The following is a 54,761-nucleotide window of genomic DNA, read 5'->3' on the forward strand; positions in this document are numbered from 1 at the left end:
GCCCTTGCCATGGCAGGGGCCGCGCCCTGTCGGAAAGGAAGACAATGCGGCATAGACGCGCTCGCTGGCTCTCGGGCCTTGCAGTCCTCGCGGTGCTGATGGCCTCCGGCCAGTCAAGCCGGGCCGAGGACAAGCCGGCCCCGCCGATCCAGATCACGTCCTTTTCGGGCGCATTCCTGGCCGCCCGCGTCGCCGAAGCCGACAACGACCTCGACAGCGCCGTCGATTATTACAAGCAGGCGCTGGCCTTTGCGCCCGACGATACGGCGCTGCAGCAGAGCCTGATGCTGACGCTGGTCGCGCAGGGCCGTTTCGAAGAGGCGCTGCCCTATGCCGACAAGCTCAAGGAGGTGCCGGACGTCGAACGCTTCTCGCGGCTGGTGCTGGCCGTCGATTCGTTCAAGAAGAAGGATTACGACAAGGCGCAGTACTGGCTGAAGCTGTCGGTGGCCGCCGATATCGACAAGCTCATTACCGGCATCATGACCGGCTGGGCCAAGGAAGGGGCCGGCCAAGGCGCCGACGCCATGGCCTTCGTCGAAAAGCTCGACGGGCCGGAATGGTTCGACCTGTTCAAATCCTACCATCGCGCGCTGATCGCCGACGCTGCCGGCCTGACGGACAAGGCGGGCGAAATCTACGCCGAGACGATCAAGGACACGGCGGCCGGCAGCGCTGCGCCCGAAACCTGGATGCGTTGCGCCGAGGCTTACGCCTCGTTCCTGGCGCGTCAGGGCGACAAGGACAAGGCGCTCGCCGTGCTGGATCAGGCCGAAGGGTTTGCTACCGGCAAACCCGAGATCGTGGCCCTGCGCGAGGAGATCACCAAGGGCGGCAAGCCTGAGCCGCTGGTGGCCTCGCCCGCCGACGGCGCGTCCGAAATCCTGCTCGACCTCGCCACCGCGCTCAACCGCGGCGGCGGCGAGCCGTTCGTGCGGCTTTACCTGGAATATGCGCTCGCCCTGAAGCCGGACAGCGACGCGGCCCTCATGCAGCTTGCCGCCGTTGCCGAGCAACTGAAGGACGGCAAGCGCGCCATCGAATTGTACCGTCGCATTCCCGCGACCTCGCCGCTCAAGGAGGTCGCCGACCTCCAACTCGGCCTCAACCTCGCCGATATCGGCCAGAAGGACGAGGCCGTCGCGCATCTCAAGGCGCTCGTCGACGCCCATCCCGACGATATGCGCGGCTACCTGGCGCTCGGCGGTGTCTATTCGGTGAAGGAGGATTACCGCTCCGCCGCCAACCTCTATGACAAGGCGGTCGAGCGCCTGAAGACGCCGACCAAGGCGAACTGGAACATCTTCTATCAGCGCGGCATCGCTTACGAGCGGCTGAAGGAATGGCCGAAGGCCGAGCCGAACTTCCGCAAGGCGCTGGAGCTCTATCCCGACCAGCCGCAGGTGCTGAACTATCTCGGCTATTCCTGGGTCGATCAGGGCACCAACCTCAAGGAAGCCCTGGAGATGATCCAGAAGGCGGTCGATCTGAGGCCGAGCGACGGCTACATCGTCGATTCGCTGGGCTGGGCCTACTATCAGCTTGGCCGCTACGACGACGCCGTGCGCGAGATGGAGCGTGCCGTTTCGCTGAAGCCGGAGGATCCGGTGCTCAACGACCATCTGGGTGACGTCTACTGGCGCGTCGGCCGCAAGCTGGAGGCCACCTATCAGTGGCGGACCGCGCGCGACCTGAAGCCGGACCCGGACGTGCTCGCCACGATCGAACGGAAGCTGCGCGAGGGCCTGCCGCCGGTGGAAAAGAACACTGCGCAGGAAATGCAGAAGCCGAAGCCGGCCCCGACGCCTGCGCCGAAGGGGTGAGTGGCCGGTTCGCGAAGCGAATTCATCGTGCCGGTGGCACGATGAAAGGCCACGAACGCCCGGGAGCTGCCGGAGGCAGCGGGACCCGGGCCGGGCGCCGCTCCGCGTAGGGCGGCAACCTGCAAGCGCCGGCGCTTACATCGCACCGGCTCCGCGGGCACTTGTCCCCGGCACGGCCAGCCGTCCTCGCCTCAGAACATCTTCCGATAGACAACGAAGCCGGAATGATCGGCGACCTTGTTGTAGAGCGCCTGCGCCGTGTCGTTGGTTTCGTGCGTGAGCCAGTAGACGCGCGGCGCACCGGCAGCCGAGGCCCGTTCGTAGACGGCTTCGATCAGGGCACGGCCTACGCCTTGGCCGCGCGTCGTCTCGTCGGTGAACAGGTCCTGCAGATAGCAGTTCGGCGCGATCGATATGGTGCTGCGATGGAAGAGGTAGTGCACGAGGCCGACCAACCTGCCGTCCTTTTCCGCCACCAGCGCATGGACGGGCTCGTAGGCGTCGAAGAAGCGTGTCCAGGTCGTCCGCGTGATCTCGTCCGGCAGCCGGGTGTCGCCGGCGCGGCCGTAGAAGGCGTTATAGCCGTCCCATAGCGGCAGCCAGTCCTCGAAGTCGGTCTGCGAGACCGGGCGGATGACGGGACGGTCGGACATCAGGCGTTTTCCAGTGGAGAGCCGCCCTGGCCCTAACCGGCGATTCGAGAGGCGGCAATGTGCCAGCCGGTGTCAAAAGGTGTGCGTGGATGCTTTGCTTGACGCCTCAAGGTGTCCCCTCTAGGGAAGGCCGCATCCTGTCATTGCCGCCGAGGCCGTTTCCGTGACCGCCGAATTGCCAGCCCACATGCACCCCAGCCGCTCGTTCCAGGGGCTGATCCTGACGCTGCACGACTACTGGGCGAATTACGGTTGCGTCGTACTCCAGCCCTACGACATGGAAGTCGGCGCCGGCACCTTCCATCCGGCCACGACGCTGAGGGCGCTTGGGCCGAAGGCGTGGAACGCCGCCTACGTACAGCCGTCGCGCCGGCCCAAGGACGGACGCTACGGCGAGAACCCCAACCGCCTGCAGCACTATTATCAGTATCAGGTGATCCTGAAGCCGAACCCGCCGAACCTGCAGGAACTCTATCTCGGTTCGCTGGAGGCGATCGGCGTCGACCCGCTTCTGCACGATATCCGCTTCGTCGAGGACGACTGGGAAAGCCCGACTCTCGGCGCCTGGGGGCTCGGCTGGGAATGCTGGTGCGACGGCATGGAAGTGTCGCAGTTCACCTATTTTCAGCAGGTCTGCGGCATCGAATGCGCCCCGGTTGCGGGCGAACTGACCTACGGGCTGGAGCGGCTGGCCATGTATGTGCAGGGTGTCGACAACGTCTACGACCTGAACTTCAACGGTCGCGAGGGCGCCGACAAGGTCACCTATGGCGACGTCTTCCTGCAGGCCGAGCAGGAATATTCGCGTCACAACTTCGAATATGCCGACACGGCGCGGCTGTTCCGCCATTTCGAGGACGCCGAAAAGGAATGCCTGGCGCTGCTGGCGGCCGGCGCGCCGAAGGACGGCGGTGCGCACCGCATGGTGCTGCCGGCCTACGACCAGTGCATCAAGGCCTCGCACTGCTTCAACCTGCTCGATGCGCGCGGCGTCATCTCCGTGACGGAACGGCAGAGCTACATCCTGCGCGTGCGCAACCTCGCCAAGGCCTGCGGCGAGGCGTTCCTGCTGACCGAGGCGGGCGGTTTCGCAGCGTAATTTCAAAGGGTTCACGGGCAGGGTTCGAGTGCTGCCCAGTCCATGCCGGAATGGCGAACCGCAGCCGCCTGATTGCCTGAATTGCAGAAGACGGGCGACGTCTGGGTGCCGATGATGCGCAGTGCCTGGCGCACGCCCGGCATGGTGATGGCGCCATGCACCTGGGCTGCAAGCAGGGCGCCGAGAGCGATGGTCTGGAGAAGTGAGGAGGCGGTCTTCATGGTCGTCTTGCCCACTAGCTTCCTGCCTGAGCGTCGCCGCTTCAGTGCGTCGTTCCTGTCGATGTGCGTTGTGCCCCTAGGACGCGCGGGCCGGACCGGAGCCGACAGGCCTGCGAAATTTTTGTCATTCCGACCCGCAAGGGTGACAGCGGCAAGCTGAGTTGCTATGCCGCGCCGCGACAGTCCTTCGCCAAGAGCCCACCATGCCCGACCTTCTTCTTGAACTCCGCTCCGAGGAAATCCCCGCGCGCATGCAGAGGAAGGCTGCCGGCGATCTGAAGAAGATGATCACCGACGGTCTGGTCGACGCCGGCCTGACCTATGAGGCCGCCCGCGAATACTGGACGCCGCGCCGGCTGGTGCTGGACGTTCGCGGCCTGACCGCGCGCTCGAAGGATGTGCGCGACGAGATCAAGGGTCCATCGACGAAGGCGCCCGAGCAGGCTATCCAGGGTTTTCTGCGCAAGGCCGGGCTGGCTTCGATTACCGATGCCCAGATCCAGTCGGACCCGAAGAAGGGCGATTTCTACGTCGCCCACATCGTCAAGGCGGGCCGTGCGGCCGACGAGATCATCGCCGAACTGGTGCCCGCGGTCATCCGCGCCTTCCCCTGGCCGAAATCGATGCGCTGGGGTGCTGCCTCCGGGCCGAAGGGCCGTTCCTACGGCGGTGTCGAGGGGCGCGGCGGCGAGGCGCTGCGCTGGGTCAGGCCACTGCAATCCATCGTCTGCACCTTCGGGCCGGAGACGGAGGAACCGGTCGTGGTCGATTTCGAGATCGACGGCATCCGCTCCGGCAACGTCACCTACGGCCATCGCTTCCATGCGCCGGGGGCCATCACGGTCAAGCGCTTCGATGACTACGCGGCGAAGCTCGAGGCGGCGAAGGTGGTCGTCGACGCCGAGCGGCGGAAGGAAAGCATCCTGGCCGATGCCAGGAACCTTGCTTTCGCCAACGGCCTCGACCTCGTCGAGGACGAGGGGCTGCTGGAGGAGGTTTCCGGACTGGTCGAATGGCCGGTCGTGCTGATGGGCGAATTTGAGAAGGATTTCCTCGGCATTCCGGCAGAGGTCATCCGGCTGACCATCCGCGCCAACCAGAAATGCTTCGTCTGCTCCCCAACCTCCCCCTTGAGGGGAGGTCGCGCCGAAGGTGCGGGTGGGGGCACTTTGTCGAGTGCCGGCGCTGGTGAACCCCCACCCCTAACCCCTCCCCTCAAGGGGGAGGGGGATGGTATGGCCCTCTCCAATCGTTTCCTCGTCACGGCGAACATCGAGGCCAGCGACGGCGGTGCCGAGATCGCGCGCGGCAACGGCAAGGTGGTGCGCGCGCGCCTGTCGGACGCGCTCTATTTCTGGAAGACCGACCAGTCGGACCTGCCGGACCTCGGCGCGCTGAAGGCATCGGCCGAAAAGTTCGATCTGGACTTGGGCAAGCCGCTCGACCAGCGCATGGCCCGTCTCGATCATTTGAACGTCACCTTCCATGCCAAGCTGGGCACGCAGGGTGAACGGGTGGAGCGTATCCGCCGGTTGGCGCGCGAGTTGGCGCCCGTCGTCGGTGCGGATGCGGCTCTCGCCGCCCGCGCGGCGACGTTGGCCAAGGCCGACCTGCAGACCGAAGTGGTGGGCGAATTTCCCGAGTTGCAAGGCGCTATGGGGCGCAAATACGCTTTGCTGCAAGGCGAAAATCCGTCCGTGGCGGCGGCTCTCGAAGAGCATTACAAGCCGCAAGGTCCGTCCGACCGCGTGCCGAGCGATCCGGTGTCGATCGCCGTGGCGTTGGCCGACAAGCTGGACACGCTCGTCGGCTTCTGGGCGATCGACGAGAAACCGACGGGCAGCAAGGACCCCTATGCGTTGCGCAGGGCGGCGTTGGGCGTCATTCGCCTTGCGCTTGCCGGCAGCAACAAGCTCGAATTGACGAAACTTTTCGCCTCGGCTCTGGCCTGGCACGACGAGCCGCGCATCGAAAAGCAGCTCGACGCTTTCCAGGGGAAGCTCGACGCGCAGAAGTCCGGCGACGTCGACGGCGAGGAGGACCTGGACAATGCCGTGGGCGGATATGAACAGCGTATCCGCGCTGAAGCGGCCGAGAAGGCCGGGCCGCTGACCGGCGACCTCCTCTCCTTCTTCCATGATCGCCTGAAGGTCTATCTTCGCGACCAGGGCGCGCGGCACGACCTGATCGATGCCGTCATCACGCCGCAGTCCGACGACCTGCTCACCATCGTGCGCCGCGTCGAGGCGCTCGGAAAATTCCTCGACACCGAGGACGGCAGCAACCTGCTCGCCGGCACCAAGCGCGCCGCCAACATCCTCGCCGCCGAGGAGAAGAAGGGCACGGCCGTTGCGGTGGCCGTCGCCCCGTCGCTTCTGCGCGAGGATGCCGAGAAGAAGCTTTTTGCGGCGGTGAATCAGGCTGAGAGCCACGCCGGCGAAGCGATTCAAAAGGAAGACTTTTCCGCCGCCATGCTGGCTCTCAGCGTGTTGCGCGAACCCGTTGATTCATTCTTCGAGAAAGTTCTCGTGAACGACGAGGATCAGGCCGTGCGCGCCAACCGCCTGGCGCTGCTCGAACGCATCCGGGCGGCGACCGGTCAGGTCGCCGATTTCTCCAAGATCGCCGGATAACAACGGACGAGAAGCCAGGCGCCCGGCTTTCTGCGTGGCGAACGCCTCGATGAGGCGGGACCTCAGCGCTCCAGCACGGTCACCCGCACGGAGCGCGTATAGACGTCCACCTGGATCAGCGGCTCGCCCCTGACGATGGCGTTCCTTGTGCTGCCGCTCATGGCGCCGGGCCTTTGCAGCATCCGTTCCAGCCGTGCCCTGTCGTCGTTGCCGCGGAACCAGGCGTCGCGCTCGTCATCGCGGTCGCGGCGGTGGAACTTGTGATAGTTGGCGCGGTCCTGCCGCACCATTTGCGCGGCGCCATCCAGCCTGTAGCCGTCGCTGGCGAAGTGGTCCTCGTCGGAGATGCGGGCGACGTAGCTGCCCAGAAACTCATCGGCCTTGGCCGTGGCCGTGAAACCGGCGACGAGAAACCCGACGGCGGTCGCCGCTGCAAGTCTTTTCATGATTACCCCCTGAATGCCCTTTGGGCGTGAATGCCGGGGCATTCTTGCTGAGGCTCGATGACGAAATTGCGGCGGATCTATGTGCCGCTGCTGCCGTCAGATCGGTTTGCGCCGCGGCCCGTTGCTGACCGGTTCCGGGATTTCGGCCTGCGAGCTTTGGCCGACCGAAGGAGCGGAGCGGTTGTCCGTCTGGACGCCCGGCTTCGCGCCGGTTTCTGCCGGTTCCGAACGGACCGGAAGCGGATCGGCCGACGCGCCGCCGGTGATACCACCACGCATCACCATGGGTGCAAGCACGGGCTCGGAAGATTCAGGCACCTGCGGTGCCGGAATGGCAGCGACTTTGTCGTCGCTGACCGCCACAGCGGGCTCGCCGAGCGAAACGATGGACGGCGTGGCTTCCGGCGTGCCGCCGAGCGTGACGATGGGGGAAGCCTGCGCGCCGAAGCACGTCGCCGCGAAGGAAAGCACCAAGAGTGTACCGCGCATGATGGACCCCGTTGCCCGAAGCATGGCGGCCACCATAGCAGGCACGGATTGATGCCGACTTGTACGAGAACTTCGCATTTTAAAGATCGCCGATTTGCCGCGCCGGTCTTGCTGGCCGGCAAGCGCGGGTATAGGCACCTCGCGCAAAGAGGTTCACATGGCTGAGGTGATTTTAGCGGGCGCCGCACTCGACCGGGCAACGACGCTGCTCGCTGCCGGCGAGGTGGTCGCCATTCCGACCGAAACGGTCTACGGGCTGGCCGGCGACGCCACCAACGGCGCGGCGGTGGCGCGCATTTTCGAGGCCAAGGGCCGGCCGCGCTTCAACCCGCTGATCGCCCATGTCGCGGATCTGGCCATGGCCGAACGCATCGGCGTGTTCGACCCGCTGTCTCGCCAGTTGGCCGGGCGTTTCTGGCCGGGACCGCTGACGCTGGTCCTGCCCTTGCGGGCAGGCGCCGGCATCCATCCATTGGTCACGGCCGGGCTGGACACCATCGCGCTGCGCATGCCGCGCGGCTTCGCGCATGGCCTGATCGCCGGGCTCGGCCGGCCACTGGCCGCCCCCAGCGCCAATTCTTCCGGCAGGATCAGCGCCACCTACGCCGCCGCGGTCGAAGCGGATCTCGGCAGCCGGATTCCGCTGGTTGTCGACGGAGGGAAAACCCCGGTCGGGTTGGAATCGACCATCGTCAAGGTCGATGGCGGTCGCCTGCTGCTGTTGAGGCCGGGTGGCATCGCCGCAGATGAGATCGAAGCCGTCGCCGGCACCAGGCTGGAACGCGGCGCAAAGGGGGTTCAATCGCCCGGAATGCTGGCGTCGCACTACGCGCCGAATGCCGCCATGCGCCTGGATGCCGATGCGGTGCGGCCGGGCGAGGCGCTGCTGGCTTTCGGGCCGAGGCGGGTTCGGGACGCCGGGGCCGCAGTAGCGGTGAAGAACCTGTCACCGGCCGGCGAGCTGCGCGAGGCGGCGGCCAACCTGTTCGGCTTCATGGCCGAACTGGACCGAAGCGGCGCACCTGTCATCGCCGTCGAGCCGGTGCCCAGGGAAGGACTGGGGGAGGCGATCAACGATCGGCTCGCCCGTGCCGCCGCGCCGCGTGACAAGCCGCTGCCGCCGACATAGTTTCCGCGCCATGGAAACTGTTGCCCGCGCCATCGATCCCGCCCTTATCGCCCGCTTCGCGGCCATCATCGGCGATCGCTATGCATTGACCGATCAGGCCGAGATCGGGCCGTACCTCACCGAGCGGCGCGGCCTGTGGCACGGCGCGACGCCCTTGGTGCTCAGGCCCGGCAGCGTGGAGGAGGTGAGCCGCATCATGCGGCTGGCCAGCGAGACGGGCACGCCCATCGTTCCGCAAAGCGGCAACACCGGCCTTGTCGGCGCGCAGGTGCCGGACGCCTCGGGCCGGCAGGTCGTGCTTTCCCTGTCGCGGCTGAACCGCATCCGCGAGCTCGACGTGCAGTCGAACACGGCAACCGTCGAAGCCGGCGTCATCCTGCAAACCTTGCAGGACGCGGCCGACGCCGCCGACCGGCTGTTTCCACTGTCGCTGGCAGCCCAGGGCTCGTGCCAGATCGGCGGCAATCTTTCCTCCAATGCCGGCGGCACCGGCGTGCTGGCCTATGGCAATGCGCGCGAACTCTGTCTCGGCGTCGAGGTGGTGCTGCCGACCGGCGAGGTTTTCGACGACCTGCGCAAGTTGAAGAAGGACAACACCGGTTACGACCTGAAGAACCTGTTCGTCGGCGCCGAGGGCACGCTGGGCGTCATCACCGCCGCCGTCATGAAGCTGTTCCCGAAGCCGAAGGGGCGGGAAGTGGCGTTCGTCGGCCTGGGTTCGCCTGAGGCGGCGCTGGCGCTGTTCCTGGCCGCGACCGGCCGTGCCGGCTCCGCGCTCACCGCCTTCGAACTGATCGCCCGCCGGCCCTACGATTTCACCTTGCGCCACGCGCCGGGCATGGTGCGGCCGCTGGCTGAAGACTGGCCCTGGTACGTGCTGATGGAGATCTCGTCCGGCCGCTCGGCAGAGGACGCGCGGGGCCTGATGGAGGATATCCTTACCGCCATGCTGGAAGATGGCACGGCAGGAGATGCGGTGATCGCCGCCAGCCTGAGCCAACGCGACGCCTTCTGGAATTTCCGCGAAGTCCTGCCGGAGACGCAGAAGAAGGAAGGCGCCTCCATCAAGCACGATATATCCGTGCCGGTGGCGGCGATCCCGACTTTCATCGAAAGGGGCGAGGCTGCGGTTCGCTCGGTCAGTTCCGGCGCGCGCGTCGTCTGCTTCGGCCACATGGGCGACGGCAACCTGCACTACAACATCTCGCGGCCCGAGGACGGCGACGACGAAGCCTTCCTGGCTCTCTACCGGCCGATGAACAGGGCCGTCCACGATGTCGTGCGCTCGCTCGGCGGTTCGATTTCGGCCGAGCACGGCATCGGCCAGTTGAAGCGCGACGAACTGATCGCCACCGCCCCGCCGATGGCGATCGACCTGATGCGGCGCGTCAAGGCCGCTTTTGATCCGGCCGGCATCATGAACCCCGGCAAGGTCATCTGACGGTGCCGCGCTTCGCCGGTTGCATTTGGATAACCATGCGGCGGATCAGCAAAATTTAACCGACTTTCTTAAGCGGGGCGATAGCAGCCCCGCGCTACCTTCCTTCGCACAGAGGCCGGAATAACCGGCCCGCAGGGGGAACCGGGAAACCGGCTCTCAGGAGAGACAGGAAGGCTTTTCGATGAACACCGGACTGAAGCCAGTCTGGGCCGGCCGCAACATGCGGCTGGACCCCTTTCGCCTGCCGCAGGCGGTCAGCTACGCCACGCGCGACGATGTGGGCGACGTCACCGTCACCATCGACCATCGCGGCGCCGTCATCCGCCGCACGTTGGAAAGAAGCGGGCTGCCGGCCATCATCGCCCTGCCTGCACACGTTTTCCGCGGCGTTGCCGCGCGCGCCATCGAGGATGACATGGGTGCCGTCACGGTGACGCTGGAACTGCTGCACGACGACGCGGCGTTGTCGGTGCCGCTGCTGGTCGCAGACGATCTCGACGATATCGCCGCCGACTGGCGCGCCTGGGCCGATGCCTATCGGTTGCCGATGCTGCTGATCGAGGCCGATGGTGTCGCCCGCACGCTGGAAGAGTCGCTCGGCACCGTCGTCAAGACCGCGCCGCCCAAGGCGCGCCGCAAGGGCCGCATCTCCACGCAGCGCCGGCCGCGCTTCCTCGCCCGCCGCCGCACCGGCGACCTCGGGCTCAGGCTGGTCATCGGCGGCGAGGAGATCATCGCCCGGGCATGACCCGTTCCCTCCCTTCGAGGGAGGGATCATTCTCAGATCATCGGCTTCAGCGTCACCCACAGGGCGGCGCCGATCAGGCCGGCGAAGATCAGCCAGCCGACGACATTGTTCGACTTGAAAAGCCGCAGGCACTGGTCGGGATTGTCGATGTCGAGCGTGGTGATCTGGCGCGTCATGTGGGCGCCGGCCGCGATAAGCCCCGCCAGTGCCACGACGGGCGCCTGCGCGGAAGCGAAAGCCAGCGCGAAGCACAGCAGCGCCCCGCCATAGAGCCCGACAAGCCAGGGTTTGGTGTTGGCGCCGAACAGGCGCGCGGTGGAGCGCACGCCGACGATGGCGTCGTCCTCCTTGTCCTGGTGGGCGTAGATCGTGTCGTAGCCGATCGTCCACAGGATCGACCCTGCGTAGAGCAGGACGGCAGGACCGTCGAGATCGCCGAACTCGGCCGCCCAGCCCATCAGCGCGCCCCAGGAAAACGCAAGCCCCAGAACGAATTGCGGCCAGTCGGTGATTCGCTTCATGAACGGGTAGATCGCCACCACCACGAGCGAGCAAAGGCCGAGCAGGATGGCGAAGCTGTTGAACTGCACCAGCACGACGAGGCCGGCGAGCGCTTGCAGGACAAGGAACGCCCAGGCCTGCCGGCGGCTGACCTGGCCGGAAGGCAGCGGACGCGAGCGCGTACGCTCGACCTGGTTGTCGATGCCCTCGTCGACCAGATCGTTATAGGTGCATCCGGCGCCGCGCATGGCGACGGCGCCGATCAGGAACAGCAGCAGCGTCGAGAGTTGGGGCAGCAGCGAAACGAGGCTGTCATCCGGCCTTGCATAGGCAGACGCCGCCAGCGCCGCCGACCACCAGCACGGCCACAACAGCAGTTGCCAGCCGATCGGCCGGTCCCAGCGAGCGAGTTGCGCATAGGGCCACAGGCCGCGCGGCAGGATGCGGTACACCCAATGCCCACTCGGCGCGTCTGCGACCCGCCCCTGGGCTGCTTTCGACTGGATTGTTTCCATGGTCGATGGAGTGGCAGGGGAAGGGGAAGGCGTCAAGCCGGCGATTTGTCCTTGATAAGGTGATCCTGCGCTTGACCCTCGATGCGGGGCGACCTACCGCAATGCCAATCCCGATATCGGCCGGAGGTGACTGGGCATGAACGTTCTTCTTCTCGGCTCCGGCGGGCGCGAACATGCGCTGGCCTGGAAGATCGCCGCATCGCCGCTGCTGACGACGCTCTACGCCGCGCCCGGCAACCCCGGTATCGCGCGAGTGGCGGAACTGGCAGCCCTGGATGTCGCTGATCATGGGGCCATCGCCGGCTTCTGCCGCGAAAAGGGCATCGACCTCGTCGTCGTCGGGCCGGAAGCGCCGCTGGTTGCAGGCCTGGCAGACGACCTGCGCGCGCAGGGCATCCGCGTTTTCGGCCCATCGAAGGCAGCGGCCCAGCTCGAAGGCTCGAAGGGCTTCACCAAGGATTTCTGCGCCGAGTTCGGCATACCGACCGCCGCCTATGGCCGCTTCGACACACTGGCGGCGGCCAAAGCCTATGTCGAAAAGGTCGGCGCGCCGATCGTCGTCAAGGCCGACGGACTGGCCGCCGGCAAGGGCGTTACGGTGGCGACGACGCTGGACGAGGCGTTTTCCGCGCTGGAGGCCTGTTTCGAGGGCACGTTCGGCGGTGCCGGCGCCGAAGTGGTGGTCGAGGAGATGCTGGTCGGCGAGGAGGCGAGCTTCTTCTGCCTGTGCGACGGCGTCACCGCGCTGCCCTTCGGCACCGCGCAGGACCATAAGCGCGTCGGCGAGGGCGATACAGGGCCCAACACCGGCGGCATGGGCGCCTATTCACCGGCGCCGGTGATGACGCCGGACATGGTCGAGCGCACCATGCGCGAGATTGTCGAGCCGACCATGCGCGGCATGGCGGCGCGAGGAACGCCGTTTTCCGGCGTGCTGTTCGCCGGCCTGATGATCACCGCCGACGGGCCGAAGCTTATCGAATACAACGTCCGCTTCGGCGATCCTGAATGCCAGGTTCTGATGATGCGGCTGAAGGACGACCTGCTGGTGTTGCTGAACGCCGCCGCCGACGGCCAGCTTGCCCACACCTCGGTGCGCTGGCGGGACGAGGCTGCGCTGACGGTGGTGATGGCCGCGAACGGCTATCCGGGCACGCCGGAAAAGGGCTCCGTCATTCGCGGCCTGGACGAGGCCACGCCCGACGGCGTCGAGGTTTTTCATGCCGGCACGGCCATTAATGCCGGCGCGCTGGTGGCGAACGGTGGGCGCGTGCTCAATGTGACGGCTATCGGCGCTTCCGTTTCCGATGCGCAGAAGAAGGCTTATGACGCGGTCGATCGCATCGACTGGCCGCAGGGCTTTTGCCGCCGCGACATAGGCTGGCGCGCCGTGGAGCGGGAGCGGCACTGACCGGCTTCCGTACCGGGCGGGCGGGCACGATCGTTCCCGTCACGACCGGGTCTATGCCTGCCTGGGAGGCTTCCGCGATGGGGACGATCCGCCGTTCGTCCTGTTTCGCAGCCGCATATTCAGCCATGCCGTTGGCGTAGGGCGATGGCCGGTTCGCCGGCATGTGGAAGCCGGCGACAAACCCACTCCATCCCTTGATGAGTGCGGCGGAGAGTTCGCCCGGCGTCGGCAGCGGTGCGACGTCGGCATAGGCGATTGTCACGTTGCCCTTCAGACCATCCTCGCGCGAGACCGGGATCGGCACGCTGAGCAGAGTGTCGGGCGGCACGTCGAGCAGGCCGCCAAACGGCCATGCCGACCTGAGCTCCACCGCGCTCATGGCGGCCACGTTGACGTCGATGTCGTCCGGCGTGCCTGCGACACGATAGGGGCAGCGGATGCGGCCGCAATTGCTGTGCGAGGAGAACTGCCACAGCGCGTAGCTCTCCCAATGGCCCTTGGGGAAATGCAGGCCGATTTCCGGCTTGTAGCGCGCGTACCACAAGGGCAGGCGCGACAGCAGCCGGTAGCGACCGCGGTTGTCGGCGATGTGGCGGGCGGTGGAATCGCTGGTGTAGAGCAGCGGGAAGCGGCCGACGCGGCGATGCACCTGCCGCACGAACTCTTCCGCGTCCTCCAGCGACATCCATTGCGCGGGATCGTTGTCCTCGATGTCGAGCGCCAAAAGGTCGTCGGGGGCGGGATCAGCGAAGTCGATGAAATTGTCCGCCTGCTCGACCGGATTGCCAGGGCGGGCGAGATGATAGGCGCCCCATTTCAGCCCGAGCGCCTTGGCGACGGTACGCCGCGTCTGGAACAGTTCGCGCGTGACGGCATGGCGTTTCCACAGCGCCTTGCAGAGCCGGACCTGGGTGTCGTCGCCCGAGCATGAATAGGGCGGCGGCAGGCCGTCGGACGCCTTGTTGATGAAGGCGACGATGCGCTTGTCGTCGGCAAGTACTGCCCAGTCGATGGAATTGTACTCATAGGCGTCAACGACCAGCGCGCGGTCGGGGTTCTTCCATGGCTCGGAGAAGTCGGAGGCTACGGCAGGTCGCCCAAGGACGACGGCGCCGCAGAACGCCGCCGTCGCAATGCGCAAAAACTGTCGGGCGAGCCCGTTCAATCCGCACCCCCGCTGAATATCGGTGGATGCTGCGCGCGATATGGTTAACGAACGCTTGCGATGCGGCTAGCGGCGAAAGGCCGGGTCGAACTCGAAAGGATCGGGTGCGGGCGTGGTCGGCAGCGTGCCCTCCGCCTTGCGGCGCCGGTAGTGGGCGAGCGAACAGGCCGGCGAGCACAGGATTCCGCGATCGGACCAGTAGGCCGGCCCGTTCTCGATGCGCCCTTCGTGGTAACCGAAAGCATCGGTTCCATAGGCGAGGCCGCATTCGACGCAGCGGCGGGTTTCCGGTCTGGCAAGCATGGCGCGCTCCTTTCGATCCTTATCTACCGCGCTCGGGCGGATTGCAAAATCCGCGTGACAAAGTTTGACGTTTACGTAAAAAGAAAGTGGTTTTGGCGCCGGGCGCGATCTATGGTGAGCCGCGCCGGCAGCCGCCGCTTGAGGAGGAAGGCATGTACAAGGCACCGCTCGATGACATCGCCTTCACGCTCAAGCAGGTGGCAGGGCTGAAGCCGGCCATCGATGCCGGCCTGCTCGGCGATCTCGGCGAGGATCTGGTTGATGCGATCCTGTCGGAGGCTGGCCGTTTCGCCGGCGAGGAAGTGGCGCCGCTCTATAAGGTGGGCGACGAGGTCGGCGCCGTGTTGAAGGATGCGGAAGTCACCATGCCGCCCGGCTGGCGCGATCTCTATCGGCGCTGGGTCGAGGGTGGCTGGAACGGCCTGTCCGGACCGGAGGAATTCGGCGGCCAGGCGTTGCCGACCAGCGTCGCCATGGCGGTGCTGGAAATGTGGAACTCGGCCTCGATGGCCTTCGGCATCGGCCCGACGCTGACGATGGGCGCCATTGAGGCGCTGGACAAGCACGCCTCGCAGCCGCTCAAGGACAAATATCTGGCCAAACTCGTGTCGGGCGAGTGGATGGCCACCATGAACCTGACGGAGCCGCAGGCCGGCTCCGATCTCGCGGCGTTGCGCGCCCGTGCCGAGCGGGCTGAGGGCGGCACCTACCGCATCTTCGGCCAGAAGATCTTCATCACCTACGGCGAGCACGATTTCACCGACAACATTGTGCATCTGGTTCTGGCTCGGTTGCCGGATGCGCCGGCAGGCACGCGCGGCATCTCGCTGTTTCTGGTGCCGAAGTTCATGGTTGGCGACGACGGCGCACCGGGCGCCCGCAATGACGTGTTCTGCTCCGGCATTGAGCATAAGCTCGGCATCCATGCCTCGCCCACCTGCACCATGATCTACGGCGACGGTTTTGGGGGCCAGACGCCCGGCGCCGTCGGCTGGCTGATCGGCGAGGAAAACAAGGGGCTGGCCTGCATGTTCACCATGATGAACAATGCCCGCCTTGCCGTCGGCATGCAGGGCGTCGCCGTAGCCGAGGCCGCCACCCAGAAGGCCATCGCCTATGCCAATGAGCGCCGGCAGGGCAAGGCCGCCGGCTACGACGGGCCGGGCATGGCGCCGATCGTCCATCATCCGGACGTGCAGCGCAATCTCCTGACCATGAAGGCGCTGACGCAGGCGGCTCGCTCCATCGCCTACAACTGCGCCCACGCCATCGACATGGGCCGGCTTGCCGCCACCGAAGCCGAGCGCGGCCATTGGCAAGCCCGTGCCAATCTTCTCACGCCGCTCGCCAAGGCGTTTTCCACCGATGTCGGCGTCGATGTCGCCTCGCTCGGCGTACAGGTGCACGGCGGCATGGGCTTCATCGAGGAGACGGGCGCGGCCGCCTATCTGCGCGACGCCCGCATCGCGCCGATCTACGAAGGCACCAACGGCATCCAGGCGATCGATCTTGTCGCCCGCAAACTGCCACTGGAAGGCGGCGAGCACGTCCATGGCTACATTGCCGAGTTGAAAGCCGTTGCCGATGCAGTGCGCAACTCCAATCGCGACGGCTTCGGCCGTACCGCCGAGCGGCTGGACGATGCGCTGGATGCCGTTTCCGAGGCGACGCGCTTCCTGCAGTCCGCAACCGCCGAAGGCCGGCAGGATGAGGCGCTGGCAGGGGCGACGCCATATCTGAGGCTGATTTCGCTGGCCGCCGGCGGTGCCTATGTCGCACAAGGCGCGCTGGCCGACGAGACCGGCGTGCGCACCGCGCTCTGCCGCTTCTTCGCCGAAAACCTGCTGGGGGAAACGCGGTCGCTGGCCGATAGCGTGCTGGGCGGCGCGGCGAGCCTTGCAGCCGCAGGCCAATCGCTCATCTCGGCCTGATCGCGACGGGAAACAGCATGACCGACCATATCCTCATCGAGCGCCACGGCGCGGTTCAAGTTATTCGCATGAACCGTCCGGACAAGAAGAACGCGCTGACGCGCGCCATGTACGCCGCGATGGCGGCCGCGCTCACCGAAGGCGACGCCGATCCGGCCGTGCGCGTGCATGTCTTCCTCGGCCTGCCCGGCATGTTCAGCGCCGGCAACGACCTCGCCGATTTCCTCGCGGTGGCGACCGGCGGAGAGGGCGGCAACGAGGTCTGGGATTTTCTGATGACGCTTGCCAAATCGCAAAAACCGATGGTGTCGGGCGTCGACGGCATCGCGGTCGGCATCGGCACCACGCTCAACCTGCATTGCGACCTGACTTTCGCCACGCCGCGCACCGTCTTCCGCACGCCCTTCGTCGATCTCGGGCTGGTGCCGGAGGCGGGGTCCAGCCTGCTGGTGCCGCAGATCCTTGGCCGTCAGGCGGCCTTTGCCATGCTGGGGCTGGGCGAAGGCCTGCCGGCAGCGGATGCGAAAGCGGCCGGTTTGATCCACGCCGTCGTGCCGGAGGACGAACTGGAAGCGGCCACGCTCACCGCCGCCGAAACCGTCGCCACCAAGCCGCCTCAGGCGCTGAAGATCGCCCGCGACCTGTTGCGCGGCTCGCGCGAGGACCTGGTGGCCCGCATCGGAGAGGAAGCGGAGCGGTTCCGCGAGCGCCTGCAATCGGACGAGGCGCGCGCCGCTTTCGTCGCTTTCATGAACAGGAAGAAGTGAGCCGAATGGCGAAACCGGTTGTGACGGCTGGTGCCTTGATGATGGACGACGAAGGCCGCTTTCTTCTCGGCCTGCGCGCTTCCTGGAAACCCGCATGGCCAGATCATTGGGATGTTGTCGGCGGTCGTGTGGAGGCGGGAGAAACGCCCGAAGAGGCGATGGTCCGGGAAGTTCAGGAAGAAACAGGCGTGACCCCAACCTCGTTTCGGTGGCTCGCCCGTTTCCCGGAGCGGCGCCCTGACCTCAACGGCGAAGGCTTGCACCACATCTATCTGGTGACGTCATGGGAAGGCGGCGAACCGCGCAATATATGCGACGAGCACTCGGACCTGAGATGGTTTCTTCCAGAGGAAATCGCCGCCATTCCCAATCTTGTCGATGATTCCTATCGCGAACTCACCTCGAGCTTGAGGTCACACCACAGCCTTCACGGATAAAGCCGCGTCTTCCCCCAGCCTCCATCGCGATTGCGTGAGAACACGATCCGGTCATGCAACCGGAATGCCCCGTTGTGCCAGAATTCGATCGTCTGCGGCAGGATGCGGAAGCCGGACCAGTGCTTGGGCCGCGGGATGTCGCCGATGGCGTAGCGGGCGGTGTATTCGGCGACCGCCTTTTCCAGCGCGAAGCGGCTTTCCAGCGGACGCGATTGCTTCGAGGCCCAGGCGCCGATGCGGCTGCCGCGCGGGCGGGTGGCATAGTAGGCGTCGGCCTCGGCGTCGCTGACCACTTCCACCGGCCCGCGCACGCGTACCTGCCGGCGCAGCGATTTCCAGTGGAAACACATGGCCGCCTTCATCGAACCGAGAATCTCGCGGCCCTTGGCGCTCTCGAAATTGGTGTAGAAGACGAAACCGCGCTCGTCGAACCCTTTCAGCAGCACCATGCGCACGTCCGGCAGGCCGTCCGCGTCGACGCTCGCAAGCGCGACCGCGTTCGGATCGTTCGGCTCGGAGCCGGTGGCGTCCTGCAGCCATTCGGTGAACAGCTTGTAAGGCTCGCTTCGCTCGGTGAAGTCACTGCTTGTTAACTCGGTTTCGTTCATAGTTTCATAAAGTTCCGGTTCGGCATTGGGGGGTGCCGATCGCCGCGCATCGCGCAAGCCCGATCATGACCCGACAGCATTGAAACCGCTTCCCGACGATCCACACAACGGACCAGCCGCATTTTTCGTTTCGGCCTGTTGCCGCGGGATTGCCGTGGCGGCGGGTGTCCTTGCCTTGGCCGGCTGCGGCGTCGGTGGCTTCAGCCTCGAGAAGGCCGACGTGGACCGCTCCCTGATAACCAATAGTGTGAGTGCCGATCAGGCCTCCGGATCGGGCGGCATCGAGGCGGACCAGGTCACCATCCGCAACGCTGTTTCCTCAGCCGATGTCGAGGAAGTCGCCGGCAAGGAGATCGCCTGGGCCAATGCCGACACCGGTGCGCGCGGCACGATCACCCGGTTGACCGAAGCGAGGCGGGACGGCCGCCTGTGCCGCAGCTTCACCGGTTCGCGCGAAAGCTTCGATGGTGTGGCCATGTTCGAGGGGGAAGCCTGTCTCGCCGGCCAGGGCGCCTGGCGCCTCGAAACGTTCAAGGCGCTTTGATTTCGTCCGTCCCGCCGGCTGGCGGCACTGGAATTTCTTCCTATGCGGGCGCATATAGGGAAGGACTTTTGAACCCACGGTGCAGACACAGGCATGCGCGACCCTTACGAGGTGCTGGGCGTTGCGAAGAACGCTTCGGCCAAGGATATAAAATCGGCTTATCGCAAGCTGGCCAAGAAGTATCATCCGGACCAGAACCCGGACGATCCCAAGGCCAAGGATCGCTTTGCCGCGGCCAACACGGCCTATGAGATCCTCGGCGACGAGAAGGCGCGCGCGGCTTTCGACCGTGGCGAGATCGATGCCGACGGTAAGCCGCGTTTCCATGGTTTCGAGGGCGCGCCCGGCGGCGGCGATCCGTTCGCCGGTTTCCGCCGCCAGCAAGGCGGACCGGGCGGCGCCCATTTCGAATTCCGCAGCGGCGGCCCGGGTGGCGGCAATCCCTTCGGTGGCGATGGGGGCGACGATATTTTCAGCCAGATTTTCGGAAACGCCTTCAAGCAGCAGCATTCCGGGGCAGGCGGACGCCGGCAGCAGGCAGCACCTGGCGGTGCCGACCTCAATGTGACGCTGGACATCACCGTCGAGGAAGCCGCCACCGCGCCCAAGGTGACGGCGGTGTTCCCCGGCGGCCGCAAGATCGCAGTTAAACTGCCGGCCTATGTCGAGGACGGCCAGGTGATCCGCCTGAAAGGGCAGGGCGAGGCGTCGCCCTTCGGCGGCCAGCCGGGCGACGCGCTGGTGACGCTGCGCTTGGCGCGGCACGGCCGGTACCGGGTGGACGGCCGCGACCTGCACGCCGATCTTCCCGTGCCGCTCAAGGATGCGGCGCTGGGCGCCAAGGTGGCGGTCGAGACGCCGGCCGGCCGCGTGGCGGTCAACGTGCCGGCCTGGTCGAGCTCCGACAAGGTGCTGCGCATCAAGGGCAGGGGCCTGCCGCTCAAGGCCGGCGGCCACGGCGATCTCTACGCCCATGTCCGCATCATGCTGCCGGAGCATGGCGACGAAGCGCTGGAGAAGCTGCTGCGCGGCGAAGGCTGAGGGCCCTTTTTAAAAATTCCGTGAGGCGGGGCTGCAAACGGCGGCCAACTGCGCTCCGGTGCTCACGTACCTGATGTACGCTCCGCTCCGGTGCTCGCCGGCCACCGTTTTCGTCGCCGCCTGACGGTTTTTCAAAAGGGCTCTGGTCGCCCTTCGACCGTTTGAAGCTTGAAGGCCCTTCAACCGTTTGAAGCTTGAAGGCACGGTGTGCCTGTGCGATAGGCTGTCGCAAAGCAGACAACCTTGCGGAGAACGCTTAAATGGCGGGTGGACAGGGCCTGATGGCCGGCAAGCGCGGCCTCATTCTCGGCGTCGCCAACAATCGCTCGATTGCCTGGGGCATCGCCAAGGCTTGCGTCGACCAGGGCGCGGAGATCGCGCTGACCTATCAGGGCGAGGCGTTCAAGAAGCGCGTCGAGCCGCTGGCGGCGGAACTCGGCGCGCACGTCTCCGGCCATTGCGACGTCACCGATCCCGCCAGCCTTGATGCCGTTTTCGCCGACGTGTCGGCGCATTTCGGCAAGCTGGACTTCCTCGTCCACGCCATCGCCTTTTCCGACAAGGAGGAACTGGACGGCCGCTACGTCGAGACGACGCGCGCCAATTTCCAGCGCACGATGGAGATTTCCGTCTTCTCCTTCACCGACATCGCCAAGCGCGCCGAGCCGCTGATGACGGACGGCGGCTCGCTGCTGACCCTGACCTATTATGGCGCCGAAAAGGTGATGCCGCACTACAACGTCATGGGCGTCGCCAAGGCGGCGCTGGAGGCGAGCGTGCGCTACCTCGCCGTCGACCTCGGCGCCAGGGGCATCCGCGTCAACGCCATTTCGGCCGGGCCGATCAAGACGCTGGCCGCCTCCGGCATCGGCGACTTCCGTTATATCCTGAAGTGGAACGAGTACAACGCGCCGCTCAAGCGCACCGTCACGCCCGAGGAAGTCGGCGATTCGGGGCTCTATCTTCTCTCCGACCTGTCGCGCGGCGTCACCGGCGAGGTTCATCACGTCGATTCCGGCTACCATGTCGTCGGCATGAAGGCGGTGGACGCGCCCGATATCTCCACCATCAAGGACTGATCGGGCAAGTCACCCGACCGATCATCGGCCAGCTTTGGGAAGACGCCCTGCGCCATGCCTCCGCTTGTCTATGTCGTGCGCCACGGCCAGACCGACTGGAACGCCGAATATCGGCTGCAGGGCCAGGCCGACACCGACCTGAACGCCACCGGACGGCGACAGGCGAGCGCAAACGGCCGCCGGCTGGCCGGCCTGATCGACGATCCGTCGGCGTTCGACTTCGTCGCCAGCCCGATGCTGCGCACGCGCCGCACGATGGAATTGATCCGCTCGGCGATGGGACTCGACCCGGCGGCCTATCGGACCGACCCGCGTCTTGTGGAAATCAACTTCGGTGACTGGCAAGGCTTTACCTTTGCCGAGCTGGAGGCCGACTATCCCGGAGCGTACCGCAAGCGGCAGGCCGACAAATGGGATTTCGTGCCGCCGGGCACGGACGCCGAAAGCTATGAGGAACTGTCGGTGCGGGTCCGCCCGTTTTTCGAGGGACTGGCCGGCGACACGGTCTGCGTCACCCATGGCGGCGTCATCCGCGCCCTGTTCAGGCTTGCCGGCGGCTTGTCGAAGGATGAAGCGGCCGCCCTCGAGATACCGCAGGATCAGGTCCTGCGCGTGAGCGGCGGCAGGCTGGACTGGCTTTGAAGGGCGCTACCCGGGCAATTCCCCTATTCGGGTAATTCCATGTCGGTGATGACGTTCTGGCCGTCGGTGACGTCGTAGGCGATGACCACGTCCATTCCGGGCTTCAGCGAATCGACGTCCATCTCGGCATTCAGCTTGTAGGACTTGCCGTCGTCGAGGGTCAGCGTCATGGCGTCCTTGTCGACCTTCTTGATGAGGCCTTCGGTCTGGCCCGCGAAGGCGGAGCCCGCGGCCAGCAGGGTTGCTGCGGCAATGACGCTAAACAGGATACGCATGGATTGACCTCGCTTTTTCAGCGCCGCCCGCTCCAGCGGCGCACGGCCTGTTTTCCGGCACGGTGAGGAGAGCAGAAGCCATTCCTTTGTGTCAAAACTAAAACGGCTTTCTGACGCATGTTTGATTCCAATACCTTATCAACAGGCGTGGCGCGTCCGCAGCCACGCCAGCCCGATGAAACCGGTCGGAAGGGGCGGCGCTAGGAAGCCACCGCCCGGCCGCAGAGTTTGTTGCCGTCAGGGTCGCGCAGATAGGCGAGATAGAGCTTTCCTGCGGCGGATTCGCGGATGCCGGGCGGGCTCTCGATGGATTTCCCGCCATTGGCCACGCCGGCGTCGTGCCATGCCTTGACCATCTCGGGGCTTTCCATCTTCAGGCCGATCGTGCCGCCGTTTGCGTGCGAGGCGGCCATGCCGTCGATCGGCTTGGTGATCAGGAAACGCGCGCCGTCCTTCGAGTAGACGAGGCGACCCTTGGCGTCGATCGTGCCGGGCGCGGCGCCCGCGGCGCCGAACGTTGCGTCATAAAACCTGCGCGACCGCTCGAGATCGTTGCTGCCGACGACGATGTGACTGAACATGGTTTCCTCCGATGGTTCGCGCACAAGAAACCAAATGCGGCCGTCGGCTTCAAGTGGGACGTGAGGTCCCGCGTCGGGCAATTTGACCGGGGGCGAAAACGCCAATAGAAGCGCGATGGGCCGGCGGCAGCCGGCGAAGCTCGGCGAGAAAATGTCCCACAACACCTTCGGCCATCTGTTCCGAGTCACCACCTGGGGCGAAAGCCATGGCGCAGCGCTCGGTTGCGTCGTGGACGGCTGCCCGCCCGGCATCCGCTTCCGGCTTTCCGACATCCAGTCGGAGCTGGACAGGCGCCGGCCCGGCCAGTCGCGCTTCGTCACCCAGCGGCGCGAGCCGGACGCGGTGAAGGTTCTGTCCGGATTCATTCTCGACGACGACGGCGAGACGATGGTCACCACCGGCACGCCTGTGTCGATGCTGATCGAGAACGTCGACCAGCGCTCGAAGGATTACGGCGAGATCGCCCGCCAGTACCGCCCTGGCCATGCCGATTATACCTATGAGGTGAAATACGGCCTGCGCGACCATCGCGGCGGCGGCCGTTCCTCGGCGCGCGAGACGGCCGCGCGCGTCGCCGCCGGCGCGCTGGCGCGGAAAGTGGTGCCGGGACTGGTGGTGCGCGGCGCGCTGGTATCCATGGGCGAGAAGACCATCGACCGCGCCAACTGGAACTGGAATTTTGTCGGCGACGCCGAAAATCCCTTCTTCACGCCGGACCCCGCTTCCGTTCCGGTTTTCGCCGCCTATCTCGACGGCATCCGCAAGGCCGGCTCCTCGGTCGGCGCGGTGATCGAGATCGTCGCCGAAGGCGTGCCGGCAGGGCTCGGCGCGCCGATCTACGCCAAGCTCGACCAGGACATCGCGTCCGGCCTGATGTCCATCAACGCTGTCAAGGGCGTCGAGATCGGCAACGGTTTCGAGGCGGCCCGCATCACCGGCGAACAGAACGCCGACGAGATGCGCATGGGCAACGACGGCCAGCCGGTGTTCCTCTCCAACCATGCCGGCGGCATCCTCGGCGGCATCTCTACCGGCCAGCCGGTCGTCGCGCGCTTCGCCGTCAAGCCGACCTCGTCGATCCTGACGCCGCGCAAGTCCATCGACCGGGACGGCCACGATGTCGAGGTCATGACCAAGGGCCGCCACGACCCCTGCGTCGGCATCCGCGCCGTGCCGATCGGCGAGGCGATGGTGGCCTGCGCGATCGCGGATCATTATCTGCGGCATCGAGGACAGACGGGAAGGCAGTAGGGGATTAGGGCAGTAAGGCAATAGGGCAGTAAGGCAGTCTGTTGCCTAGACTTTTTAACATACTGCCCTATTGCCCTAACTGCCCTACTGTCTTCCCGTCTGCCCTGCGAACGAAGCGAGCCCCATGCCTTACGACCAGAAAAAGACCGTCGAAGCCATCCGCGCCTTCGAGCGCGGCGAGATCGTCGTCGTCATGGACGACGACGGGCGCGAGAACGAGGGCGACCTGATCGTCTCGGCCGTCCATTGCACGCCGGAGAAGATGGCCTTCATCGTGCGCCACACGTCCGGCATCGTCTGCACGCCGATGACCAAGGAGGACGCCCGGCGCCTGAACCTTGCGCCGATGGTGGCCGACAACGATTCGGCCCATACGACGGCGTTCACCGTTTCGGTGGACTTCAAGCACGGCACCACCACCGGCATTTCGGCCGACGATCGAACGCTGACCGTGCGCAATCTCGCCAACGGCAATGTCGGCGCTTCCGATTTCGTCCGGCCCGGCCACATCTTCCCGCTGATCGCCCGCGAGGGCGGCGTGTTGATGCGCTCCGGCCACACCGAGGCGGCGGTGGACCTGTGCAAGCTGGCCGGCCTGCCGCCGGTCGGCGTCATTTCGGAACTGGTCAACGACGACGGCACCGTCAAGCGAGGACCCGAAGTGTCGGCCTTCGCCGAAAAGCACGGCCTGAAGCAGGTTTCTGTCGCTGACCTCATCGCCTACCGCCAGCGTCAGGAGACGCTGGTGCAGCGCGTCGCCTGTACCGACATCGAAACCCCCGGCGGCAAGGCCAAGGCCTACACCTACACCTTGCCGTGGGATGTCATGCACCATCTGGCCGTCGTCTTCGGCGACATTCGCGATGGCGAGGATGTCCCCGTGCGCCTGCATCCGGAGGACGTCGTCACCGATGTCTTCGGCACCGACCACAGACTGGATGGCGTGATGCGCGCCATGGGCGAGAAGAAGCGCGGCGTCGTCGTCTACCTGCGCGAAGGCTCGGTCGGCGTCGCGCACCAGGATCGTAACCGCCCGACCGGCGAGCGCGAGGACCACGAGGAAGCCCGCCGTCGCGAGAGCGAGTGGCGCGAAATCGGCCTCGGCGCCCAGATCCTCAAGGATCTCGGCATCTCGTCTATCAGCCTGATCGCCTCGCGCGAGAGGCACTATGTTGGGCTCGAAGGTTTCGGCATCCATATCGTGAGGACGGATATCCTGTAGGCGACAAAGGCCGATCTTCTGTTGAACACTGCCGGTGCGTCGCCTCCGGCCATGGTCAAGCCGGTCGCCCGCGCCTATATCGGGCGCATGGCGACGCGTCTCTATACGCATCCGATCTATCTTGAGCACTTGACACCGCCCGGCCATCCGGAGCGGCCGGACAGGCTGCGCGCCATCCAGCGCGTGCTGGACGACGAGGCGTTCGTGCCGCTCGACCGCGTCGAGGCACCCGAGGGCGATCCGCAAACGATCCTTGCCGTGCATCCGCGCGATTTCGTCGAGCGTATAAAGGCGGCTGTTCCGCAGGATGGCCTTGCAGGCATCGATGGGGATACCGTGCTCAGCCCGAAAAGCTGGCAGGCGGCGCTGACGGCGATCGGCGCTGCCAACGCGGCGGTGGACGACGTGTTCGGGGGCAGGGCGGACAATGTTTTCGTCGCCGCGCGCCCGCCCGGTCATCATGCCGAAAAGACGACGGCCATGGGCTTTTGCCTGTTCAACTATGCGGCGATCGCCGCCCGCCATGCGCAGGGCCGGCACGGCGCCGAACGTGTCGCCATCGTCGACTGGGACGTGCATCACGGCAACGGCACGCAGGATATCTTCTGGGATGATCCGTCGGTTCTCTATTGCTCCACCCACCAGATGCCGCTCTATCCCGGCACCGGCGCGAAGAATGAAACGGGCGCCGGCAACATCGTCAATGCGCCGCTGGCGCCGCGCACCGGCAGCGAGACGTTCCGCGACGCCTTTTCCTCGCGCGTGCTGCCGGCGCTGGATGCGTTTCGCCCCGATTTGATTATCGTCTCGGCCGGTTTCGACGCGCACCACCGCGACCCGCTTGCCGAGATCAATCTCGTCGAGGACGATTTCGACTGGGCGACGGGGCAGCTGATGGAGCAGGCCGGACGCCATAGCGCCGGCCGGCTGGTCAGCCTGCTGGAAGGCGGCTACGACCTGCAGGGGCTGGCGTTTTCGGTCTCCGCCCATGTCGGGCGTCTCATGAAAGGATGATCCATGGCCGATGAAGCGAATGCGGACGTCAAGGCGATGAGCTTCGAGCAGGCGCTCGACGCTCTGGAGAAGATCGTCGACGATCTGGAGCGCGGCGACGTGCCGCTCGACCAGTCGATCCGCATCTACGAGCGCGGCGAGGCGCTGAAGGCGCATTGCGACCGCTTGTTGAAGGCGGCCGAGGACAAGGTTGAAAAGATTCGCCTTTCCCGCGACGGCAAACCCGCTGGCACGGAGCCGCTCGACGGGGAGTGACGCTGGCGTCTGGTTGAACCCGCTTGGTCTTCGACATATACTTAGCCAGGCTTAGCTAAGGAGATGGCCATGGGAATGGTCAATATGCATGAAGCCAAGACTTCGCTCTCCAAGCTGGTGGAAGCGGTGGAGAGCGGGGCCGAGGAAGAAATCATCATCGCCCGCAACGGCAAGCCGGCTGCGCGGTTGGTGCCGATTGATGCTGCGCCGAAGAAGAGGCGTCGGCTGGGGTTGCTCGCCGGCAAATATCCGTCAATGGATTTTGAGGCGTTTCAGGCGATGGACGCCGAAATCGAAGCGATGTTCCTTGGCGAAGAGAAGTGAGGCTTCTCCTCGATACGCATATTGCCGTCTGGACGCTGACGGAGCCGAAACGCATTCCGGCGCGATTCATGGATATGATCGGTGATACTGAAAATGCGGTCGCCGTTTCGGCGGCTGCGGTGTGGGAGATCGCCATAAAGCACCGGTTGCACCGACCGGACAGCCCGCCGTTCTCCGGTCACGAGGCGATCGGGCATTTCGAGAATGCCGGCTTTTCCTTGATGAATGTCACGCCCGCTCACGCCGCTTTCGTCGAGCGCCTGCCGCCGCTCCATGGCGATCCGTTCGACCGGCTGATGCTGGCGCAGGCCACTATAGAGAATATGCAGTTGGTGACATACGACCGCCACCTCTCGCGCTATGATGTGGGCATCCTGACGTGGCCCTGACGAGGATGATGCGCCCATGAGCTTCTTTCCCGGAAACGACCCGAACATCGGCGATGCCTTCGGCTGCGACGCCATCGAACTGATGGTGGTGCCGAACGCGCGCGACATCGACGGCTTCCAGGTCCGCCGCGCGCTGCCGACGGCAAGGCGCCGGCTGGTCGGCCCGTTCATCTTCTTCGACCGAATGGGGCCGGCCATCCTGCGGGCCGGTCAGGCGCTCGACGTTCGGCCGCACCCGCACATCGGCCTTTCCACCGTCACCTACCTGTTCGACGGCAAGATCCGCCACCGCGATTCGCTCGGCACCGAGATGGTGATCGAGCCGGGCGACGTGAACCTGATGACGGCCGGGCGCGGCATCGTCCATTCCGAGCGCACGCCGGAGGAACTGCGCGGCGCGCCGATGTCGATTTCCGGCTTGCAGACGTGGCTTGCCTTGCCGGATGGCAAGGAGGAGATCGCGCCGGTCTTCGACCACACGACCTCCGCAAACCTGCCCGAGTTCGATGCCGAGGGCGTTTGCGGCCGCGTCGTCATCGGCGCCTTCGAGGGATTGAAATCCCCTGTCGGTGTCTATTCGGATACGCTCTATGCCGATATCCGGCTCGACCCCGGAGCCAGTGTCAGGATTCCATCCGATGCCGAGGAGCGGGCGATCTATACGCTCGCCGGCGAAGTGACGATTTCCGGCGACACGTTCCCGCACGAGCGGCTTCTGGTCTTCAAGCCGGGCGACGAGATCGTCGTTTCTTCCAGTTCCGGCGCGCATTTCATGCTGTTCGGCGGTGCGTCGCTGCCGTCCAAGCGCTATATCTGGTGGAATTTCGTATCCTCCTCGAAGGAGCGCATCGAACAGGCCAAGCAGGAGTGGAAGACCGGCCGTTTCGACATCGTTCCGGGCGACGAGGAAGAATTCGTTCCGCTGCCGGAGTAGGGTTCGACGGCGATGAAGCCGCGGCCGGCGGCTTCATCGCGCATTTACTTTCCACCTTTTGCGGCCTATCCCGCTTCGGACAAATGCCAGAGGCGCATTCCTTGAACCAAAAACCGCAAACGCCGCTGCTCGACAAGGTTCGTATCCCGGCAGACCTGCGCGCGCTTCCCGAGCGCGACCTGCCGCAACTCGCCGCCGAACTGCGTACCGAACTGGTCGATGTCGTTTCGCAGACGGGCGGCCATCTCGGCGCCGGTCTCGGCGTGGTCGAACTGACGGTGGCGCTCCACTATGTCTTCGACACGCCCGCCGATCGGGTGATCTGGGATGTCGGCCACCAGGCCTATCCGCACAAGATCCTGACCGGCCGCCGCGACCGCATCCGCACGCTTAGGCAAGAGGGCGGGCTTTCCGGCTTCACACGGCGCGCCGAGAGCGAATACGACCCCTTCGGCGCCGCGCATTCCTCGACGTCGATCTCGGCCGGCCTCGGCATGGCGGTGGCGCGCGACCTTTCGGGCGGCAAAAACAACGTCATCGCCGTCATCGGCGACGGGGCACTGTCGGCGGGCATGGCCTACGAGGCGATGAACAATGCCGGCGCGCTCGACGCGCGGCTGATCGTCATCCTCAACGACAACGACATGTCGATCGCCCCGCCGACGGGCGCGATGAGCCACTATCTCGCGCGGCTCGCGTCCGGGCGCACCTATCAGGGCATTCGCGACATCGGCAAGAAGCTGACCTCCTATCTCGGCAAGCGCGTCGACCGCGCCATCACCCGCGCCGTCGAGCACGCGCGCGGCTACGTCACCGGCGGCACCTTGTTCGAGGAGATGGGCTTCTATCATATCGGCCCCATCGACGGGCACAGCCTGGAGCATCTGGTGCCGGTGCTGAAGAACGTGCGCGACCATGCGCGCGGCCCGGTGCTGATCCATGTCGTCACCCAGAAGGGCAAGGGTTACGCGCCGGCGGAGGCAGCCGCCGACAAGTATCACGGCGTCAACAAGTTCGACGTCATCACCGGCGCGCAGGCGAAAGCCCCGGCGAACGCGCCGAGCTACACTAGGGTCTTCGCCGAGAGCCTGATCCGCGAGGCGGAGGAGGACGAGCGCGTCGTCGCCGTCACCGCCGCCATGCCGAGCGGCACCGGCCTCGACCTGTTCGGCGAGGCCTTTCCCAAGCGCACCTTCGATGTCGGCATCGCCGAGCAGCACGCCGTCACCTTCGCGGCGGGCCTTGCGACGGAAGGCTACAAGCCCTTCGCGGCGATCTATTCCACCTTCCTGCAGCGCGCCTATGACCAGGTCGTGCACGACGTGGCGTTGCAGGGCCTTCCGGTGCGTTTCGCCATCGACCGTGCCGGCTTCGTCGGGGCGGATGGGGCGACCCATTGCGGCGCTTTCGACACGGCCTATCTCGCCTCGCTGCCGGGCTTCGTCGTCATGGCCGCGAGCGACGAGGCGGAACTGAAACACATGGTCCGCACGGCCGCCGACTATGACGAGGGGCCGATTTCCTTCCGCTACCCGCGCGGCAACGGCGTCGGCGTGGACATGCCGGAGCGCGGCTCGCGGCTCGAGATCGGCAAGGGACGCATACTCAGGGAAGGCACCAAGGTGGCGCTTCTGTCTTTCGGCACGCGCCTCGCCGATTGCCTGCTGGCGGCGGAGGAACTGGGGGCGGCCGGCTTGTCCACCACGGTGGCCGACGCCCGCTTCGCCAAGCCGCTCGACGAGGATCTTGTCCGCCGCCTGGCGCGCTCGCATGAGATTCTGCTGACGGTCGAGGAAGGGTCGGTCGGCGGTTTCGCCAGTCAGGTCCTGCATTTCCTCGCCCATGACGGGTTGCTGGAAAGCGGCCTGAAGGTTCGGCCGCTGGTGCTGCCGGACGTCTTCACCGATCATGCGAAGCCGGAAAAGATGTACGCGACGGCCGGTCTGGATGCGGCCGGCATCGTGCATGCCGTCTTTGCCGCGCTGGGCCACGGCGCGGCTACGCAACGCGCCTGAAGAATCGCATCAACGACCTGAATCAGTTCGCGAACAGGCCGAATCGGTTTCTCGGAAGTCACCCGTAATTAATTGTTTACGCTGCGCTTTGGCGTTCTGCTTACCCTTTGTCTTGGGCGTTTCTCAACGTCACCTTGCTAATGCGAGGGCCGGCAGGGAGCAGAAAAACAATGAGAAAGGTGCTGATGGCTTTTGCCGCCATGACGATATTCGTCTCAACGGCGGACGCGGCCGAGCAGCGTTACGATCACACGCTGGAGGCGTCGGCGGCGCGGATCGCGGCCTCCAGGATGGGCGATATCAGGGGCGGCTTTTCGTTCGGACAGAAGCCACAGTTCGTCGTGGTGCAAAGCGCCCCGGCGATGACAGCGGCTGATATGCCGCCGCCTGCCGCCGCGCCCGACGACGGCCTTGTGCCTGCTGTGGAAGGCCCGTCGGGTTCCTTGCTGAACTGAGCGCGCTTGCCTTCGCCGCCGGCTTTCGCCAATGAAGGCCGATGAAGCCAAACCCGCCAGCTTCGGGCCGCCGGCGCCTGGACGATCTTCTGGTCAGCCGCGGCCTGTTCGCGAGCCGCTCGCGTGCCCGCGATGCGGTCGAGCGCGGCACCGTGCGGGTCAACGGCACCGTCGCGGCAAAGCCGGGACAGATGATGGCGCCCGATGCCGTCCTCGACGTCGACGATCCTGCTCGTGCCTATGTGTCGCGGGCGGTCTTGAAGCTGATCGCAGGGCTCGACCATTTCGGCTTCGATGTCGCTGGCTGCGGGACCCTCGATATCGGCGCCTCGACCGGCGGCTTCACGCAGGTCCTGCTGGAGCGCGGCGCCGCCCATGTCACCGCCATCGACGTCGGCCATGGCCAGATGCATCCCTCGATTACCGCCGACCGCCGAGTGCGGTCCATCGAGGGCCTGAACGCGCGCGACCTCACGGCCGCCGATCTGGAAGGCCGGGCGCCCGACTTCGTCGTCTCCGACGTCAGCTTCATTTCCCTGAAACTGGCGCTGCCGCCGGCGCTCTACCTTGCCCGGCCGGGAGCGAGGGCCGTGCTTCTGGTCAAGCCGCAATTCGAGGCCGGCCGGGAAGCGATCGGCAAGGGCGGCCTGCTCAAGGGCCCCGAAATGGCCGAAACGGTCGCGCAAGACCTCCGGTCTTGGCTCGACGGCTTGCCGGGCTGGCGGGCGCTGGGGCTCACCCCGTCGCCGATCGAAGGCGGTGACGGGAACCGAGAATTCCTGCTGGGTGGGGTAAAGGACAGATGAGCAGCCGTTTCACCATCGACAGGCTGGGCGCGCAGGGCGACGGCATCTCAGCCGTCGAGGGCGGCGAGGTGTTCATCCCCTTCACGCTGCCGGGCGAGACAGTGACGGCGGCCCGCCTGAAGGATCGCGCCGACCTGATCGCCGTGCTCGATCCCTCGCCGCTGCGCATCGATCCTGCCTGCCGTCATTTCGGCACCTGCGGTGGCTGCGCGCTGCAGCACATGCAGGGCGAAGCCTATCGCGCCTGGAAGCGCGAGCGTGTGGTGCAGGCGTTGCGCAGCAGAAAGATCGAGGCCGAGGTCGCACCGCTGGTCGCCTGCGAACCCGGCACCCGTCGCCGTGCCGCGTTCACCGCGCGCCGCACCGAGGCCGGCATGCTGCTGGGCTTCAACCGGCATCTGTCGACGGAGATCGTCGTGCTGGAGGAATGTCCGGTGCTGCTGCCCGAGATCGTTGCCGCATTGCCCATGCTGCGCGCTCTTGCGGAATTGGCCTGTGCCACGCCAAAACCCTTCCACATAGCTGTCACCGCGACCGCCTCGGGCCTCGATATCGCGATCCATGATGCCGGGCGCCTGGACGAGCGACGCCGCCACCAACTCGCCGATTTCGCCATTCGCGAAGGATTGGCCAGAGTGTCCGTCGATGGAGAGATCGTCCTCGAGCCGACGAAGCCAGTGGTGATGTTCGGCGATATCGCGGTACAGCCGCCGCCCGGCACCTTCCTTCAGGCGACCGAAGCCGCGGAAATGACGATGGCCGGGCTGGTCGCCGGCCACCTGTCCCGCGCCAAACGGATCGCCGACCTGTTTTCCGGCTGCGGCAGCTTCGCCCTGCGGCTGGCGCCGAAGGCGGAAATCCACGCGGTCGAGAACGATGCCGCGGCATTGGTCGCACTCGACCGCGCCTTTCGTTTCGCGTCCGGCCTGAAACGGGTGACGATGGAAAAGCGCGACCTGTTCCGCCGCCCGCTGACGGCGAAGGAACTGGACGCCTATGACGGCGTCGTCTTCGACCCGCCGCGCGCCGGCGCCGAAGACCAGTCGAAACAACTCGCGCGCTCACAGGTGCCGCTGGTCGCCGCCGTGTCCTGCAACCCGGTGACGCTGGCGCGCGACCTGCGCATCCTGCTCGACGGCGGCTATGCGCTGAAAAGCGTTGTGCCGATCGATCAGTTCCTGTGGTCGCCGCATGTCGAAGCGGTGGCGCTGCTGGAGAAGCCGAGGCGCAGGCGCTGACCTGTTCTTGAAACGCACTCGATTTGAGCTTATTTTAAGCGCGGACCGGTCAAACCATGTAAGGATTGTGCCATGACCGTCGCAACATTCGAGTCTCCCGCCCTGCGCTTCGGCGATGGCCGCGCGCCGTTCCTGTCGGCCCGCCGCGTCGCCGAACTGCTCGGCGTCACGCTGACCGAACTTGCCGGGCTGATCGGCGTCGCCCGCAACACGCTGACGGCGCGCACCGGCGCCCGCAAGGTCGACGCCGCCTTGAGCCCCGTCGTGCGCATCCTGGCGATGGCCAGCGAAATGGCGGGCAGCGAGCAGCGCGCCGCCATCTGGTTCAAGCACCAGCCGATACCCGGCTGGGCCGGCAAGACCGCCTACGATCTCGTGCGGGAGGACAAGGCCGACAAGGTGCTCGCCTATCTGGAGGCCGTGCGCGCCGGCGTCTATGCCTGATGCGACGCTGACGCTGTGGCGCGCCTTCGTGCCGCGCTGGGCGCATCTGCCGCTGTCGGGCGAGGGGGCCGCCCGCTTCGGCGGCCGCTGGAACCCGGTCGGCGCGCCGGCCATCTATGCCGCGCGCGAGCTTTCGACCGCCTGGGCCGAATACAATCAGGGTTTCGTCCAGCATCCGGCGCTCATCGCGCGGCTGGAACTCGCCGGTGCCAATCTGGCGGATCTGACGGACCTGACCGTTCTTGCCGACCTGAAGATCAGACCGGACATTCACCTCTGCGAATGGCGCGACCTGATGGATCGCGGCAAGGTGCCGGAAACGCACCGGCTGCGGCGCAGGCTTCTTGCGCAAGGCCATGACGGCGTGATCTACCCGTCGCATATGTCGCCTGGCGGAAGCTGCGTGGCGCTGTGGCGCTGGAACGACAAGGACGCGCCGAGGCTCGATGTGATCGATCCCGACCACAGGCTGCCGAAGACTGCGGCGTCGTGGCTATAGGCCGGCGCTCTGGCTCTTTGTTTTAGCCGCATTTGTGCAACGCCAGACGAGTCCGTCTGGCTGCAAAATGCCCTACACCTGCGTGCCGCCGACCGTCATCTGGTTCATGCGCAGGTGAGGTTGGCCGACGCCGACCGGCACGCCCTGTCCGGCCTTGCCGCACATGCCGATGCCGGTGTCGAGCTTCATGTCGTTGCCGACCATGGCGACGCGGTGCATGGCGTCCGGCCCGTTGCCGATCAGCATGGCGCCCTTGATCGGCTGCGTGACCTTGCCGTTCTCGATCATGTAGGCCTCGGTGCAGCCGAAGACGAATTTGCCCGACGTGATGTCGACCTGTCCGCCGCCGAAGGACACGGCATAGATGCCCGTCTTCACCGAGGCGATGATCTCCTCCGGCGTGTGCTCGCCGGCGGTCATATAGGTGTTGGTCATGCGCGGCATCGGCTGGTGCGCGTAGCCTTCGCGGCGGCCGTTGCCGGTGGCGGCCATGCCCATCAGCCGTGCGTTCTGGCGGTCCTGCATGTAGCCGACCAGCTTGCCGTCCTCGATCAGCACCGTGCGGTTGGTCGGCGTGCCCTCGTCATCCACCGTCAGCGAGCCGCGCCGCTCGGCGATGGTGCCATCGTCGACCACGGTGACACCTTTGGCGGCGACCTGTTGCCCCATCAGCCCGGCGAAGGCGGAGGTCTTCTTGCGGTTGAAATCGCCTTCCAGCCCGTGCCCGACCGCCTCGTGCAGCATCACGCCAGGCCAGCCGGAAGAAAGCACAATGTCGAAGGTGCCGGCCGGCGCCGGCACGGCCTCCAGGTTGACCAGCGCCTGACGCAACGCCTCTTGCGCCGCGTGCTTCCAGTTCTCCTCGACGAGGAACTCGCCGAAACCGGTGCGGCCGCCCATGCCGTAGGAGCCGCTTTCCTGCCGCTCGCCCTCGCCGACGACGACCGACACGTTGACGCGCACCAGCGGGCGGATGTCGCGCACGATCTGCCCATCGCCGCGCACGATCTCGACATGCTGCCATGACGAGGCGAGCGAGGCGGTGACCTGGCGCACGCGCGGGTCGCGGTTCCGCAGCCAGCCGTCGATCTCGGTGAGCAGTTTCGCCTTGGCCTCGAAGGACGGCGAGGGGATCGGGTTCTCGTCGCTGTAGAGATGACGGTTGGTGCGCGCCGGCGCGTCGGCCAACGTGCCTGAATAGCCGTCCTTCACGGTCGATACGGCATCGCTGGCGCGTAGCAGCGCAGCCTCCGAAAGCTCGCTCGAATGGGCGTAGCCACTGGCCTCGCCGGCGACGGTGCGCAGGCCGAAGCCCTGGTCGGTGCTGAAATTGGCCGTCTTCAACCGGCCGTTGTCGAACATCAGCGCTTCGCTCTCGCTGTATTCAAGGAAAAGCTCGCCGTCGTCGGCGCCGTGTACGGCATCGGCGACGATATCCTTCAGACGGCTTTCGGAAATGTCGAATTGCTCGGTCAGCATGGAACGCAAGGGGCGGCTCCCTGTTCGTATTCGGTGAAGCGCAATATAGGCACGGCAGAGACGGCTTGCATCCCGGTAAGGGTCAAGCTCGCGTGAGGAGCAAGCTTGAAGCGATCATACTGGATATTCGTCGGCGCAGTGGTCGGTTTTGCCGTGGGCATGGTATTCGGCGCCGACTACGCCATTGCGGGGATCGGCATCGGCATGGCCGGCGGCATCGCGATCACGCTTGCGATGGGCTGAAGGATCGTCAGGGCAGCGCTGCGAAGCCGTCCGCGAAGCCTTTCAGGTCGACCGGGATGCCAATGCCCTCTTCAGGCGTCTGGAAAACGATGAAGGTCGCCGCCTTGCCGTTCTTCAGCGTGTCGAGCAAGGGCTTCTCCAAGATCACCTCGGCATAGCAGCCGTCCTGGAAGCAGCGGACGAAATAGGCACGGCCGATATCCTTGCCGTCGACGTTGAGGCCGAGCCCGTTCGGCAGAAGGACGCCGAGCGGCGCCAGCACGCGCAGGATCTCGGCCTTGTTGTCGGCGGTGCGCAGCACGACGACCGAAAGGCCCATCTCCGGGCGATCCTCGGCCACGACGTTCTGCATCATCACGCATTGCTCGGACGAGGCGCCGGCCGGCGTGTCGCAGATGATGGACCAGGCGCCGTGGGTGGATTTCACCGTGCCGCTCGGCTGGGCCGCATAGGCTTGGCCGGCGACCGACAGTCCCGCGACCGCCAATCCCCCGACGGACAGGGCGGCGGCGAAGGCGACTTTCGCCAAGGTTCTCGAAACCCCAGGGTTCATGACGGCTCCACCTGCGAATCACGGCACTTTAAGCCCCAGCCGGATCGAAAAAAAGCGTGAGGCACGGCCCAATCGAACGCGAATGCGGCCACAATGCGGTTTTGATGCCGAAACCGGCCCGATTTACGGCCGTTCGGTCGCCTCCCGGCCGTATGGCTGCCGCCGGGCCTTTCCACAGGCGGGGCGCCGCGCCGCGGGGCGCGCGCAAAAATGCCGCATGATTTGGCCTGCTCCTTCCTTGCGATAGGAAAAAGAGTATGGTTTGAACCAGATCGAGAATGCGCGGGATTCCCATCCCGCCATGGTTCATTTGCAATACGCGGTTGTTACGCGGTCGTGGGGACTGGGAGATGATCAGGGCGATGAGGAAACTTCTTGCTGGCGTAGGCGCCTCCGCCGTGTTTTTCGCGGGCGCAGCCCATGCCGACCAGCCACGGCCGTGGGAAACCACCTTCCAGCAGCCCGCCACCGATATCATGCGCCAGATCGCCTGGTTCGAGCATTACACGCTGTGGTTCATCGTCCCCATCACGCTCCTGGTGCTGGTGCTGCTTGCCTGGTGCATCGTGAAGTTCCGCGCCGGTGCCAACCCGACGCCTTCGCGCACCAGCCACAACACGCTGATCGAGGTGATCTGGACGGTCGGCCCGGTGGTCGTGCTCCTGTTCATCGCAGTGCCGTCCTTCCAGCTTCTCACCGCACAGTATTCTCCGCCGGAGGAGCCGAAGCTGACCGTCAAGGCCACCGGCAACCAGTGGAACTGGGACTACGAGTACCAGGCGGAGGAGCCGCTCTCCTTCAACTCGGCCATCCTTGACGACAAGGATCGCGCCGCCGCCGGCAAGGAAGACAAGGCCGCCTATCCGCGCCTGCTGGCCGTCGACAACGAGATGGTCGTGCCGGTCGGCGAGGTCGTCCGCGTGCTGGTCACCGGCGCCGACGTCATCCATTCCTTCGCCATGCCCGCCTTCGGCATCAAGGTCGACGCGGTTCCGGGCCGCATCAACGAGACCTGGTTCAAGGCGGAGAAGGAAGGCATCTTCTACGGCCAGTGCTCGGAACTGTGCGGCAAGGACCACGCCTTCATGCCGATCGCCATCCGGGTGGTGTCGAACGACCAGTTCAATACCTGGATGGCTGCGGCCAAGAACGATCTGCCCGGCGCCAACAAGGCGTTGATGGCTCAAGTCGACGGTACCAAAAAGGTAGCGGTCGCCGGCAACTGAGCCGCGGCCAGCAAGATTAGGGAACAACGGAGCGGAACATGGCTCACGCTGCAGCGCACGACGATCACGCCCACAAGCCGCGCGGCTGGGTCCGCTGGGTTTACTCGACCAACCACAAGGATATCGGCACCCTTTATCTGATCTTCGCGATCTGCGCCGGCATCGTCGGCGGGGCGCTGTCGATCATGATTCGCTGGGAGCTGGCCGAGCCGGGCATCCAGATTTTCCCGGGCCTCGCCTCGATGGTCTATGGCGTCGACGGCGATGCCGCCCTCGACGCCGGCAAGTCGATGTTCAATGCCTTCACCACTGCGCACGCGCTGGTCATGATCTTCTTCATGGTGATGCCGGCGCTGATCGGCGGCTTTGCCAACTGGATGGTGCCGATCATGATCGGCGCGCCGGACATGGCCTTCCCGCGCATGAACAACATCTCGTTCTGGCTCTTGCCGCCGGCCTTCATTCTTCTCATCACCTCCATGTTCGTCCCGAGCGCGCCGGGCGCTTACGGCGTCGGCGGCGGCTGGACGCTCTATCCGCCGTTTTCGACCTCGGGTCAGCCCGGGCCGGCCATGGACCTCGCGATCCTGTCGATCCACATCGCCGGCGCGTCCTCCATCCTCGGCGCCATCAACTTCATCACCACCATCTTCAACATGCGCGCTCCGGGCATGACGCTGCACAAGATGCCGCTGTTCGCCTGGTCGGTGCTGATCACCGCTTTCCTGCTGTTGCTTTCGCTGCCGGTTCTGGCGGGCGCGATCACCATGCTTTTGACCGACCGCAACTTCGGCACCTCTTTCTTCTCGCCCGAGTTCGGCGGGGACCCGATCCTCTACCAGCACCTGTTCTGGTTCTTCGGCCATCCTGAGGTGTACATCCTGATTCTGCCGGGCTTCGGCATCGTCAGCCATGTCATCTCGACGTTCTCGAAGAAGCCGATCTTCGGCTATCTCGGCATGGCTTACGCCATGGTCGCCATCGGCGCGGTTGGCTTCGTCGTGTGGGCGCACCACATGTACACGAGCGGCATCTCGCTGGACACGCAGCGCTACTTCGTCTTCGCCACGATGGTCATCGCGGTGCCGACCGGCGTGAAGATCTTCTCGTGGATCGCCACCATGTGGGGCGGTTCGATCTCCTTCAAGGCGCCGATGCTGTGGGCGATCGGCTTCATCTTCCTGTTCACCATCGGCGGTGTGACGGGCGTGCAGCTTGCCAATGCCGGCCTCGACCGCTCCATGCAGGACACCTATTACGTCGTGGCCCACTTCCACTACGTGCTGTCGCTGGGTGCGGTGTTCGCCATCTTCGCGGCCTGGTACTACTGGTTCCCGAAGATGACCGGCTACATGTATTCGCCGGTGATCGCCAACACCCACTTCTGGATCACCTTCATCGGCGTGAACCTGGTGTTCTTCCCGCAGCATTTCCTCGGCCTTGCCGGCATGCCGCGCCGCTACATCGACTATCCGGACGCTTATGCCGGCTGGAACATGGTGTCGTCCTACGGCTCCTACATCTCCGGCTTCGCCGTACTGATCTTCCTCTATGGCGTCTTCGAGGCGTTCCAGAAGAAGCGCGTCGCCGGCGCCAACCCGTGGGGCGAGGGCGCGACGACCCTGGAATGGCAGCTTCCGTCGCCGCCGCCCTTCCACCAGTGGGAGCAGTTGCCGAAGGTCAAGTAGGCTGAGACTCATCGATACCGCCGGCCCCGGTCGGCGGTATCAGCCAAACGGAACCCTGGAATTATCTAAGTACGCATGGCCCTGGTTGAAGAAACACGCATCGAAGACGCCGCATTCCGCATGTCGGAAGCGACGGCGGGCGACTATTTCGCCCTGCTGAAGCCGCGCGTCATGTCGCTGGTCGTCTTCACCGCCTTCGTCGGCCTGGTGGCGGCACCGGTGTCGATCAATCCGTTGATCGCGATGATCGCGATCCTCGCCATCGCCATCGGCGCGGGCGCGTCGGGCGCTCTCAACATGTGGTACGATGCCGATATCGACGCTGTGATGACCCGTACGGCCTCGCGCCCGGTACCGTCGGGACGCGTGTCGCCCGGCGAGGCCTTGAGCTTCGGCCTTGTTCTTTCCGCCCTTTCGGTGATGACGCTCGGCGTGCTGGTCAACTGGCTGTCGGCGGCGCTGCTCGCCTTCACCATCTTCTTTTATGCCGTCGTCTATACGATGTGGCTGAAGCGCTGGACGCCGCAGAACATCGTCATCGGCGGCGCGGCCGGCGCCTTTCCGCCGGTTATCGGTTGGGCCGCGGTGACCGGCTCGGTCAGCCTGGAAAGCGTCATCCTGTTCCTCATCATCTTCCTGTGGACGCCGCCGCATTTCTGGGCGCTCGCCCTGTTCAAGGCGCAGGACTACGGCCGCGCCGGCATCCCGATGATGCCGAACGTCGCGGGCGAGGCCTCGACCCGGCGCCAGATCTTCGCCTATGCGCTCATTCTGGCTCCGGTCGGCGTCCTGCCCTGGTTCCTCGGCTATGTCAGCATCGGCTACGGTATCGTGTCGGCCATCCTCGGCGTCGGCTTCGTCTGGTATTCGTGGAAGGTGCTGATGATGCCCGACAGCGACCGCCTCATGCGGCCGGCCAAGGCGCTGTTCGGCTATTCGTTGCTCTATCTGTTCGCCATCTTCGCGGCCTATCTGGCCGATAGCGTCGTCGAGCGGGCGCTCGCCATGGGCGGAGCGTGACGATGGCCGACGACAAGCTGGAAATGATCGAACTGACCGAGCGTCAGAAGAAGGCACGGCGCAGCCGGTCCGTCGCAATTGGCCTCGCGCTCGGCGCGCTGGTCGTCATCTTCTACGTGGCGACCTTCATCAAGTTCGGTCATTTCATGCCGAACGGGCCGATGTGAGGGTAGAGATGGACAACCAGGCACCGTCCCCGCGTCCGGGCAAGCAGAAGACCAATATGGTCATCGCCGGTACTTGCGTGGCGTTCTTCGCCGGCATGATCGGCATGGCCTACGCGGCGGTGCCGCTCTACAGGGTCTTTTGTCAGGTCACCGGCTATGCCGGCACCACGCAGCGCGTCGAGCAGCAATATGCCGGCAAGGTGCTCGATCGCGACATCACCATCCGCTTCGATGCCAACACGGCCGGCGTGCCGTGGGATTTCGAGCCGGTTGCCCGTTCCATCACCGTCAAGATCGGCGAGACCGCGCGCGCCCACTACAAGGCCGTCAACAAGCTGCCGACGGCAACGACGGGCCGCGCCACGTTCAACGTCACGCCGGACCTTGCCGGCGCTTACTTCAACAAGGTCGAGTGCTTCTGCTTCACCGAACAGACACTGAAGCCCGGCGAGACGGCAGACATGCCGGTGGTCTTCTATGTGGACCCCGACATCGTCAACCAGCCGGAACTCAAGGACATCAAGACCATCACGCTTTCCTACACGATGTTCCCGGCGGAGGGGGACAAGCCGGTCGCTTCGGCGCCGGAAACGGGAAACAAGATAAACACCGATACCGCAAAGACCCTCGGGGGCTGACATGGCAGACGCGCACGCAAAACCGCAACACGACTACCACATCATCGATCCGAGCCCGTGGCCGTTCACCGGCTCCGTCGGCGCGCTCGTCATGGCGGTCGGTGGTGTTGCCTGGATGCAGTACATGAAGGGCAACGAGTTCCACCTGTTCGGGGTCAACATTGCCTCGCCGTGGATCTTCTTCATCGGCCTCCTGATCGTGCTCTACACCATGTTCTCCTGGTGGTCGGACACCATCAAGGAAGCGCATGAGGGTCACCACACGCGCGTCGTGTCGCTGCACCTGCGCTACGGCATGATCATGTTCATCGCCTCCGAGGTGATGTTCTTCGTCGCCTGGTTCTGGGCCTTTTTCGACGCCAGCCTGTTCCCGGCCGAGACTGAGCAGGTGGCGCGCGCCGCCTTCACCGGTGGCGTCTGGCCGCCGAAGGGGCTGGAAGTGCTCGATCCCTTCCACCTGCCGCTCTACAACACCGTCATCCTGCTTCTGTCGGGCACCACGGTCACCTGGGCGCACCATTCGCTCATTCACGGCGATCGCAAGGGGCTCGTCTGGGGCCTGACGTTGACGGTCGCGCTCGGCGTGCTGTTCTCCTTCGTGCAGGCCTACGAGTACATGCACGCTCCGTTCGCCTTCAAGGATTCCATCTACGGCGCGACCTTCTTCATGGCGACCGGCTTCCACGGCTTCCATGTCATCATCGGCACCATCTTCCTGGCTGTCTGTCTGATCCGCGCCATCCGCGGCGACTTCACGCCGAAGCAGCATTTCGGCTTCGAGGCGGCGGCCTGGTACTGGCATTTCGTCGACGTGGTGTGGCTGTTTCTGTTTGCCTGCATCTACGTCTGGGCTTCGGCCGGTGCTGTGATCGAACACGCCGGCTGATCCGCGCGCGGAAATCAAACGGGGGCGGCTGCGGCGACGCGGCCGCCTTCATTTTTTTAAAAGGCGAGAATCCGATGAGCGAAGGCCCTCATATCCAGGAGGACAAGGCGATCTGGCCGCCCGTCGAGCCCATCGCCACCGGGCTGAAAGGGCATTGCCCGCGCTGCGGCGAGGGCAGGCTGTTCTCCGGCTTCCTGACGGTCGGCAAGGAATGTTCCGTCTGCCGGCTGGATTATTCCTTCGCCGATGCCGGCGACGGCCCGGCGGTGTTCGTCATCCTGATCATCGGCTTCATCGTCGTCGGGCTGGCGCTGTGGATGGAGGTGAACTTCAATCCGCCGCTGTGGCTGCATTTCATGCTTTGGATTCCGCTGACGCTGGTCCTCAGTCTCGTCGCGCTGCGCCTGATCAAGGGCGTGCTGATCGCGCTGCAATACCGCAACAAGGCGGCCGAGGGCAGGTTGGACAGAGGCCAGTGAGCGGGAAGCCGGTGAGCGTGGAGCCAAAGAGCAAGGCGACGGCCGCCGCCGGGCGCAGGCCGAGAAAGGCGCTCGCCGTCGTTTCCGGCGCGATCGTCTTCCTGATCCTGATCGGGCTCGGAACCTGGCAGGTGCAGCGCCTGCACTGGAAGGAAGGGCTGATTGCCACCATCGCCAGCCGCATGGCGAAACCGCCCGTCGATCTGCTCGCCGCCCTCAAGGTCGATCCGGACGTCGCGGCGCAGGAATACCGCCCGGTGACGGTGGAGGGCACGTTCGACCACCACTTCGAGCGGCATTTCCTGGCGACCTTCAAGGGGCAGGCCGGCTTCAACGTCTACACACCGCTCAAGCTCGACGACGGCGACTGGGTTTTCGTCAACCGCGGCTTCGTGCCCTATGACCGCAAGGACCCCTCGACCCGCGAGCAGGGCCAGGTGCAGGGCCGCGTCGCGGTGACGGGATTGCTGCGCCCCGTTCTGGCGGAAAAACCGTCGTCGCTGGTGCCCGACAACGAGCCGGGCAAGAACATCTTCTACTGGAAGGACATCCGCGCCATGGCGGCAAGCTCCGGCCTGCCGGCCGATGCGAAGGTGCTGGGCCTGTTCGTCGATGCCGGCGACGCTCCCAATCCCGGCGGGCTGCCGGTCGGCGGCACGACCATCGTCGACCTGCCGAACAACCATTTGCAGTACGCCGTCACCTGGTACGGGCTGGCTGCGGCTCTTGCGGGCGTGCTGATCGCCTGGCTGCTGCGGCAGCGCAAACCGGCGTGACCCGGCCTTGCCGGCTGCCGCATTGCCGGGCAGCGCGGCATTCCTTCTCTTGACAGGCCGGCGTCCGGTACAGCATGTCCGCTCCATGCTCCAGACCAAACCGCCCCTGACGATCAGACTGTGCCAGCCGCGCGGCTTCTGCGCTGGCGTCGACAGGGCGATCCAGATCGTCGTGCTGGCGCTGAAGAAATACGGCGCGCCGGTCTACGTCCGCCACGAGATCGTCCACAACCGGTACGTGGTGGAAGGCCTGCAGAACCTCGGCGCCGTCTTCATCGAGGAACTTTCCGAGATTCCGGCGGAGCATCGCCATTGCCCGGTGGTGTTTTCGGCCCATGGCGTGCCGAAGTCGGTTCCGGCCGATGCCGAGGCACGCAACCTCTTCTATCTCGATGCGACCTGCCCCCTGGTCTCGAAGGTGCACAAGCAGGCGATGCGCCACCAGCGGCTCGGGCGCCACGTGCTTCTGATCGGCCATGCCGGCCACCCCGAAGTGATCGGCACGATGGGTCAGTTGCCGGAAGGCGCGGTGACGCTGATCGAGACGGAAGCGGACGCGCGCACGTTCGAGCCGGCGGATGCCGAGGCGCTCGGCTTCGTCACCCAGACGACACTGTCGGTGGAGGACACCGCCGGCATCATACGCGTGCTTCAGGAGCGTTTTCCTGCCATGCAGGCCGCCGCCGCCGAATCGATCTGCTATGCCACAACCAACCGCCAGGAGGCGGTGAAGGAAACCGCGGAAGGCGCCGACCTGTTCCTCGTCGTCGGCGCTCCCAATTCCTCCAATTCCCGCCGCCTTGTCGAGGTGGCCGAGCGCGCGGGCGCCGCCATGTCGCTACTCGTCCAGCGCGCCGCCGACATCCCATGGAACGAGATCGGGTCGATCTCGACGCTTGGCCTGTCAGCCGGGGCGTCGGCGCCGGAAATCATCGTCGACGAGATCATCGATGCCTTCCGCGCCCGTTTCGACGTGTCCGTCGAGCTCGCCGTAACGGCGACCGAGACGGAGGAATTCCCGGTCATGCGCGCGCTGCGCGATGTCGAACTCACGCCGGCAGACATGGCCTTCGTCAACGGGTCCCGCTGATGGCCGTCTACACCGACATTTCCGAAACCGATCTCGCCGCCTTCTTGCGCGACTATAATGTCGGCGAACTGCTCTCCTACAAGGGCATCGCCGAGGGTGTCGAGAATTCCAACTTCCTGCTGCACGCCTCCAGCGCCGCCTACATCCTCACCCTTTACGAGAAGCGGGTGAACCCGGACGATCTGCCGTTCTTCCTCGGCCTGATGCAGCATCTCAGCGATCGCGGCATAAGCTGTCCGCTGCCGGTGCGCCGCAAGGACGGCACGACCATCGGCCAGCTTGCCGGGCGGCCCGCCGCCCTCGTCACCTTCCTGGAAGGCATGTGGATGCGGCGTCCTACCGTCGAGCACTGCCGCGAGGTGGGCGCGGCACTCGCGGCCATGCACCTGGCGGGGAGCGATTTTTCGCTTCGCCGCGCCAACGCTCTTTCGGTTTCGGGATGGCGGCCGCTCTGGGAGCGGGCAAAGCCGCGCGCCGACGAGGTGGCGCCGGGCCTTGCGGAGGAAACGGAAGCCGACCTGGCCTTTCTGGAGGCCAACTGGCCGGCGGACCTGCCGGTCGGCGTCATCCATGCGGACCTCTTTCCCGACAACGTCTTTTTCCTCGGCAAGCGCCTGTCGGGCCTGATCGATTTCTATTTCGCCTGCACCGATCTGCTCGCCTACGACGTCGCCATCTGCCTCAACGCCTGGTGCTTCGAGAAGGACAATTCCTTCAACCTGACCAAGGGCAGGGCGCTTTTGGGCGGCTACACCGCCGTGCGCCCGCTATCCGATCGGGAGGCCGGGATGCTTCCCGTCCTGGCGCGCGGATCGGCGCTGCGTTTCATGCTGACGCGCCTCTACGACTGGCTGAACACGCCGCAAGGTAGTCTTGTCGTCAAGAAGGACCCGCTCGAATATCTGCGCCGCATGCGCTTCCACCGGCAGGTCCGCTCGCCGGCCGAATACGGCCTGGCGCCGCAAGGGGTGACGGCATGAGGACCGTTGAAGCCTTCACCGACGGTGCTTGTTCAGGCAATCCCGGCCCCGGCGGCTGGGGAGTGGTGCTTCGGCTGCGCAGCGACGGACCGAATGACGGGGCGATGCGGGAATTGAAGGGCGGCGAGGAACTCACCACCAACAACCGCATGGAACTGACGGCCGCCATCAGCGCACTCGACGCCATCAAGGAAGGCAGCACCGTCGATCTCTACACCGACTCGAGCTACGTCAAGGACGGCATTTCCGGCTGGATCGAGGGCTGGAAGCGTAACGGCTGGCGCACCGCTGACAAGAAGCCGGTGAAGAACGCCGAATTGTGGCAGGCGCTGGATGCGGCCCGCAAGCGCCATAAGGTGACGTGGCATTGGGTGAAGGGCCACGCCGGCCATCCCGAAAACGAGCGCGCCGATGAACTCGCGCGTGCCGGAATGGCGCCGTTCAAGAAGAAAGTGGTTGGGGCGCAGGGCGCTGCTCCGGCCGCGAAGCCGAAACCCGGCAAGCCGGCGCCAAAGCCGCCACGGCGGTCGAGCCAGAGTTATTGATCTAGCGTCCGCGCCGCCCCTCACCTGCCTGCCGGCATCCTCTCCCCGTAAACGGGGCGAGGAAGGACGGCCGCGACCTCATCACTACATTTCCAGCGTTGGTGATAGGCGAAAGCATCCATGAAAGCGCGCCTCTCCCCGTTTACGGGGAGAGGATGCCGGCAGGCAGGTGAGGGGCGGCGCCGGCGTTTGACCGAAGCCCCGCCCTCAAAGCTGTTCCAGAATATGCGCCGCACTCGATTCGTTGACGCCCGGCTTGCTCTCAACGTTGAGCGCAACAACCTTGCCGTCGTCGACGATCATCGAGAAGCGCTTGGAGCGCAGGCCCATGCCGTTGGCGGAGAAATCGGTATCGAGGCCGACCGCCTTGACGAAATCGCCGTTGCCGTCAGCGAGGTAGAGGATCTTGCCCTCGCCGCCGGTGAAGCGCGCCCAGGCGCCCATGACATGCTGGTCGTTGACCGCGACGACCGCGATCGTGTCGACGCCGCGCGCCAGGATCGCGTCGTGGTTTTCCAGATACCCCGGCAGATGGTTGTTGGAGCAGGTCGGCGTGAAGGCGCCCGGTACACCGAACAGCACCACTTTCTTGCCGGAAAAGATCTCGGCCCCGGTGATGTCCTTCGAGCCGTCCGGCGTCATCGTCTTGAAGGTGGCTTGGGGCAGCGTGTCGCCGACGGCAATGGTCATCGTGTTCTCATCCAGGCGTTGTTAGACGACGGAAGCGATAACGGGTTCTCGGCGCGCCCGCAATGGCACCGAGATCATGGATAGGGCAGCACGCCCGCCACCGCGCCGGTCGAGCCGGTCAGCGTGTAGTGCAGTCCGGCGCCGGTGGGTGTTGTCGTCGGCCGGTCGAGGATCGGTACGGAAAAGACGACCTTGCCGTTGTCGTCGGTGCGGCGCGGCGCGGCGAACATATAGTCGTCGGCCCCCGCGACGAAGAAATCGGCCGCCGCTGGGTCGCCGGGAACATGTGCTTCGACCTCCAGCGTCTCGTGGTCGCCGGGCAGGGCGGTGATGCCGAAATCGGCCGTCGCCTTGGCCGGCAGCGCTGCAAGCGCCGCCTTGACGGCTTCGGCGTCGGCAGCGTCGTCGGCGCCGGCGGCCGGATCGACGGTCAGCCGCGTCTGCACTGGAATGCAGATCGTCTCGCACATGCCGAGCGAGACATCGGCGTCGATCGTCGCCGTCTTGCCTGGCTTCGCCACGGTGAAGACGACTGGAAAGGCGACGGACCGGTCGTAGCCGGACCACTGCCCATAGCCGTCGTCATGGCGCTGTGGCGCGGGAAACGCCATCTCCGCGCCGGCGATGTTGGTGCTGGCGCCGACGTCCAGTTGCGGCGGCACGCCGCTGTCGCCGGGGTCGCGCCAGTAGGTTTTCCAGCCGGGCTTGAGCATGATCTCCAGCGCGCCCTGCAGCCGGCCGGCCTCGTCGGGCGCGCCGGTGGTGACGAGCCGCACCTTTCCGCCTTCCGACTGGAACCAGGCCGAGGAGGATGCGGTCGCCGGCAGGCTGGACAGCAGGGTTGCAACCGTTCCAAGGGAGAAAAGAAAGAGGGCTTGCATGGGCTGATTTGACCGGCTCATTGCGTCGAGGCAACCGCTTTCTCAAGCACGGTGGCATCATATTTGCGTGACCCGTGCACCGCCCGCCATTTCAAATCCGTCCAAAGGGCACCTTTCAAGCATGCCGGAAACGCGTTAGGCTTCGGACATGGACCTGCTGCGTCAAAAGAAGGACGCCGCCGAGCGCGGTTTCCTGGATGACCAGTTCCTGATTGCCATGCCGGGCATGAAGGACGAGCGGTTCGCGCGTTCGGTGATCTACGTCTGCGCCCATTCCGACGAAGGAGCGATGGGCCTGATCATCAACCAGACGCAGCAGATGCTGTTTCCCGACCTTCTGGTGCAGCTCGGCATCATGAGCGAGCAGGAAGTGATCCGTCTGCCCCGGCAGGCGCGCGATTTCGTCGTGCGCAACGGCGGTCCGGTCGACCGCTCTCGCGGCTTCGTCCTGCATTCGGGCGACTACCGGGTCGAATCCTCCCTGCCTGTCTCGCCGGACGTCTGCCTCACCGCCACCGTCGATATCCTGCGGGCGATTTCCACCGGCCGCGGTCCGCGCCAAGCGTTGATGGCGCTCGGCTATGCCGGCTGGGGGGCGGGACAGTTGGAAGGCGAGATCGCCGAGAACGGCTGGCTGACCTGTCCTGCCGATCCCGACCTGTTGTTCGATGCCGACATCGAGCGCAAATACGAGAGGATCCTCGCCTCCATCGGCGTCGATCCCACGCGCCTGAGCGCCGCGGCCGGTCACGCCTGACAGCAGGCGAAGCGGATCAGGCGCGCGCTGGCTGCGAGGCGGCGATCTGCTCTTTCAGCAGCCTGGGGACCTGTTCGCCGGCGACCGGCGGACCGAACATGAAGCTCTGCACATATTCGCAGCCCATTTGCCTGAGCTCCAGCGCGTCGCTCTGGTCGGATATGCCTTCCGCCACGACCGAGAGCCCGAGTTCATGGGCCATGTTGACCATGGAGCGGATGAGCACGGAACGCTTCGGCGTGGCGTCGTCGACGAAGCTCTTGTCGATCTTGATCGTGTCGAAGGGGAAGCGCGTCAGATAGGACAGCGACGAATAGCCGGTGCCGAAGTCGTCGAGCGACAGGCCGATGCCGAGTTTCTTGAGCTTGGTGAGCACATGCGCGGCCTGCTCGGGATTGTCCATCACCAGCGATTCGGTGAGTTCGAGCCTGAGGCAGCGCGGCTTGATGTTGGAACGGGCGATGACCGAGCGGACGTCGCTGACCAGATCGCGACGGATGAGCTGGCGGCTGGACAGGTTCACCGAGACCGACAGCGGCGTGTCGCCGAACTGCTTCTGCCATAGCGCCAGGTCGTCCGCCGCCTTCTGCATGGCGAACAGGCCGAGTTGGACGATCAGCCCGCAGCTTTCCGCCACAGGGATGAAGTCGGCCGGCGGGATCATGCCGCGGCGTGGATGGTCCCAGCGCAGCAGCGCCTCGAAACCGGCGATGCTGCTGTCCTCCAGCCGCACGATCGGCTGGTAGGCGAGCGTGAATTCGCGCCGCTCGATGGCGCGGCGCAGGTCGGATTCGAATTGCAGCCGGTCGGTGCCGACGGTGCGGAAGGCGGGGCGGAACGGCTCGATGCGGTCGCCGCCGAATCGCTTGGCCTGGTGCATGGCAAGCTCGGCGTCCTTGACCAGATCTTCCGCCGACGCCTGCTCGGTGGTCCAGGTGATGAGGCCGATCGAGGCAGTCAGCACGATCTCGCGCTTGGCGAAGGTGATCGGCGAACTGATGGCGTGCTTGATGGCATCGGCCATCGCCGCGATGCGGGCAGGGTCCTGATCCGACAGCAGCATCAGCGCGAACTGGTCGCCGGCAAAGCGCGACAGGGAATCCTTCGGCTTGAGCAGGCGGTGCAGGCGGCGTGCCACGGTGAGCAGGATGGTGTCGCCGGCCGAGATGCCCAGCCCGTCGTTGACCTGCTTGAAGCGGTCGATATCGATGACGAAGACGGTCGGGCGCACCTTCTCCTCGGTGCGGGCGATGGAGATGATCGCCTCCAGCCGGTTCATGAACAGTTCGCGATTCGGCAGGCCGGTCAGGTTGTCGTGCACGGCGTCGTGAAGCAGCCGTTCCTCGGCCTTCTTCTGTTCGGTGACGTCGACCAGCGTGCCGACGCAGCGGATCACCTCGCCGTCCGAGCCGATCACCGGCCGGGCGCGCAGCGAGAACCAGTGGTAGTGGCCGTCGGCGCCGCGTAGGCGGAAATTCTGTGCCACCCGTCCGCGCCGGTGCTCGAGTACGACGTCGAGCGTCGTGCGGAAAGGATCGCGGTCGTCGGCATGCAGCACCGGCAGCCAGTTGCGCGCCGCCCCGCCGAGGCTGTTGGGCGCCAGCCCGAGCTGCAGGGAAATGTCGGGCCGCGTGACGACGCGGTCGCGCAGCACGTCCCAGTCCCACACCGTGTCGCCGGAACCGGCGACGGCGAGCGCCTGCCGCTCAAGGTCGGAGAACAGGCCCTGATAGAGCGCGCCACCGGCAAAGGCGTGCTGGATGACGGTGAAGCCGATCAGCAGCGTGATCAGGATCAGCCCGCCGCCAAGCGCCGGCTGGGCGATGTCGTTGTCGAGCATGCCGGTGATCGCCATCCACGAGCCGACGAGCCACAAGAGCACCATCACCCAACTGGGAATCAGCATGATGGCGCGGTCGTAGCCGCGTATGCCGAGCATGACGATCAGGCCGAGCCCGGTCAGCGCCGTCGCCGCGAAGGAGATGCGGGCGATGCCGGCGGCGATCGGCGGATCGATGATGGCGACGCCCGCGATCAGGGCGAGGCCGAAGATCCACACCAGCGCGCCATAGCTGAAATGGCCGTGCCAGCGGTTGAGGTTCAGATAGGCGAAAAGGAACACCACAAGGGTCGCCGCCAGCGCCACCTCCGTTCCTGCCCGCCACATCTGCTCGTTGCCGGGCGACACCTCTATGATCTTGTTGAGGAAGCCGAAATCGACGCAGATATAGGCCAGTACCGCCCAGGCGAGCGCCGCCGTGGCGGGAAACATCGACGTTCCCTTGACCACGAACAGGATGGTCATGAACAGCGCAAGCAGGCCGGCGATGCCGATGACGATGCCGCGATAGAGCGTGTAGGAGTTGACCGAGTCCTTGTAGGCTTCCGGTTCCCACAGATAGACCTGCGGCAGCTTGGGCGAGGCAAGCTCGGCGATGAAGGTGACGACCGTGCCGGGGTTCAGCGTCACCCTGAACACGTCGGCGTCGGGACTGGTCTGGCGGTCGAGCGCAAAGCCCTCGGAAGGCGTGATGGCGGCGATGCGGGTCGAGCCGAGATCGGGCCAGAAGATGCCCGAATTGACCAACCGGAAATGCGGCGCGACGATCAGCCGGTCGAGTTGCTGGTCGGTCGAGTTGGAGAGCGCGAACACCGCCCAGTCGCCGGTCGAGCGGGCGTCGTTGGCTTCCACTTCGATGCGTCGCACGATGCCGTCGGCGCCGGGGGCGGTGGAAACCTGGAAATTGTCGCCCTGGTTGCGGTAGATTTCGACGGCGCGCGACAGGTCGAGCGCGACGTCGTCGCGGGCGATCTTGATCGGCTCGATGGCGAAGGCGGGGGCCATGGCGCACAGCATCGTCACCGTCGCGACGACGAATGCGATCAGCGCCTGAAATCGCATCGAAATCCTCAAAAATCAGCCCTTCGTTCGATTGCCTGCAGGATCGTCCTCGATCCGGGCATAGAGATAGTGGTCCTGCCAGATGCCGTTGATCCTGAGGTAGGATCGCAGAAGTCCTTCGCGCGTGAATCCGGCTTTTTCAAGCACGCGGATCGAGCGCTGATTGTCAGGGATACAGGCAGCCTCGATCCGGTGCAACCGCAGCGTATCGAAAGCGAAGCGGGTGAGCACGTTGACGGCGTCGGTCATCAGTCCGCGCCCGGCGTAACGCTCGCCCATCCAGTAGCCGAGATGGCCGCTCTGAGCGACGCCGTGGCGGATGTTGCCGATGGTGATGCCGCCGGCCAGCCGGCCGTGTTCCTTCTCGATGATGAAGAAAGCGATCGCCGTGCCCTGTGCATGGTCTTCGCGGTAGCGGCCGATGCGGTGGCGCCATGCCGAGCGATCGAGTTCGTCGGGCGTCCAGCGTGGCTCCCAGCGTTCCAGAAAGCTGCGGCTTTCGCCGCGCAGCTTGGCCCATTCGTTGTAGTCGCCGGTCAGCGGCAGGCGCAGCAACACCTTCTCGCCTTTCAGCGCCGGCAGGTCACGGCGAAGGAAAGGGAGGGCGAACATCGACTCGCCGCTGGATCAGACGGCGAGCCTGCGCGCGGCAGGCTCGGTGCCGGGCAGGGCATCGAGAACCGCCTCGTACGGAACCAGCGCGCCCACCGGTCCGACAGCCGTCAGCGTCGGCTTGGTCGAGAACAGGCGCGAGGACAGGTCCGTCAGCCGGTCGGTCGTCAGCGCCGACAGGCGTTCCATAAGCTCTTCCTTCGGGATCGGCCGGCCGAACAGCAGGAGCTGGCGGGCGATCTGCGAGGCGCGGCTGGCCGGGCTTTCGCCCGACATGATGAGGCCGGCGCGGTATTGCGCGCGGGCGCGGTCGAGTTCGTCCTGCTGGATGTCCTGTCCGGCCCGAGCCAGTTCGCGGATGATGACCGGCACAAGGTCGGCGAGATCGGCCTGGCCGGTGGCGGCATGGACACCGAAAATGCCGGTGTCGGAAAAGCCCCAGTGGAAGGCATAGACCGAGTAGCACAGGCCGCGCTTTTCGCGCACTTCCTGGAACAGGCGGGACGACATGCCGCCGCCGAGGATCATCGACAGGACCTGGCTGGCGTAGAAGTCGCGCACATGATAGGCGCGGCCTTCGAAGCCGAGCACGATCTGCGCATCCATCAGGTCGCGGTTCTCGCGGAAGTCGCCGCCGACATATTGCGCATATTGCGGTGCCGTGGCATCGGCTTTCGTGCGGAAGCCGCCCAGCCGCTTTTCCACCTCGCGCACGAAGTCGTGGTGGCGAATGTCGCCGGCGGCAACCACCACCATACGTTCGGCGCCGTACTGGCGCTCCATGAAGTCGTGAAGCTGCTTCGATGTGAAGGATTTGACCGTTTCCGGCGTGCCGAGGATCGAGCGGCCGAGGGTCTGGTGACGGAACGCGGTTTCCGTGAATCGGTCGAAGACGATGTCGTCGGGGGTGTCGTGCGCGGCGCCGATCTCCTGCAGGATGACGTTCTGCTCGCGGTCGAGTTCGTCGGGATCGAATTCGGACTCCTGCAGGATGTCGGACAGGATATCGACCGCGAGTGGCACATCGTTCGAGAGAACGCGCGCATAGAACGAAGTCGTCTCGACGCTGGTGGCGGCATTGATCTCGCCGCCGACGTTCTCGATCTCGGAGGCGATCTGGAAGGCGCTGCGGCGCTTCGTTCCCTTGAACGCCATGTGCTCGAGAAGATGAGCCATCCCGTGCTCGTCGTCGCGTTCGTTGCGGGCGCCGGACTTGACCCAGGCGCCGAGGGCGACGGATTCGATGCTTGGAAGGGTTTCGGTGGCGACTGTCAGGCCGTTCGACAGACGGCTTACCTCAACACCCATGTAACGGAAACTCCCTAACGCACCGCCTTTGTGTGACGGCTGACATAATCTTCCACCATTTTTATCTCCGATGGAAGTACCGCGTAGTGCTCCTCTTGGCTCATTAGTCCGGACAGCCAGGCGGGCAGAACAGGCGCGATGCCGCTCGCCGCTTCGACGGCGGCTGGGAATTTGGCCGGGTGCGCCGTTGCGAGCACGATCATCGGCGCGGGGCCGGATGGGCGGGCGGCGGCCACATGCACGGCTGTGGCGGTATGCGGGTCGAGCAGATAGCCGCTGCGCGAAAGCGTGGCGCCGATCGTGGCGGCCGTTTCTTCCGTGTCGGCGCGGCCGGCGTCGAACTCGGCGCGGATGCGCGACAGGTCCTTCGCGTCGAGCGTGAAGGCGCCGGACTGTTTGAGCGAGCCCATGTAGCGGCGCACCGTGCCGGCGTCGCGGCCGGACGCTTCGAACAGCAGTCGCTCGAAATTGGAGGAGACCTGGATGTCCATCGACGGCGAGGTGGTCGCCACGACGCCCCTGGTCCTGTATTCGCCGCTTGTCAGCGTGCGCGCCAGGATGTCGTTGTCGTTGGTGGCGATGACCAGCCGCTCGATCGGCAGGCCCATCTTCTTGGCCGCGTAGCCGGCGAAGATGTCGCCGAAATTGCCGGTCGGCACGGTGAAGGACACCGACCGGTCCGGCGCGCCGAGCGACAGCGCCGAGGAGAAATAATAGACGATCTGGGCCATGATGCGTGCCCAGTTGATCGAGTTGACGCCCGAAAGCGCCACCCGGTCGCGGAAGGCATGGTTGTTGAACATGTCCTTCACCAGGCCCTGGCTGTCGTCGAAATTGCCCTCGACGGCCAGCGCATGGACATTGGCGGCGTTCGACGTCGTCATCTGGCGCTGCTGCACCGGCGAGACGCGCCCGTGCGGGAACAGGATGAAGATGTCGGTCCGTTCGCGCCCGGCGAAGGCCTCGATCGCAGCGCCCCCGGTGTCGCCCGACGTGGCACCGACGATGGTTGCGCGCCGTCCCTGTTCGGCGAGCACATGGTCCATCAGTCGCGCCAGAAGCTGCATGGCGACATCCTTGAAGGCGAGCGTCGGGCCGTGGAACAGTTCGAGTACGAAGGTGCCGGGGCCGATCTGGACGAGCGGGCATACCGCGTCGTGGCGGAAGGTGGCGTAGGCCTCGCGCACCATCTTGTCGAACACCGGCGCTGCGATCTCGCCGCCGAGAAAAGGCGTCAGCAGGCGGATGGCGAGATCGGGATAGGCCAGGCCGCGCATGGCGCGAATGTCGGCGGCCGAAAAATGCGGCCATTCCTCGGGGACGTAGAGGCCGCCGTCGCGCGCCAGCCCTGCCAGCACCGCATCGGAGAATCCAAGCACGGGGGCTTCCCCGCGGGTGCTCACGTAGCGCATCGTCAACCGCCTGCCTGATGTCCCGACCGTTGCGCGGCACGCAACGGGGGATTTGTTCGCGTCGTCAGTCGCATTTTTGCCGCCGGGTTGCTATAGGACACCGGCTTTGCCAGAGGGAAGGGCTATCGATGGTGTTTCGTTCGTTCAACGGTCGCTTTTTGGCCGGTGTCGCGCTGGTCGGCTTTATGTTCGCCGTCGCCGGTTGCCAGTCGAGCGACAGCAGCGGCGTTTTGAACCTCACAAGCCAGAAACAGGATACCCCGCCCGCGCCGAAGGTGACGGCAAGCTCTTTGCAGGCCTATTGCCCCAAGGTCACGTTGCGCGACGGCACCGCCTATTTCGACACCTACGCCAGGGGCGGGCAGGGCGACCAGACGAAAATCGTCTACCAGGCGTCGATCAGCGACGTTACCCGCGATTGCAGCCGCGCCAACGGTTCCCTGACCCTCAACGTCGCGGTGGCCGGAAAGGTCGTGCCGGGTCCGCTGGCGAAGCCCGGAACCGTGACCATGCCGATCCGCATCGTCGTGCTGAACGGCACGGACGTGCTCTATTCCAAGCTGCATCAGTATCCGGTTCAGGTGTCCGACCTGTCGGCGGCCACGCAGTTCGTCTTCAATGACGCCAGCATCGTGGTTCCCGACCCGACGGCGAGAACCTACCAGATCTTCGCCGGCTACGACGAAGGTCCCGCCAAGGCGGTCGCCAACGCCGACAAGCCGAAACCGCGCCGCAAGAAGATGCAGGTCGTCAAGAAGAAGCCGGCGCCGGCCGAGCCGGCAGGCTCGCAGACCTCGATCTCGGACATTCCGCGCTGACGCATGGCTCCCGCAACCGGGCACCGGATTCGGGACAAGGACCGTTAGGAACCTGAGCGCGCGGGCGAATCGTAAGGCCCTATGCGTTTGAGGCCGACGGCGCCTACTCGTCGGTCCATTCCGACAGGGCGGCGACCACGCTTTTCAGTTCCGCCCAGCGGCGGATGACCGTTTCCGCTCCAGCCTCGGTCAGCGCGTCGGCGTGGCCGGGATAGCTGTGCGCCCCGCCGGTGAAGCCGATCACCCGCATGCCGGCGCGCCGGGCGCCGGTGACGCCGTGGA

The 54,761-nt window shown here is 65.5% G+C and carries 59 protein-coding genes and 1 pseudogene (1 of these 60 only partly in view); 41 read left to right on the forward strand and 19 right to left on the reverse strand.

Annotated elements, in window-relative coordinates; genetic code table 11:
- Positions 1–44: 44 nt before the first annotated feature.
- Entirely contained in the window at positions 45–1,823 is a 1,779-nt protein-coding gene (locus FGU64_RS22125; protein ID WP_139955049.1) for a tetratricopeptide repeat protein, read from the forward strand.
- A gap of 191 nt (positions 1,824–2,014) precedes the next feature.
- Here the strand turns inward: FGU64_RS22125 and FGU64_RS22130 are convergent, their stop codons facing one another.
- On the reverse strand, positions 2,015–2,476 hold the full coding sequence (locus FGU64_RS22130) for a GNAT family N-acetyltransferase (protein ID WP_139955050.1): 462 nt from the start codon (positions 2,474–2,476) through the stop codon (positions 2,015–2,017).
- Between the two features lie 163 nt (positions 2,477–2,639).
- Here FGU64_RS22130 and FGU64_RS22135 point away from each other — a divergent pair, with 163 nt between their 5' ends.
- Positions 2,640–3,575 carry a glycine--tRNA ligase subunit alpha gene (locus FGU64_RS22135; protein WP_139955051.1) on the forward strand — a complete coding sequence of 312 codons (936 nt, stop codon included), beginning with the start codon at positions 2,640–2,642 and terminating at the stop codon, positions 3,573–3,575.
- An 11-nt stretch (positions 3,576–3,586) separates the two neighbouring features.
- Here the strand turns inward: FGU64_RS22135 and FGU64_RS22140 are convergent, their stop codons facing one another.
- Entirely contained in the window at positions 3,587–3,811 is a 225-nt protein-coding gene (locus FGU64_RS22140; protein ID WP_139955052.1) for a hypothetical protein, read from the reverse strand.
- A gap of 188 nt (positions 3,812–3,999) precedes the next feature.
- Here FGU64_RS22140 and glyS point away from each other — a divergent pair, with 188 nt between their 5' ends.
- Positions 4,000–6,429, forward strand: coding sequence for a glycine--tRNA ligase subunit beta (glyS, locus tag FGU64_RS22145; protein WP_139955053.1), 2,430 nt, complete (start codon positions 4,000–4,002; stop codon positions 6,427–6,429).
- Between the two features lie 62 nt (positions 6,430–6,491).
- Here glyS and FGU64_RS22150 read toward each other — a convergent pair whose 3' ends face one another.
- A complete protein-coding gene (locus FGU64_RS22150) occupies positions 6,492–6,875 on the reverse strand; it encodes a hypothetical protein (RefSeq protein ID WP_139955054.1) in 384 nt (127 codons plus the stop codon).
- A gap of 96 nt (positions 6,876–6,971) precedes the next feature.
- On the reverse strand, positions 6,972–7,346 hold the full coding sequence (locus FGU64_RS22155; RefSeq protein WP_246671391.1) for a hypothetical protein: 375 nt from the start codon (positions 7,344–7,346) through the stop codon (positions 6,972–6,974).
- A gap of 175 nt (positions 7,347–7,521) precedes the next feature.
- On the opposite strand from FGU64_RS22155, the gene FGU64_RS22160 reads away from it, so the two are divergent.
- The 3 genes from FGU64_RS22160 to FGU64_RS22170 all read left to right on the forward strand — a co-directional run bounded on the left by FGU64_RS22160 (position 7,522) and on the right by FGU64_RS22170 (position 10,682).
- A complete protein-coding gene (locus FGU64_RS22160; protein WP_139955056.1) occupies positions 7,522–8,493 on the forward strand; it encodes an L-threonylcarbamoyladenylate synthase in 972 nt (323 codons plus the stop codon).
- 10 nt (positions 8,494–8,503) lie between these two features.
- Positions 8,504–9,934 carry an FAD-binding oxidoreductase gene (locus tag FGU64_RS22165; RefSeq protein WP_139955057.1) on the forward strand — a complete coding sequence of 477 codons (1,431 nt, stop codon included), beginning with the start codon at positions 8,504–8,506 and terminating at the stop codon, positions 9,932–9,934.
- A 181-nt stretch (positions 9,935–10,115) separates the two neighbouring features.
- Positions 10,116–10,682 (forward strand): DUF6101 family protein, encoded by a 567-nt coding sequence (locus tag FGU64_RS22170; protein WP_139955058.1) that lies wholly within the window; start codon positions 10,116–10,118, stop codon positions 10,680–10,682.
- Between the two features lie 32 nt (positions 10,683–10,714).
- Here FGU64_RS22170 and ubiA read toward each other — a convergent pair whose 3' ends face one another.
- Positions 10,715–11,698, reverse strand: a complete 984-nt coding sequence (ubiA, locus tag FGU64_RS22175) for a 4-hydroxybenzoate octaprenyltransferase (protein WP_139955515.1) — start codon at positions 11,696–11,698, stop codon at positions 10,715–10,717.
- A gap of 136 nt (positions 11,699–11,834) precedes the next feature.
- Here ubiA and purD point away from each other — a divergent pair, with 136 nt between their 5' ends.
- Positions 11,835–13,109: a phosphoribosylamine--glycine ligase gene (gene purD / locus FGU64_RS22180; RefSeq protein WP_139955059.1), complete on the forward strand. Its 1,275-nt coding sequence runs from the start codon at positions 11,835–11,837 to the stop codon at positions 13,107–13,109.
- Between the two features lie 319 nt (positions 13,110–13,428).
- On the opposite strand, the pseudogene FGU64_RS22185 reads toward purD, so the two are convergent.
- Both FGU64_RS22185 and FGU64_RS22190 read right to left on the reverse strand, forming a co-directional pair.
- Positions 13,429–14,250: pseudogene (locus FGU64_RS22185) on the reverse strand (GH25 family lysozyme); the annotation flags it as partial.
- Between the two features lie 90 nt (positions 14,251–14,340).
- Positions 14,341–14,577 carry a hypothetical protein gene (locus tag FGU64_RS22190; RefSeq protein ID WP_136359240.1) on the reverse strand — a complete coding sequence of 79 codons (237 nt, stop codon included), beginning with the start codon at positions 14,575–14,577 and terminating at the stop codon, positions 14,341–14,343.
- A gap of 152 nt (positions 14,578–14,729) precedes the next feature.
- Here FGU64_RS22190 and FGU64_RS22195 point away from each other — a divergent pair, with 152 nt between their 5' ends.
- Genes FGU64_RS22195 through FGU64_RS22205 form a run of 3 tightly spaced genes read left to right on the forward strand, consistent with a single transcriptional unit; the run spans position 14,730 to position 17,712 of the window.
- A complete protein-coding gene (locus tag FGU64_RS22195) occupies positions 14,730–16,508 on the forward strand; it encodes an acyl-CoA dehydrogenase (protein ID WP_139955060.1) in 1,779 nt (592 codons plus the stop codon).
- Positions 16,509–16,525: 17 nt separating this feature from the next.
- Complete coding sequence (locus FGU64_RS22200) at positions 16,526–17,275, forward strand: crotonase/enoyl-CoA hydratase family protein (RefSeq protein ID WP_139955061.1); 750 nt, start codon at positions 16,526–16,528, stop codon at positions 17,273–17,275.
- Positions 17,276–17,280: 5 nt separating this feature from the next.
- Positions 17,281–17,712, forward strand: coding sequence for an NUDIX hydrolase (locus FGU64_RS22205; RefSeq protein WP_139955062.1), 432 nt, complete (start codon positions 17,281–17,283; stop codon positions 17,710–17,712).
- Here FGU64_RS22205 and pdxH read toward each other — a convergent pair.
- Positions 17,703–18,320: a pyridoxamine 5'-phosphate oxidase gene (pdxH, locus tag FGU64_RS22210; RefSeq protein ID WP_139955063.1), complete on the reverse strand. Its 618-nt coding sequence runs from the start codon at positions 18,318–18,320 to the stop codon at positions 17,703–17,705. The two genes, FGU64_RS22205 and pdxH, sit on opposite strands and share 10 nt — an antisense overlap.
- A gap of 154 nt (positions 18,321–18,474) precedes the next feature.
- Between pdxH and FGU64_RS22215 the strand changes: the two genes are divergently transcribed.
- The 4 genes from FGU64_RS22215 (at position 18,475) to FGU64_RS22230 (ending at position 21,626) form a co-directional block, all read left to right on the forward strand.
- On the forward strand, positions 18,475–18,864 hold the full coding sequence (locus FGU64_RS22215) for an RT0821/Lpp0805 family surface protein (protein WP_230978810.1): 390 nt from the start codon (positions 18,475–18,477) through the stop codon (positions 18,862–18,864).
- Positions 18,865–18,957: 93 nt separating this feature from the next.
- Positions 18,958–19,905, forward strand: a complete 948-nt coding sequence (locus FGU64_RS22220; RefSeq protein ID WP_139955064.1) for a J domain-containing protein — start codon at positions 18,958–18,960, stop codon at positions 19,903–19,905.
- 260 nt (positions 19,906–20,165) lie between these two features.
- Positions 20,166–20,984, forward strand: a complete 819-nt coding sequence (gene fabI, locus FGU64_RS22225; RefSeq protein WP_139955065.1) for an enoyl-ACP reductase FabI — start codon at positions 20,166–20,168, stop codon at positions 20,982–20,984.
- 54 nt (positions 20,985–21,038) lie between these two features.
- Positions 21,039–21,626 (forward strand): histidine phosphatase family protein, encoded by a 588-nt coding sequence (locus FGU64_RS22230; RefSeq protein WP_139955066.1) that lies wholly within the window; start codon positions 21,039–21,041, stop codon positions 21,624–21,626.
- A 23-nt stretch (positions 21,627–21,649) separates the two neighbouring features.
- Here FGU64_RS22230 and FGU64_RS22235 read toward each other — a convergent pair whose 3' ends face one another.
- Both FGU64_RS22235 and FGU64_RS22240 read right to left on the reverse strand, forming a co-directional pair.
- Entirely contained in the window at positions 21,650–21,901 is a 252-nt protein-coding gene (locus FGU64_RS22235) for a DUF1344 domain-containing protein (RefSeq protein ID WP_136359226.1), read from the reverse strand.
- A gap of 200 nt (positions 21,902–22,101) precedes the next feature.
- On the reverse strand, positions 22,102–22,482 hold the full coding sequence (locus FGU64_RS22240; protein ID WP_139955067.1) for a VOC family protein: 381 nt from the start codon (positions 22,480–22,482) through the stop codon (positions 22,102–22,104).
- 151 nt (positions 22,483–22,633) lie between these two features.
- Here FGU64_RS22240 and aroC point away from each other — a divergent pair, with 151 nt between their 5' ends.
- The 13 genes from aroC (at position 22,634) to FGU64_RS22305 (ending at position 33,329) form a co-directional block, all read left to right on the forward strand.
- On the forward strand, positions 22,634–23,734 hold the full coding sequence (aroC, locus tag FGU64_RS22245) for a chorismate synthase (RefSeq protein WP_139955068.1): 1,101 nt from the start codon (positions 22,634–22,636) through the stop codon (positions 23,732–23,734).
- Positions 23,735–23,858: 124 nt separating this feature from the next.
- The gene (gene ribB, locus FGU64_RS22250) at positions 23,859–24,956 is read left to right on the forward strand and encodes a 3,4-dihydroxy-2-butanone-4-phosphate synthase (RefSeq protein WP_139955069.1); all 1,098 of its coding nucleotides are present in this window, start codon (positions 23,859–23,861) and stop codon (positions 24,954–24,956) included.
- 87 nt (positions 24,957–25,043) lie between these two features.
- On the forward strand, positions 25,044–25,970 hold the full coding sequence (locus FGU64_RS22255) for a histone deacetylase family protein (protein ID WP_139955516.1): 927 nt from the start codon (positions 25,044–25,046) through the stop codon (positions 25,968–25,970).
- Between the two features lie 3 nt (positions 25,971–25,973).
- Positions 25,974–26,225, forward strand: coding sequence for an exodeoxyribonuclease VII small subunit (locus FGU64_RS22260; RefSeq protein ID WP_139955070.1), 252 nt, complete (start codon positions 25,974–25,976; stop codon positions 26,223–26,225).
- A gap of 69 nt (positions 26,226–26,294) precedes the next feature.
- A complete protein-coding gene (locus FGU64_RS22265; protein ID WP_136359216.1) occupies positions 26,295–26,549 on the forward strand; it encodes a type II toxin-antitoxin system prevent-host-death family antitoxin in 255 nt (84 codons plus the stop codon).
- Complete coding sequence (locus FGU64_RS22270) at positions 26,546–26,938, forward strand: type II toxin-antitoxin system VapC family toxin (protein WP_139955071.1); 393 nt, start codon at positions 26,546–26,548, stop codon at positions 26,936–26,938. Before FGU64_RS22265 ends, FGU64_RS22270 begins: the two co-directional genes overlap by 4 nt.
- Positions 26,939–26,954: 16 nt before the next feature.
- Positions 26,955–27,872: a pirin family protein gene (locus FGU64_RS22275; protein WP_139955072.1), complete on the forward strand. Its 918-nt coding sequence runs from the start codon at positions 26,955–26,957 to the stop codon at positions 27,870–27,872.
- An 83-nt stretch (positions 27,873–27,955) separates the two neighbouring features.
- Positions 27,956–29,887 (forward strand): 1-deoxy-D-xylulose-5-phosphate synthase, encoded by a 1,932-nt coding sequence (gene dxs, locus FGU64_RS22280; protein WP_180375590.1) that lies wholly within the window; start codon positions 27,956–27,958, stop codon positions 29,885–29,887.
- A 185-nt stretch (positions 29,888–30,072) separates the two neighbouring features.
- The gene (locus tag FGU64_RS22285; protein WP_139955074.1) at positions 30,073–30,342 is read left to right on the forward strand and encodes a hypothetical protein; all 270 of its coding nucleotides are present in this window, start codon (positions 30,073–30,075) and stop codon (positions 30,340–30,342) included.
- Positions 30,343–30,383: 41 nt separating this feature from the next.
- Complete coding sequence (locus FGU64_RS22290) at positions 30,384–31,148, forward strand: TlyA family RNA methyltransferase (protein WP_139955075.1); 765 nt, start codon at positions 30,384–30,386, stop codon at positions 31,146–31,148.
- Complete coding sequence (locus FGU64_RS22295) at positions 31,145–32,386, forward strand: class I SAM-dependent RNA methyltransferase (protein WP_139955076.1); 1,242 nt, start codon at positions 31,145–31,147, stop codon at positions 32,384–32,386. The genes FGU64_RS22290 and FGU64_RS22295 overlap by 4 nt, the downstream gene beginning before the upstream one ends.
- Positions 32,387–32,458: 72 nt before the next feature.
- Positions 32,459–32,830, forward strand: a complete 372-nt coding sequence (locus FGU64_RS22300; RefSeq protein ID WP_136359202.1) for an antitoxin Xre/MbcA/ParS toxin-binding domain-containing protein — start codon at positions 32,459–32,461, stop codon at positions 32,828–32,830.
- Positions 32,823–33,329, forward strand: a complete 507-nt coding sequence (locus FGU64_RS22305; protein WP_139955077.1) for an RES domain-containing protein — start codon at positions 32,823–32,825, stop codon at positions 33,327–33,329. Before FGU64_RS22300 ends, FGU64_RS22305 begins: the two co-directional genes overlap by 8 nt.
- Before the next feature lie 72 nt (positions 33,330–33,401).
- On the opposite strand, the gene tldD is transcribed toward FGU64_RS22305, so the two are convergent.
- Positions 33,402–34,808, reverse strand: a complete 1,407-nt coding sequence (gene tldD, locus FGU64_RS22310) for a metalloprotease TldD (RefSeq protein ID WP_139955517.1) — start codon at positions 34,806–34,808, stop codon at positions 33,402–33,404.
- Between the two features lie 105 nt (positions 34,809–34,913).
- On the opposite strand from tldD, the gene FGU64_RS23380 reads away from it, so the two are divergent.
- Positions 34,914–35,051, forward strand: coding sequence for a hypothetical protein (locus FGU64_RS23380; protein ID WP_180375591.1), 138 nt, complete (start codon positions 34,914–34,916; stop codon positions 35,049–35,051).
- Positions 35,052–35,058: 7 nt separating this feature from the next.
- On the opposite strand, the gene FGU64_RS22315 is transcribed toward FGU64_RS23380, so the two are convergent.
- The gene (locus FGU64_RS22315; RefSeq protein WP_139955078.1) at positions 35,059–35,604 is read right to left on the reverse strand and encodes an invasion associated locus B family protein; all 546 of its coding nucleotides are present in this window, start codon (positions 35,602–35,604) and stop codon (positions 35,059–35,061) included.
- Positions 35,605–35,966: 362 nt separating this feature from the next.
- Between FGU64_RS22315 and coxB the strand changes: the two genes are divergently transcribed.
- The 11 genes from coxB to rnhA all read left to right on the forward strand — a co-directional run bounded on the left by coxB (position 35,967) and on the right by rnhA (position 45,099).
- Positions 35,967–36,830, forward strand: coding sequence for a cytochrome c oxidase subunit II (coxB, locus tag FGU64_RS22320; RefSeq protein WP_139955079.1), 864 nt, complete (start codon positions 35,967–35,969; stop codon positions 36,828–36,830).
- Positions 36,831–36,868: 38 nt separating this feature from the next.
- Positions 36,869–38,518 carry a cytochrome c oxidase subunit I gene (gene ctaD / locus FGU64_RS22325; protein ID WP_139955080.1) on the forward strand — a complete coding sequence of 550 codons (1,650 nt, stop codon included), beginning with the start codon at positions 36,869–36,871 and terminating at the stop codon, positions 38,516–38,518.
- A gap of 75 nt (positions 38,519–38,593) precedes the next feature.
- Positions 38,594–39,538: a heme o synthase gene (locus FGU64_RS22330; RefSeq protein ID WP_139955081.1), complete on the forward strand. Its 945-nt coding sequence runs from the start codon at positions 38,594–38,596 to the stop codon at positions 39,536–39,538.
- A gap of 2 nt (positions 39,539–39,540) precedes the next feature.
- Positions 39,541–39,705, forward strand: a complete 165-nt coding sequence (locus FGU64_RS23385; protein ID WP_168734558.1) for a hypothetical protein — start codon at positions 39,541–39,543, stop codon at positions 39,703–39,705.
- A gap of 8 nt (positions 39,706–39,713) precedes the next feature.
- Positions 39,714–40,343: a cytochrome c oxidase assembly protein gene (locus FGU64_RS22335; RefSeq protein WP_139955082.1), complete on the forward strand. Its 630-nt coding sequence runs from the start codon at positions 39,714–39,716 to the stop codon at positions 40,341–40,343.
- 1 nt (position 40,344) lies between these two features.
- A complete protein-coding gene (locus tag FGU64_RS22340) occupies positions 40,345–41,229 on the forward strand; it encodes a cytochrome c oxidase subunit 3 (protein ID WP_136359188.1) in 885 nt (294 codons plus the stop codon).
- Between the two features lie 92 nt (positions 41,230–41,321).
- Complete coding sequence (locus FGU64_RS22345; protein WP_139955518.1) at positions 41,322–41,708, forward strand: DUF983 domain-containing protein; 387 nt, start codon at positions 41,322–41,324, stop codon at positions 41,706–41,708.
- A gap of 17 nt (positions 41,709–41,725) precedes the next feature.
- The gene (locus FGU64_RS22350; RefSeq protein ID WP_139955519.1) at positions 41,726–42,484 is read left to right on the forward strand and encodes an SURF1 family protein; all 759 of its coding nucleotides are present in this window, start codon (positions 41,726–41,728) and stop codon (positions 42,482–42,484) included.
- A gap of 85 nt (positions 42,485–42,569) precedes the next feature.
- Positions 42,570–43,574 (forward strand): 4-hydroxy-3-methylbut-2-enyl diphosphate reductase, encoded by a 1,005-nt coding sequence (gene ispH / locus FGU64_RS22355; protein WP_139955083.1) that lies wholly within the window; start codon positions 42,570–42,572, stop codon positions 43,572–43,574.
- Positions 43,574–44,554, forward strand: coding sequence for a homoserine kinase (locus tag FGU64_RS22360; RefSeq protein WP_139955084.1), 981 nt, complete (start codon positions 43,574–43,576; stop codon positions 44,552–44,554). The genes ispH and FGU64_RS22360 overlap by 1 nt, the downstream gene beginning before the upstream one ends.
- A complete protein-coding gene (gene rnhA / locus FGU64_RS22365; RefSeq protein WP_139955085.1) occupies positions 44,551–45,099 on the forward strand; it encodes a ribonuclease HI in 549 nt (182 codons plus the stop codon). Before FGU64_RS22360 ends, rnhA begins: the two co-directional genes overlap by 4 nt.
- A gap of 207 nt (positions 45,100–45,306) precedes the next feature.
- Here rnhA and FGU64_RS22370 read toward each other — a convergent pair whose 3' ends face one another.
- Together FGU64_RS22370 and FGU64_RS22375 are read right to left on the reverse strand one after the other, a co-directional pair.
- Complete coding sequence (locus FGU64_RS22370) at positions 45,307–45,789, reverse strand: peroxiredoxin (protein WP_139955086.1); 483 nt, start codon at positions 45,787–45,789, stop codon at positions 45,307–45,309.
- Positions 45,790–45,863: 74 nt separating this feature from the next.
- Positions 45,864–46,670: a protein-disulfide reductase DsbD domain-containing protein gene (locus FGU64_RS22375; RefSeq protein WP_139955087.1), complete on the reverse strand. Its 807-nt coding sequence runs from the start codon at positions 46,668–46,670 to the stop codon at positions 45,864–45,866.
- Between the two features lie 148 nt (positions 46,671–46,818).
- Between FGU64_RS22375 and FGU64_RS22380 the strand changes: the two genes are divergently transcribed.
- On the forward strand, positions 46,819–47,427 hold the full coding sequence (locus tag FGU64_RS22380) for a YqgE/AlgH family protein (RefSeq protein WP_136359174.1): 609 nt from the start codon (positions 46,819–46,821) through the stop codon (positions 47,425–47,427).
- Between the two features lie 16 nt (positions 47,428–47,443).
- On the opposite strand, the gene FGU64_RS22385 is transcribed toward FGU64_RS22380, so the two are convergent.
- From FGU64_RS22385 to thrC, 4 genes are read right to left on the reverse strand one after another with little or no spacing between them, the layout of a single operon-like run.
- On the reverse strand, positions 47,444–50,329 hold the full coding sequence (locus FGU64_RS22385) for an EAL domain-containing protein (RefSeq protein WP_139955088.1): 2,886 nt from the start codon (positions 50,327–50,329) through the stop codon (positions 47,444–47,446).
- A gap of 15 nt (positions 50,330–50,344) precedes the next feature.
- Complete coding sequence (locus FGU64_RS22390) at positions 50,345–50,941, reverse strand: GNAT family protein (RefSeq protein WP_139955089.1); 597 nt, start codon at positions 50,939–50,941, stop codon at positions 50,345–50,347.
- A gap of 15 nt (positions 50,942–50,956) precedes the next feature.
- Positions 50,957–52,249 carry a pitrilysin family protein gene (locus FGU64_RS22395; protein ID WP_139955090.1) on the reverse strand — a complete coding sequence of 431 codons (1,293 nt, stop codon included), beginning with the start codon at positions 52,247–52,249 and terminating at the stop codon, positions 50,957–50,959.
- A 14-nt stretch (positions 52,250–52,263) separates the two neighbouring features.
- Positions 52,264–53,661 (reverse strand): threonine synthase, encoded by a 1,398-nt coding sequence (gene thrC, locus FGU64_RS22400; protein WP_139955091.1) that lies wholly within the window; start codon positions 53,659–53,661, stop codon positions 52,264–52,266.
- A gap of 128 nt (positions 53,662–53,789) precedes the next feature.
- Here thrC and FGU64_RS22405 point away from each other — a divergent pair, with 128 nt between their 5' ends.
- Complete coding sequence (locus FGU64_RS22405) at positions 53,790–54,479, forward strand: hypothetical protein (RefSeq protein WP_246671193.1); 690 nt, start codon at positions 53,790–53,792, stop codon at positions 54,477–54,479.
- Positions 54,480–54,582: 103 nt separating this feature from the next.
- Here FGU64_RS22405 and FGU64_RS22410 read toward each other — a convergent pair whose 3' ends face one another.
- Positions 54,583–54,761, reverse strand: partial view of an HAD family hydrolase gene (locus tag FGU64_RS22410; RefSeq protein WP_139955092.1) — the final stretch only. 508 nt of this gene lie beyond the right edge of the window; 179 of the gene's 687 nt are visible here — the last part of the coding sequence; its start codon lies beyond the right edge, outside the window; it ends in the stop codon at positions 54,583–54,585.

Source organism: Mesorhizobium sp. 8, from assembly GCF_006351905.1.
In the GTDB taxonomy this organism is placed as follows: domain Bacteria; phylum Pseudomonadota; class Alphaproteobacteria; order Rhizobiales; family Rhizobiaceae; genus Mesorhizobium; species Mesorhizobium composti.

Excerpts from the sequence above, each read along its gene's own strand:
- FGU64_RS22275 (WP_139955072.1), top strand. The coding sequence starts at position 26,955 with ATGAGCTTCTTTCCCGGAAACGACCCGAACATCGGCGATGCCTTCGGC.
- FGU64_RS22260 (WP_139955070.1), top strand. The coding sequence starts at position 25,974 with ATGGCCGATGAAGCGAATGCGGACGTCAAGGCGATGAGCTTCGAGCAG.
- FGU64_RS22220 (WP_139955064.1), top strand. The coding sequence starts at position 18,958 with ATGCGCGACCCTTACGAGGTGCTGGGCGTTGCGAAGAACGCTTCGGCC.
- FGU64_RS22295 (WP_139955076.1), top strand. The coding sequence starts at position 31,145 with ATGAGCAGCCGTTTCACCATCGACAGGCTGGGCGCGCAGGGCGACGGC.
- ubiA (WP_139955515.1), bottom strand. The coding sequence starts at position 11,698 with ATGGAAACAATCCAGTCGAAAGCAGCCCAGGGGCGGGTCGCAGACGCG.
- FGU64_RS22315 (WP_139955078.1), bottom strand. The coding sequence starts at position 35,604 with ATGAACCCTGGGGTTTCGAGAACCTTGGCGAAAGTCGCCTTCGCCGCC.
- FGU64_RS22125 (WP_139955049.1), top strand. The coding sequence starts at position 45 with ATGCGGCATAGACGCGCTCGCTGGCTCTCGGGCCTTGCAGTCCTCGCG.
- FGU64_RS22385 (WP_139955088.1), bottom strand. The coding sequence starts at position 50,329 with ATGCGATTTCAGGCGCTGATCGCATTCGTCGTCGCGACGGTGACGATG.
- fabI (WP_139955065.1), top strand. The coding sequence starts at position 20,166 with ATGGCGGGTGGACAGGGCCTGATGGCCGGCAAGCGCGGCCTCATTCTC.
- ispH (WP_139955083.1), top strand. The coding sequence starts at position 42,570 with ATGCTCCAGACCAAACCGCCCCTGACGATCAGACTGTGCCAGCCGCGC.
- thrC (WP_139955091.1), bottom strand. The coding sequence starts at position 53,661 with ATGCGCTACGTGAGCACCCGCGGGGAAGCCCCCGTGCTTGGATTCTCC.
- pdxH (WP_139955063.1), bottom strand. The coding sequence starts at position 18,320 with ATGAACGAAACCGAGTTAACAAGCAGTGACTTCACCGAGCGAAGCGAG.
- FGU64_RS22130 (WP_139955050.1), bottom strand. The coding sequence starts at position 2,476 with ATGTCCGACCGTCCCGTCATCCGCCCGGTCTCGCAGACCGACTTCGAG.
- FGU64_RS22230 (WP_139955066.1), top strand. The coding sequence starts at position 21,039 with ATGCCTCCGCTTGTCTATGTCGTGCGCCACGGCCAGACCGACTGGAAC.
- FGU64_RS22265 (WP_136359216.1), top strand. The coding sequence starts at position 26,295 with ATGGGAATGGTCAATATGCATGAAGCCAAGACTTCGCTCTCCAAGCTG.
- FGU64_RS22190 (WP_136359240.1), bottom strand. The coding sequence starts at position 14,577 with ATGCTTGCCAGACCGGAAACCCGCCGCTGCGTCGAATGCGGCCTCGCC.
- FGU64_RS22235 (WP_136359226.1), bottom strand. The coding sequence starts at position 21,901 with ATGCGTATCCTGTTTAGCGTCATTGCCGCAGCAACCCTGCTGGCCGCG.
- aroC (WP_139955068.1), top strand. The coding sequence starts at position 22,634 with ATGTCCCACAACACCTTCGGCCATCTGTTCCGAGTCACCACCTGGGGC.
- ribB (WP_139955069.1), top strand. The coding sequence starts at position 23,859 with ATGCCTTACGACCAGAAAAAGACCGTCGAAGCCATCCGCGCCTTCGAG.
- FGU64_RS22205 (WP_139955062.1), top strand. The coding sequence starts at position 17,281 with ATGGCGAAACCGGTTGTGACGGCTGGTGCCTTGATGATGGACGACGAA.
- FGU64_RS22200 (WP_139955061.1), top strand. The coding sequence starts at position 16,526 with ATGACCGACCATATCCTCATCGAGCGCCACGGCGCGGTTCAAGTTATT.
- FGU64_RS22240 (WP_139955067.1), bottom strand. The coding sequence starts at position 22,482 with ATGTTCAGTCACATCGTCGTCGGCAGCAACGATCTCGAGCGGTCGCGC.
- FGU64_RS22300 (WP_136359202.1), top strand. The coding sequence starts at position 32,459 with ATGACCGTCGCAACATTCGAGTCTCCCGCCCTGCGCTTCGGCGATGGC.
- FGU64_RS22330 (WP_139955081.1), top strand. The coding sequence starts at position 38,594 with ATGGCCCTGGTTGAAGAAACACGCATCGAAGACGCCGCATTCCGCATG.
- purD (WP_139955059.1), top strand. The coding sequence starts at position 11,835 with ATGAACGTTCTTCTTCTCGGCTCCGGCGGGCGCGAACATGCGCTGGCC.
- FGU64_RS22285 (WP_139955074.1), top strand. The coding sequence starts at position 30,073 with ATGGCTTTTGCCGCCATGACGATATTCGTCTCAACGGCGGACGCGGCC.
- glyS (WP_139955053.1), top strand. The coding sequence starts at position 4,000 with ATGCCCGACCTTCTTCTTGAACTCCGCTCCGAGGAAATCCCCGCGCGC.
- rnhA (WP_139955085.1), top strand. The coding sequence starts at position 44,551 with ATGAGGACCGTTGAAGCCTTCACCGACGGTGCTTGTTCAGGCAATCCC.
- FGU64_RS22405 (WP_246671193.1), top strand. The coding sequence starts at position 53,790 with ATGGTGTTTCGTTCGTTCAACGGTCGCTTTTTGGCCGGTGTCGCGCTG.
- FGU64_RS22375 (WP_139955087.1), bottom strand. The coding sequence starts at position 46,670 with ATGCAAGCCCTCTTTCTTTTCTCCCTTGGAACGGTTGCAACCCTGCTG.
- FGU64_RS22290 (WP_139955075.1), top strand. The coding sequence starts at position 30,384 with ATGAAGCCAAACCCGCCAGCTTCGGGCCGCCGGCGCCTGGACGATCTT.
- FGU64_RS22335 (WP_139955082.1), top strand. The coding sequence starts at position 39,714 with ATGGACAACCAGGCACCGTCCCCGCGTCCGGGCAAGCAGAAGACCAAT.
- dxs (WP_180375590.1), top strand. The coding sequence starts at position 27,956 with ATGCCAGAGGCGCATTCCTTGAACCAAAAACCGCAAACGCCGCTGCTC.
- FGU64_RS22395 (WP_139955090.1), bottom strand. The coding sequence starts at position 52,249 with ATGGGTGTTGAGGTAAGCCGTCTGTCGAACGGCCTGACAGTCGCCACC.
- FGU64_RS22305 (WP_139955077.1), top strand. The coding sequence starts at position 32,823 with ATGCCTGATGCGACGCTGACGCTGTGGCGCGCCTTCGTGCCGCGCTGG.
- FGU64_RS22390 (WP_139955089.1), bottom strand. The coding sequence starts at position 50,941 with ATGTTCGCCCTCCCTTTCCTTCGCCGTGACCTGCCGGCGCTGAAAGGC.
- FGU64_RS22150 (WP_139955054.1), bottom strand. The coding sequence starts at position 6,875 with ATGAAAAGACTTGCAGCGGCGACCGCCGTCGGGTTTCTCGTCGCCGGT.
- FGU64_RS22195 (WP_139955060.1), top strand. The coding sequence starts at position 14,730 with ATGTACAAGGCACCGCTCGATGACATCGCCTTCACGCTCAAGCAGGTG.
- FGU64_RS22380 (WP_136359174.1), top strand. The coding sequence starts at position 46,819 with ATGGACCTGCTGCGTCAAAAGAAGGACGCCGCCGAGCGCGGTTTCCTG.
- FGU64_RS22255 (WP_139955516.1), top strand. The coding sequence starts at position 25,044 with ATGGCGACGCGTCTCTATACGCATCCGATCTATCTTGAGCACTTGACA.
- coxB (WP_139955079.1), top strand. The coding sequence starts at position 35,967 with ATGAGGAAACTTCTTGCTGGCGTAGGCGCCTCCGCCGTGTTTTTCGCG.
- FGU64_RS22370 (WP_139955086.1), bottom strand. The coding sequence starts at position 45,789 with ATGACCATTGCCGTCGGCGACACGCTGCCCCAAGCCACCTTCAAGACG.
- tldD (WP_139955517.1), bottom strand. The coding sequence starts at position 34,808 with ATGCTGACCGAGCAATTCGACATTTCCGAAAGCCGTCTGAAGGATATC.
- ctaD (WP_139955080.1), top strand. The coding sequence starts at position 36,869 with ATGGCTCACGCTGCAGCGCACGACGATCACGCCCACAAGCCGCGCGGC.
- FGU64_RS22340 (WP_136359188.1), top strand. The coding sequence starts at position 40,345 with ATGGCAGACGCGCACGCAAAACCGCAACACGACTACCACATCATCGAT.
- FGU64_RS22160 (WP_139955056.1), top strand. The coding sequence starts at position 7,522 with ATGGCTGAGGTGATTTTAGCGGGCGCCGCACTCGACCGGGCAACGACG.
- FGU64_RS22360 (WP_139955084.1), top strand. The coding sequence starts at position 43,574 with ATGGCCGTCTACACCGACATTTCCGAAACCGATCTCGCCGCCTTCTTG.
- FGU64_RS23385 (WP_168734558.1), top strand. The coding sequence starts at position 39,541 with ATGGCCGACGACAAGCTGGAAATGATCGAACTGACCGAGCGTCAGAAG.
- FGU64_RS22170 (WP_139955058.1), top strand. The coding sequence starts at position 10,116 with ATGAACACCGGACTGAAGCCAGTCTGGGCCGGCCGCAACATGCGGCTG.
- FGU64_RS22165 (WP_139955057.1), top strand. The coding sequence starts at position 8,504 with ATGGAAACTGTTGCCCGCGCCATCGATCCCGCCCTTATCGCCCGCTTC.